General features: G+C 28.3%; 39 protein-coding genes, 2 tRNA genes, 2 pseudogenes and 1 riboswitch. Of the genes and pseudogenes, 25 read left to right on the top strand and 18 right to left on the bottom strand.

The window, feature by feature from the left end:
* The coding region (locus tag KQ44_RS04060; RefSeq protein WP_143277873.1) for a BspA family leucine-rich repeat surface protein at positions 1 to 1,262 on the bottom strand (1,262 nt) is incomplete at its 3' end.
* 304 nt (positions 1,263 to 1,566) lie between these two features.
* Here KQ44_RS04060 and KQ44_RS04055 point away from each other — a divergent pair.
* The 3 genes from KQ44_RS04055 to uvrC all read left to right on the top strand — a co-directional run bounded on the left by KQ44_RS04055 (position 1,567) and on the right by uvrC (position 5,127).
* Positions 1,567 to 2,139, top strand: a complete 573-nt coding sequence (locus KQ44_RS04055) for a hemolysin III family protein (RefSeq protein WP_240516472.1) — start codon at positions 1,567 to 1,569, stop codon at positions 2,137 to 2,139.
* Between the two features lie 81 nt (positions 2,140 to 2,220).
* The gene (mnmH, locus tag KQ44_RS04050) at positions 2,221 to 3,261 is read left to right on the top strand and encodes a tRNA 2-selenouridine(34) synthase MnmH (RefSeq protein ID WP_096736338.1); all 1,041 of its coding nucleotides are present in this window, start codon (positions 2,221 to 2,223) and stop codon (positions 3,259 to 3,261) included.
* A 24-nt stretch (positions 3,262 to 3,285) separates the two neighbouring features.
* Positions 3,286 to 5,127, top strand: a complete 1,842-nt coding sequence (gene uvrC / locus KQ44_RS04045) for an excinuclease ABC subunit UvrC (RefSeq protein ID WP_096736337.1) — start codon at positions 3,286 to 3,288, stop codon at positions 5,125 to 5,127.
* Between the two features lie 15 nt (positions 5,128 to 5,142).
* Here the strand turns inward: uvrC and KQ44_RS14800 are convergent, their stop codons facing one another.
* Together KQ44_RS14800 and KQ44_RS14795 are read right to left on the bottom strand one after the other, a co-directional pair.
* Positions 5,143 to 5,739: an SPASM domain-containing protein gene (locus KQ44_RS14800; protein ID WP_240516470.1), complete on the bottom strand. Its 597-nt coding sequence runs from the start codon at positions 5,737 to 5,739 to the stop codon at positions 5,143 to 5,145.
* Positions 5,675 to 6,265, bottom strand: coding sequence for a radical SAM protein (locus KQ44_RS14795; protein ID WP_240516469.1), 591 nt, complete (start codon positions 6,263 to 6,265; stop codon positions 5,675 to 5,677). Before KQ44_RS14795 ends, KQ44_RS14800 begins: the two co-directional genes overlap by 65 nt.
* Before the next feature lie 104 nt (positions 6,266 to 6,369).
* On the opposite strand from KQ44_RS14795, the gene KQ44_RS04035 reads away from it, so the two are divergent.
* The 8 genes from KQ44_RS04035 to thiM all read left to right on the top strand — a co-directional run bounded on the left by KQ44_RS04035 (position 6,370) and on the right by thiM (position 14,376).
* The gene (locus KQ44_RS04035) at positions 6,370 to 7,407 is read left to right on the top strand and encodes an ABC transporter substrate-binding protein (RefSeq protein WP_096736336.1); all 1,038 of its coding nucleotides are present in this window, start codon (positions 6,370 to 6,372) and stop codon (positions 7,405 to 7,407) included.
* 25 nt (positions 7,408 to 7,432) lie between these two features.
* Positions 7,433 to 8,206 (top strand): ABC transporter permease, encoded by a 774-nt coding sequence (locus KQ44_RS04030; RefSeq protein ID WP_168171254.1) that lies wholly within the window; start codon positions 7,433 to 7,435, stop codon positions 8,204 to 8,206.
* On the top strand, positions 8,206 to 8,991 hold the full coding sequence (locus KQ44_RS04025) for an ABC transporter permease (RefSeq protein ID WP_096736335.1): 786 nt from the start codon (positions 8,206 to 8,208) through the stop codon (positions 8,989 to 8,991). Before KQ44_RS04030 ends, KQ44_RS04025 begins: the two co-directional genes overlap by 1 nt.
* On the top strand, positions 8,973 to 9,743 hold the full coding sequence (locus tag KQ44_RS04020) for an ABC transporter ATP-binding protein (protein ID WP_096736334.1): 771 nt from the start codon (positions 8,973 to 8,975) through the stop codon (positions 9,741 to 9,743). Before KQ44_RS04025 ends, KQ44_RS04020 begins: the two co-directional genes overlap by 19 nt.
* Positions 9,744 to 9,765: 22 nt before the next feature.
* Positions 9,766 to 10,509: an ABC transporter ATP-binding protein gene (locus KQ44_RS04015; RefSeq protein WP_014488308.1), complete on the top strand. Its 744-nt coding sequence runs from the start codon at positions 9,766 to 9,768 to the stop codon at positions 10,507 to 10,509.
* Between the two features lie 6 nt (positions 10,510 to 10,515).
* Positions 10,516 to 12,003 (top strand): sulfatase, encoded by a 1,488-nt coding sequence (locus KQ44_RS04010; RefSeq protein ID WP_168171253.1) that lies wholly within the window; start codon positions 10,516 to 10,518, stop codon positions 12,001 to 12,003.
* A gap of 27 nt (positions 12,004 to 12,030) precedes the next feature.
* On the top strand, positions 12,031 to 13,374 hold the full coding sequence (locus KQ44_RS04005; protein WP_096736333.1) for a sulfatase-like hydrolase/transferase: 1,344 nt from the start codon (positions 12,031 to 12,033) through the stop codon (positions 13,372 to 13,374).
* A 21-nt stretch (positions 13,375 to 13,395) separates the two neighbouring features.
* Positions 13,396 to 13,518, top strand: a riboswitch (TPP riboswitch).
* A 69-nt stretch (positions 13,519 to 13,587) separates the two neighbouring features.
* Positions 13,588 to 14,376 carry a hydroxyethylthiazole kinase gene (gene thiM, locus KQ44_RS04000; RefSeq protein WP_096736332.1) on the top strand — a complete coding sequence of 263 codons (789 nt, stop codon included), beginning with the start codon at positions 13,588 to 13,590 and terminating at the stop codon, positions 14,374 to 14,376.
* A gap of 90 nt (positions 14,377 to 14,466) precedes the next feature.
* Here thiM and KQ44_RS03995 read toward each other — a convergent pair whose 3' ends face one another.
* Positions 14,467 to 15,552: an iron-containing alcohol dehydrogenase family protein gene (locus KQ44_RS03995; protein ID WP_096736331.1), complete on the bottom strand. Its 1,086-nt coding sequence runs from the start codon at positions 15,550 to 15,552 to the stop codon at positions 14,467 to 14,469.
* 339 nt (positions 15,553 to 15,891) lie between these two features.
* The gene (ilvD, locus tag KQ44_RS03990; protein WP_096736330.1) at positions 15,892 to 17,574 is read right to left on the bottom strand and encodes a dihydroxy-acid dehydratase; all 1,683 of its coding nucleotides are present in this window, start codon (positions 17,572 to 17,574) and stop codon (positions 15,892 to 15,894) included.
* Positions 17,575 to 17,880: 306 nt separating this feature from the next.
* On the opposite strand from ilvD, the gene KQ44_RS03985 reads away from it, so the two are divergent.
* Entirely contained in the window at positions 17,881 to 19,818 is a 1,938-nt protein-coding gene (locus KQ44_RS03985; RefSeq protein ID WP_096736329.1) for a methyl-accepting chemotaxis protein, read from the top strand.
* Positions 19,819 to 19,883: 65 nt separating this feature from the next.
* Here the strand turns inward: KQ44_RS03985 and KQ44_RS03980 are convergent, their stop codons facing one another.
* Together KQ44_RS03980 and KQ44_RS03975 are read right to left on the bottom strand one after the other, a co-directional pair.
* On the bottom strand, positions 19,884 to 21,761 hold the full coding sequence (locus tag KQ44_RS03980) for an AMP-binding protein (protein WP_096736328.1): 1,878 nt from the start codon (positions 21,759 to 21,761) through the stop codon (positions 19,884 to 19,886).
* A 77-nt stretch (positions 21,762 to 21,838) separates the two neighbouring features.
* Positions 21,839 to 22,969 carry a glycosyltransferase family 4 protein gene (locus tag KQ44_RS03975; RefSeq protein WP_096736327.1) on the bottom strand — a complete coding sequence of 377 codons (1,131 nt, stop codon included), beginning with the start codon at positions 22,967 to 22,969 and terminating at the stop codon, positions 21,839 to 21,841.
* Positions 22,970 to 23,087: 118 nt separating this feature from the next.
* Between KQ44_RS03975 and KQ44_RS03970 the strand changes: the two genes are divergently transcribed.
* The 4 genes from KQ44_RS03970 to KQ44_RS03960 all read left to right on the top strand — a co-directional run bounded on the left by KQ44_RS03970 (position 23,088) and on the right by KQ44_RS03960 (position 25,487).
* The gene (locus tag KQ44_RS03970; RefSeq protein WP_096736326.1) at positions 23,088 to 24,044 is read left to right on the top strand and encodes an alpha/beta hydrolase; all 957 of its coding nucleotides are present in this window, start codon (positions 23,088 to 23,090) and stop codon (positions 24,042 to 24,044) included.
* 112 nt (positions 24,045 to 24,156) lie between these two features.
* Positions 24,157 to 24,306, top strand: coding sequence for a hypothetical protein (locus KQ44_RS03965; RefSeq protein ID WP_168171252.1), 150 nt, complete (start codon positions 24,157 to 24,159; stop codon positions 24,304 to 24,306).
* A gap of 253 nt (positions 24,307 to 24,559) precedes the next feature.
* Positions 24,560 to 24,703 (top strand): hypothetical protein, encoded by a 144-nt coding sequence (locus KQ44_RS14790; protein WP_240516468.1) that lies wholly within the window; start codon positions 24,560 to 24,562, stop codon positions 24,701 to 24,703.
* Complete coding sequence (locus tag KQ44_RS03960; RefSeq protein WP_240516467.1) at positions 24,678 to 25,487, top strand: hypothetical protein; 810 nt, start codon at positions 24,678 to 24,680, stop codon at positions 25,485 to 25,487. The genes KQ44_RS14790 and KQ44_RS03960 overlap by 26 nt, the downstream gene beginning before the upstream one ends.
* Before the next feature lie 13 nt (positions 25,488 to 25,500).
* Here KQ44_RS03960 and KQ44_RS03955 read toward each other — a convergent pair whose 3' ends face one another.
* On the bottom strand, positions 25,501 to 26,112 hold the full coding sequence (locus KQ44_RS03955; protein WP_096736325.1) for an HAD-IA family hydrolase: 612 nt from the start codon (positions 26,110 to 26,112) through the stop codon (positions 25,501 to 25,503).
* Between the two features lie 145 nt (positions 26,113 to 26,257).
* On the opposite strand from KQ44_RS03955, the gene KQ44_RS03950 reads away from it, so the two are divergent.
* Together KQ44_RS03950 and KQ44_RS15550 are read left to right on the top strand one after the other, a co-directional pair.
* A complete protein-coding gene (locus tag KQ44_RS03950) occupies positions 26,258 to 27,634 on the top strand; it encodes an AAA family ATPase (RefSeq protein ID WP_240516466.1) in 1,377 nt (458 codons plus the stop codon).
* 194 nt (positions 27,635 to 27,828) lie between these two features.
* Positions 27,829 to 29,252, top strand: a pseudogene (locus KQ44_RS15550) (VWA domain-containing protein).
* A 1-nt stretch (position 29,253) separates the two neighbouring features.
* Here the strand turns inward: KQ44_RS15550 and murI are convergent.
* Positions 29,254 to 30,081, bottom strand: a complete 828-nt coding sequence (gene murI, locus KQ44_RS03940; RefSeq protein ID WP_096736324.1) for a glutamate racemase — start codon at positions 30,079 to 30,081, stop codon at positions 29,254 to 29,256.
* A gap of 173 nt (positions 30,082 to 30,254) precedes the next feature.
* Here murI and KQ44_RS03935 point away from each other — a divergent pair, with 173 nt between their 5' ends.
* The 3 genes from KQ44_RS03935 to KQ44_RS03925 are packed head-to-tail and all read left to right on the top strand — an operon-like array spanning position 30,255 to position 33,747.
* Complete coding sequence (locus tag KQ44_RS03935) at positions 30,255 to 30,503, top strand: OadG family protein (protein WP_096736323.1); 249 nt, start codon at positions 30,255 to 30,257, stop codon at positions 30,501 to 30,503.
* A 27-nt stretch (positions 30,504 to 30,530) separates the two neighbouring features.
* On the top strand, positions 30,531 to 32,339 hold the full coding sequence (locus KQ44_RS03930; RefSeq protein ID WP_096736322.1) for a biotin/lipoyl-containing protein: 1,809 nt from the start codon (positions 30,531 to 30,533) through the stop codon (positions 32,337 to 32,339).
* Between the two features lie 31 nt (positions 32,340 to 32,370).
* Positions 32,371 to 33,747 (top strand): sodium ion-translocating decarboxylase subunit beta, encoded by a 1,377-nt coding sequence (locus KQ44_RS03925; protein ID WP_096736321.1) that lies wholly within the window; start codon positions 32,371 to 32,373, stop codon positions 33,745 to 33,747.
* A 110-nt stretch (positions 33,748 to 33,857) separates the two neighbouring features.
* Here the strand turns inward: KQ44_RS03925 and KQ44_RS03920 are convergent, their stop codons facing one another.
* Both KQ44_RS03920 and KQ44_RS03915 read right to left on the bottom strand, forming a co-directional pair.
* Entirely contained in the window at positions 33,858 to 34,814 is a 957-nt protein-coding gene (locus KQ44_RS03920; protein WP_096736320.1) for a phosphatidylglycerol lysyltransferase domain-containing protein, read from the bottom strand.
* A gap of 67 nt (positions 34,815 to 34,881) precedes the next feature.
* The gene (locus tag KQ44_RS03915; RefSeq protein WP_096736319.1) at positions 34,882 to 35,433 is read right to left on the bottom strand and encodes a flavodoxin family protein; all 552 of its coding nucleotides are present in this window, start codon (positions 35,431 to 35,433) and stop codon (positions 34,882 to 34,884) included.
* Between the two features lie 121 nt (positions 35,434 to 35,554).
* Here KQ44_RS03915 and KQ44_RS03910 point away from each other — a divergent pair, with 121 nt between their 5' ends.
* Positions 35,555 to 35,887: a helix-turn-helix domain-containing protein gene (locus tag KQ44_RS03910; RefSeq protein ID WP_096736318.1), complete on the top strand. Its 333-nt coding sequence runs from the start codon at positions 35,555 to 35,557 to the stop codon at positions 35,885 to 35,887.
* On the opposite strand, the gene KQ44_RS03905 is transcribed toward KQ44_RS03910, so the two are convergent.
* Genes KQ44_RS03905 through KQ44_RS15370 form a run of 3 tightly spaced genes read right to left on the bottom strand, consistent with a single transcriptional unit; the run spans position 35,888 to position 37,727 of the window.
* Positions 35,888 to 36,421, bottom strand: a complete 534-nt coding sequence (locus tag KQ44_RS03905; protein ID WP_096736317.1) for an SRPBCC family protein — start codon at positions 36,419 to 36,421, stop codon at positions 35,888 to 35,890.
* Positions 36,421 to 37,545 (bottom strand): AI-2E family transporter, encoded by a 1,125-nt coding sequence (locus KQ44_RS03900; RefSeq protein WP_240516664.1) that lies wholly within the window; start codon positions 37,543 to 37,545, stop codon positions 36,421 to 36,423. The genes KQ44_RS03905 and KQ44_RS03900 overlap by 1 nt, the downstream gene beginning before the upstream one ends.
* 53 nt (positions 37,546 to 37,598) lie before the next feature.
* Positions 37,599 to 37,727, bottom strand: coding sequence for a hypothetical protein (locus tag KQ44_RS15370; RefSeq protein WP_276307028.1), 129 nt, complete (start codon positions 37,725 to 37,727; stop codon positions 37,599 to 37,601).
* A gap of 152 nt (positions 37,728 to 37,879) precedes the next feature.
* Here KQ44_RS15370 and KQ44_RS03895 point away from each other — a divergent pair.
* The 3 genes from KQ44_RS03895 to KQ44_RS03885 all read left to right on the top strand — a co-directional run bounded on the left by KQ44_RS03895 (position 37,880) and on the right by KQ44_RS03885 (position 38,508).
* Positions 37,880 to 37,953 (top strand) — tRNA-Ile (locus tag KQ44_RS03895).
* Positions 37,954 to 37,982: 29 nt separating this feature from the next.
* A tRNA-Ala gene (locus KQ44_RS03890) sits at positions 37,983 to 38,056 on the top strand.
* Between the two features lie 98 nt (positions 38,057 to 38,154).
* Positions 38,155 to 38,508: an ankyrin repeat domain-containing protein gene (locus tag KQ44_RS03885; RefSeq protein WP_013112613.1), complete on the top strand. Its 354-nt coding sequence runs from the start codon at positions 38,155 to 38,157 to the stop codon at positions 38,506 to 38,508.
* A 2-nt stretch (positions 38,509 to 38,510) separates the two neighbouring features.
* On the opposite strand, the pseudogene KQ44_RS03880 reads toward KQ44_RS03885, so the two are convergent.
* The 4 genes and pseudogenes from KQ44_RS03880 to KQ44_RS14290 form a co-directional block, all read right to left on the bottom strand.
* A pseudogene (locus KQ44_RS03880) lies at positions 38,511 to 40,270 on the bottom strand (hypothetical protein).
* A gap of 378 nt (positions 40,271 to 40,648) precedes the next feature.
* Positions 40,649 to 43,819: an efflux RND transporter permease subunit gene (locus KQ44_RS03875; RefSeq protein WP_096736316.1), complete on the bottom strand. Its 3,171-nt coding sequence runs from the start codon at positions 43,817 to 43,819 to the stop codon at positions 40,649 to 40,651.
* A 39-nt stretch (positions 43,820 to 43,858) separates the two neighbouring features.
* Positions 43,859 to 45,364, bottom strand: a complete 1,506-nt coding sequence (locus KQ44_RS03870) for a TolC family protein (RefSeq protein WP_096736315.1) — start codon at positions 45,362 to 45,364, stop codon at positions 43,859 to 43,861.
* A gap of 110 nt (positions 45,365 to 45,474) precedes the next feature.
* Positions 45,475 to 45,864 (bottom strand): topoisomerase DNA-binding C4 zinc finger domain-containing protein (locus tag KQ44_RS14290; protein ID WP_205676546.1); only part of this gene is annotated, 390 nt, incomplete at its 5' end.

Genomic DNA, 45,864 nt, shown 5'->3' with positions numbered 1-45,864 from the left:
CTTTTAGCTGATTGAACTTTTTTATTTTTTATTTCTGAAGCTATTTTATAAATCTCTTTTATATTATCCTCTATTTTTTTAATTACAATTTTATTTTCATTATCAAAAGTATATAAATATAAAATCCATTTCAAACTTAATTTATCTATATTTTTAGAAATAACATCAGACCAATCTCCTAAATACTCAAGAGATTCAATATTCCAATCCTCTAAAGAATCATAATACTGAAATCCGCTTCTAAATAACATTCCAATCATATTTTCTACTTTATTAACTTTCCAAGTACCCAAAGGCTGATTAAAACTTTCTGCATCATAAAATAAACATTGCATAGATACTACATTAGAAGTGTCCCATTTATCCAAAGTCTGATTAAACTTTTTAGCTTTATCAAAAACATAATCCATTTCTATAATTTGAGATGTATTCCAAGTATTTAATGGCTGATTAAATTCATAGCAAAATTTAAACATATTTGATATATATTTCAAATTAGAAGTATCCCATTTATCTAATGGCTGATTAAAACTATAACAATCTTCAAACATACTATTAGCATATTCTAATTTAGAAACATTCCAACTATTAATATTTTGATTGAAGTTTATACAATGCTTAAATATACTAGCAGTACTTATTACACTAGAAGTATTCCATTCATCTAAAGGCTGATTGAAATTCCAGCATTCTTCAAACATACTATTAGCATATTCTAATTTAGAAACATTCCAATTATTAATATTTTGATTGAAATTTCTACAATTCATAAACATACCAGTAGCACTTATTACATTAGAAGTATCCCAATTATCTAAAGGCTGATTAAAATCTATACAGCCTCTAAACATAAGTGACATATCCTTCACTTTACTTGTATTCCAATCATTTATATTTTGATTAAAATTTTTACATCCATTAAACATTCCTCGTATATCTGTAACATTTGATACATTCCACTCAGAAATATTTTGATTAAAATTTATGCAGTTATAAAATAAATGTCCCATATCTTTAACATTAGAAACATTCCATTTTTGTATATCTTCATTAAAACTATAGCAATTATAAAACATTCCTCTCATACTTGTAACATTATAAGTGTTCCAATTTCCTATGCCTGAAAAATCTTTTCTTCCTTCAAATGAGAATAGTCCGCTCATGTCGGTAATTAAACTTGTATCAATATCGCCCAAGTAAATATTTTCATCTTGTACTAACTTTTGTAGTTCATCTTTTGTTTCTGGTTTGTATTTATGCATAAAAATCCTCAAGTGCTTTATTATAATATTCTAAATATATTATTTTTAACCAGATTTTAATAAAATAGTAATAATTAGCTAATGATAATCTCTAAACATAGTTATTTTAACTTATTTATTTTATTTAGATATTGTTTAGAATATCATAAATAAAATAATAAATAACGGAGGATAAATATATGGCTAATACTTCAGTAGTTCAATTAATTAATCATGATAAATTAAATAATAGTAAATTAAAAATAGATAAAAAAATAAAAAAATAGGCGAGCTTTACTCGGCAGTATCCCATGGAGCAGGTGCTTTGCTTGCTATAGCAGGATTGGTACTTATGCTTATAAAAGTGCATGGTAATCCTTTGCCAGTTATAATTTATGGTGTAGGTATAATATTTTTATATACATTTAGTTCTCTATATCACTTTTTCCCATACGGAAGAGTAAAAAAATTATTTAGAAAATTTGATCATATAGGAATATATATTTTTATAGCAGCAACTTATACTCCGCTTTGTATATTTTCTCTTCCAAAAAATATTGGTATATTGATTTTATCTGTTATATGGGGCGGTGCTTTGATAGGGGTATTGTCAAACACAGTTTTTAAGTACAAAAATATATATTTAAGAGTGCTATTGTATGTATTAATGGGCTGGATAATAATATTCGCTTTCAAACCTTTATTAAATTCTTTTGATGTGCTTCATTTAAATTGGCTTATATTCGGCGGTATATTTTATACTATAGGTGCTTTCTTGTATGCACTTGGTAAGAGGTTTAATGATAAATCAAAACAGTTTACGCATGACATATTTCATATATTTGTACTTGCAGGTTCTTTTGCTCATTACTGGTTTTTATACAGCTATGTTATATAATTTATTTTTTATTTAAAACACTTTACATTTTTTATTTTATCTATATTATTATAAAGTTATCCTTTCAGTAATGGAGCATAAATGGTTAAGCGTATTAATATAGATGATTTTTTGAGAATGCAAAGAGAAGAGAATTTACCAATAATAGATGTACGTTCTCCTATAGAATATTCACATGCTCATATACCAGATGCATATAATGTATATTTGTTTAATGATGAAGAGCGTAAAAATGTAGGTACTATTTATAAGCAGGTAGGACGAAAGGAGGCTGTATTAAAGGGATTAGAATATGTATCTGTAAGAATGACGGATATATTAAAGAGCATAGACGATATAGCTAAAAATTATAATAATACAAATAAAATACTTATGCATTGTTTTAGAGGTGGTATGCGAAGTGAGTCTGTTGCTTGGCTTTGTTCGAGCTATGGATATGATGTTTATGTACTTGAAGGCGGATATAAAAAATATAGAAATTATGTATTATCTTCATTTGAAAAAAAATATAGAATATACCTTCTTACTGGAAGAACTGGAAGCGGTAAAACTCTTATACTAAAGAGATTAAAAGATAAAGGCTTTAATGTAATAGATTTAGAGAAAATAGCAAAACATAAAGGCTCAGCATTCGGCTGGATAGATGAGGGCGAACAGCCTAGTCAGGAACAATTTGAGAATCTTTTGTCTTTTGAACTTTCTAAATATGATATTAATTCTGTTTTATGGTTTGAAGATGAGAGTCTACTTATAGGAAGACGTGCTATACCTAAATCATTATTTAATAATATGAGAGATGCTGAGAAGATAATTTATTTGGATATACCTCAGGAATGTAGGGCTCTATATATAGTTAATACTTATGGAAAATACAGCATTGATGATTTAAGAGAATCTATATTAAAAATAAAAAAACGTTTAGGCGGCGAGAGATTAAAGGAATCATTAGAATTGCTTGATAATGGAAAAATGTACGAATGCGTACTAAATATGCTTTATTATTATGATAAGGCTTATAAACTCAGTATTACTGATGATGAAGAGAGACTTGTATCTATAGAATGTAAAAATCAGAACTTTGATGAAATAGTGGATTTAATATTAGCAAGAGTGAAATGTTAATTTGGACGGCAGTAACAAAAAATTATGAATCAGGAAATTAAAAGTTATATACATGAAAAATTGAAACGTATTCCAGATAAGTCTGGAGTATATTTTATGAAAGACAGCAAAGAAACTATAATATATATAGGTAAAGCAAAATCATTAAAAAAAAGAGTATCATCATATTTTAATAATTCAAATAAAGACGCTAAAACTACAGCATTAGTAGAGCATATAAGAGATATTGATTATATACTCACAGAAAATGAAGTCGAGGCTTTAATATTAGAAGCAGAGATGATAAGAAAGCATAAACCTCATTATAATATACTTCTTAAAGATCAGAAATCATTTCCTTTTATAGCGGTAACAAATGAACATTTTCCAAGAGTAATAAAGGCTAGAAATGTTATAGATAAAGAGAACGCTAAAAAATATAAAAAGTATTACGGACCTTATGTTGCTGCTGAGAAGGCTGATAATATAGTAAAGTTTGTTATAGATAATTTTAAGTTAAGAAGATGCAAATATGATTTCCCATTGAAAAAGCCCATAAGACCTTGCCTTTATTATCATATAGGAAAATGTACTGCTCCTTGTGCGGATTTGATAAATGAAGAAGATTATGATAAAACTATTGATGATGCCATTATGGTGCTTGAAGGAAATGTTGATGAGCTTTCTGCAAGACTAAGACAGGATATGTTTCAGCATGCAGAAAAGTTAGAATTTGAGGCTGCAAAAGATTTGAGGGATAAAATTGATTTGCTTAAATATATAACAGTAGAGCAGAGCATATATATTCCAGAGAGCGATGATATTGATATAATAGGAGCTTATGGAGAAAATGGAAATTATATAATAGTTATATTATCAGTTAAAGGAGGAAAACTTGCAGACAGAAAAACTTTCAGTATGCAGTCTCCTAATAATGATGAATATTATGCAGAAAAAGGCGTATCAAAATATTCTGAGATACTTTCTGCCTTCTTTACTCAGTATTACACTCATGCTAATTTGATACCTGCGTCCATATCTGTAGATTTTGCTGTTATGGATATTGATATTATAAAAGATTATTTAAAACAAATATCAGGCAGAGAAGTTGATATAAAATTTGATAAAAGCAGAAAAGGTTTGATGTCCATAGCAAATGAAAATGCTAAACATATATTTAGAGAAAAAGCACTTATCAGAGAAGTTCCTCTTGGCATAACAAGACTTAAGGAAATATTTAAACTTAAAAAAGCTCCTAGTATAATAGAATCTTTCGATATAGCCCATATTCAGGGAAGCTATACTATGGCTGGAATGGTGCGTTTTGTTAATGGGGTATCAGATAATAAAAATTACAGAATATTTAATATGAAAACAGTTACTGGAATAGATGATTTTGCTTCTATAAAAGAGGCGGTATATAGAAGATATAAAAGGCTTAGAGATGAGAATCTTACTTTTCCAGACTTGATACTTATAGACGGAGGAAAGGGACAGCTCAATTCAGCAATAGAGGCATTGAAAGAACTTGATATAAAAGGTCAGCCTATAATGGCATTAGCTAAAAAATTTGAAGAGATATATTTGCCCAATAGAAATGAACCAGTAAGACTTAGTGATAATGAACCAGCAAGACTTTTTTTACAGAAGGTAAGAGATGAAACGCATAGATGGGTTAATACTAGTCATGGTAAGAAAAGAAGCAGAGAGATGGTTAAAAGCGAGCTTGAAGGTATAAATGGATTAGGAAAAAAAGGAATAGAAAAACTATATGCTCATTTTATAAATATAGATAATATAAAAAATGCATCTTTTGAAAGCATAAGAAATATACCTGGTATTAGTTATAAAGTAGCTAATAATATTTACGATCATTTTCATAAATAGCAGCTATTATAATTTCTATTTTGATACAATTTTCCATACTTTTATTATGTCATTTATACTATAATCAAGAAAATCTTTATATCCACAAAAAGTTTTATCTTTATTATCTATATACATATTTTCTAACATTCTTTTGCATCCTAGTCGGCATATTTTAAAATACCTGCATAAACGGCATAATTTATAATCATCATTATTTATTATATCAGTCTTTTCATTAATAAAATCTTTAGCTTTTTGATTGTAATAAATATTATCAAAATCTTCGTCTGCTATATTACCTAATTTATAATTATCCACGCAGTAAAAATCGCAAGGAAAAACATCTCCATTACTTTCTATTATCATCTGATTTGTACATATTCCGTTTATACCGCAGGTCATAGGCGTATATCCGCCTCCCAATAATGGTATTATATTATCAAAGAACTGAATGCTGTAATAATTATTATTAAAAAAATCTTCCTTCCATAATGAAAATATTTCTTTATAGAAATTTGCAAACTCTTTTGGTTTTATAGAATATTCATTACTGTATGAATTTATTTCAGAGAGACATGGTATAAACTGAGTATATTTTATATTGAGTTTTTTTAATCTTTTTGTATACATCTTTAGGATATTTAGATAGTTCAGATGTTAATACTGTGAGTATATTGTATTCTATGTTAAATGCATCAAATAATTTTTTAGTTTCCAATACTTTATTGTATGTGGCATTTCCCATTTTGTCTGTTCTATATTTATCATGAATATCTTTTATCATATCAAAAGAAAGTCCGACTAAGAAATTATTTTTTTTGAATAACTCACACCATTTATCATCTATTAATATACCATTAGTTTGTATACTGTAATTTATATTAATATTTTTTTTATTTCTATTATTAACATAATCTATAAACGAATTAAAATATTCTATTCCTGCAGTAGTAGGCTCTCCGCCTTGAAATGAAAACAATACATTTTTATCAGCATTTTGAAATACTTTATCTATTATGGCTGTCATTACTTTTTCAGTCATAATACCGTTATTTTCTATTTTTCTATTTTTTGCTTCATCTATGTAAAAGCAGTATTTGCATTTTATATTGCATAAAGATGATGAGGGTTTGATTAATACAGATACATTATTCATTGCCATATCTTAATATGAAATGGTATAAATTTCAATATATAGTTGAATTCTAGACATTTTTTTACTATACTGATAGGGTAATATAAATATATGAGGAGTATCATATGAAGAAATATATTCTTGCATTGTTATTGTTGGTTTCTATTTTAATATCATGCGGTACAAAATCTTCTTCTTCAAAGAAGATACGTGTCGGAACAATGGTAAATACTGTTGCTTTACCTATAGCTTATGCTTTAGAAAATAACATGTATGCTGATGAAGGTATTGAAATAGAAATTTTAACATTTGCCAGCGGTGCTCCAATAAATGAAGCTTTTGCAGCTGGAGAAATAGATATAGCAGCTAGCGGTTTGGCTTCTGTATTTGCATTAGCACAAGGTAATGCAAAATGGATTGGAGAAGTTAATACTACAGGCGGTATGGGAATATTTGTAAGACAAGACAGTCCTATAGCAAAAGAAGTTGGAAAAGTTCCAGGAAATTCAAATATTTTAGGAAGTGTTGAAACAGTAAGAGGCTTGCAGATACTTGGTCCTTTAGGTACTACAGCACAATTTAATGCCATAGGTTATGCTAAGAAATTTGGTCTTGGAGGAAATGATATAAAAATGATACATATGGATAATGGTCCTGCATATCAGGCATTTATAGCAGGTGAAGGCGATGCTATAGCTGCTAGTCCTCCTCATTCTTTCCAAGCTAGGGAAGCAGGTTATATTTTAGCTGCTACTTTTGAAGATGCTACTGATGTTGTATCTATGGATGGAATATATGTAGGCACTAAATTTTTGGAAGAAAGAAGAGAAGATGTTGTTAAATTTATCAGGGCAACTTATAAAGCTTCTGAAATACTTTCTGACTATCAGACAAGATATGACTTTGAAAAAGATTGGTTTGAAAGAAATGGAAGGGTTTATGATGATAAAACTTTAGATAATGATATCAATTATAAGGTTTATGTCACTCCAGCTATGATGCAGGAAGATACTTATGTATTTGGTGATGGTATGACAGGAACTGCTGAATTCTTCTATGAAGATAATAAAATATCCAAAGATACATTACCAAATGTTCAAAAATCTTATGATGTATCTGTTATAAAAGATGCTTTGGGTATAGACGTAAAAGTTGATAAGTAAGTAAATAAAAAATGAGAGGGTGTATATGAAAAATGCCAAATATATTTTAATATCAGCATTATCAATATTTTTATTATTATTTATATGGTACTTGGTTACCGATGTAATGAAAATATTTACACCATCTTTACTTCCTAGCCCTATAACAGTTATTAAAACTTTTATAGTAAAATTGTATGACAAATCACCTGATGGAGCTACTATGATAGAGCATATGGCTTCTAGCTTGCAGATAACTTTAATAGGTTATTTTTTAGGTTTAATCATAGGAATTCCATTGGGTATATTAATGGCTTGGTATAAGCCTGTAGATATGTTTGTAAGACCTCTTTTTGATTTGCTTCGTCCAATTCCAGGAATAGCCTGGATACCTCTTATGATAATATTTTTTGGTATAGGAATAATGTCTAAGGCTATGGTAATATTTTTATCATCGTTTATAGCCTGTGTGGTTAATTCTTATAGCGGAATTAGACAAACTAAAGATGTTCATATATGGGTAGGAAAAACATCAGGTGCTTCTAATTGGCAATTGTTATATATGATAGCTATACCTACTTCTGTTCCTATGATTTTAACAGGTGTCAGATCTGCTTTAGGAGCTTCTTGGACTGCTTTGGTAGCTGCAGAATTATTAGCTTCTACTAAAGGTCTTGGTTTTATGATTCAGCAGTCAAGAGGTATGTATAGAACTGACATTATTATAGCAGGAATGATAGCTATAGGTATTATAGGTTCTATATTAACCTATTTAATAGGTTTGATTGAAAAACTAATACTAAGAGGAGCAAAATGGTGATGAAAGGTAGTAAATTCAAAGATATGTATCTGTCATTTTTTGCTGCTGTAATATCTATTGTAGTTTTTATAATTATATGGCAGTTAGCAGTTTCTTTCAGCGAGCTTGGAAAATTAATGCCGGGTCCTTTTACTGTAATATATGAGTTTTTCTATACATTAGTTAAGCCAATAGGTAAATATTCTATTATAGGACATGTAGCATGGAGTTTATCCAGAGTTTTAATAGCTTATGTTGTAGCTGCAATATTAGGTATTACCTTGGGAGTTTTGATGGGTTGGAATAGATATATTTGTGCAGTATTTGATCCTATATATCAATTGATAAGACCTATACCTCCTATAGCATGGATACCAATAGCTATATTATGGTTTGGTCTTGGAGAGCTTTCAAAATATTTTTTAATATTTTTAGCTGCTTTCAATACAATTACTTTGAATGCATATTATGGTGCAAAAAATGTAGATAAAACTTTAATAGGTGCTTCTAAAATGCTTGGAGCTAATGAAATACAAACTTTGTTTACTGTAGTATTACCTTCTTCTGTACCAGTTATATTTGCAGGTTTGCAGGTAGCTGTTTCTGTTAGCTGGGCTACTGTTGTTGGTGCTGAGATGGTGAGATCTTCTGAAGGGGCAGGATGGGTTATAATTAATGGACAGGAAACTAATAATACTACACAAATATTAGTTGGTATAATGGCAATAGGTATAGTAGGATATATTTTGGCTATCATTATGAGAAAAGTAGAGGATAAATTATGCTCATGGAACAAGAATTCGTAAAATATATGATAGAACTGAAAAATATTTCTAAAACTTTTGTAACTAAAAATACAAATTTTGAAGTAATAAAATCTTTAAATTTAAAAGTTAAAGAAAATGAATTTTTAGCTTTTTTTGGTCCTGGTCAATGCGGAAAAACTACAATTATTAATATAATTGCAGGGCTTGAAAAAACTACTTCTGGAGAGGTTATAGTTAATGATAAGCCTGTAAAGGGACCTGGTATAGATAGAGGTGTTGTATATCAGACTATATCTTTATTTCCTTGGTATACTGTTATGGGAAATGTAGAATATGGACCAAGAATAAGAGGTATCGATAAAAAAACAAGAAGAGAAAAAGCTCAGTATTATATAGATTTGGTCGGGCTTAATGGTTTTGAAAATTCTTACCCTATTCAAATTTCAGGAGGAATGAAACAACGAGTTGGTATTGCAAGGGCTTATTGTAATGAACCTGCTGTTATGCTTATGGATGAGCCTTTTGGAGCTCTTGATGCACAGACTAGATATCTTATGCAGGAAGAATTAGTTAGAATATGGGAAAAAGAAAAAAGAACAATAGTATTTGTTACTAATAATGTAGAAGAGGCTATATACCTTGCCGACAGGATTGTAGTTTTAAATGAATGTCCTACTTCTATAGATAAAGAATATATTATTGATTTGCCAAGACCTAGAAGCTATGTAGATAGTAAGTTTTTAAGTTTAAGGAAAGAATTATCTGCATTGGTATCTGATAGAATAGTTTAATTATTATTAAGAGTTGTTTTTTATGGAAAAAGAAATAAAAGTAAAAGTTAATAATTTAGTTAAAAAATTTGGAGATTTGCTAGTTTTAGATAATATTTCATTTAATGTTAATAAGGGTGATTTATTATGTGTTGTAGGACCCACAGGATGTGGAAAGACTACTTTCTTGAATAGCTTAACTAAACTTTACGATATAACATCTGGTGAGATACTTATCGATGATGAGCCTGTAAATTTAAAAAAACATAATATAGCATATATTTTTCAAGAAAACTCTACTATGCCTTGGAGAAATGTGGAAGAAAATGTTGCATTTAGTCTTGATGTGAAAAAAATTCCAAAAGAAGAAAAGAAGAGAAGGGTAGATGAATTTATAGAGATAGTAGGGCTTAGTAAATTTAGAAAATATTATCCATATGAACTGTCAGCTAGTATGCTTCAAAGAGTTGTAATAGCTAGAGCTTTTGCTATGTATCCGGAGCTTTTACTTATGGATGAGCCTTATGCTCAATTAGATATAGAACTTAGATATAAACTTGAAGATGAATTAGTAAAACTTTGGCAGAGAACTAAAACAACAGTTATTTTTATTACTCATAATATAGAAGAAGCTGTTTATTTGGGTGAAAATATTATGGTGCTTACTAATAAACCTACAAAAGTAAAAACTATAGTAGAAAATAATATGCCTAGACCTAGAGATATTGCTGATAAAGAATTTGTCAGACTTAGAAATTATGTAACTGATTTGATTAAATGGTGGTAGAATTATATGAAGCTTATAATGCTGATGTTTGATTCTCTTAATAAACATTTTTTAGAACCATATGGATGCACTTGGACTAAAACTCCTAATTTTAAAAGATTAGCAGAAAAAGCTGTTACATTTGATAATTGTTATGCTGGAAGTTTACCTTGTATGCCAGCAAGAAGAGAACTTCATACAGCAAGATATAATTTTTTGCATAGAAGTTGGGGACCATTAGAACCTTTTGATGATTCTGCTATAGAAATATTAAAAAAAAATGGAATATATACTCATTTAATAAGCGATCATCTTCATTATTGGGAAGACGGAGGGGCTACTTATCATAACAGGTATAATAGCTGGGAAATTGTAAGAGGACAAGAGGCTGATCATTGGAAAGCTGATTTAGGTTTTTTTGATTTACCTGAAAAGTATTTAGGTATTGTTAATAAACAAGATCGAATAAATAGAGAATATATGAAAAATGAAAATGATCATCCTTTAAGGAAGGTATTTCAGTTAGCATTCGATTTTTTAAATAATAATATAACCAAGGATAATTGGTTTTTACAGATAGAATGCTTTGATCCGCATGAACCATATTTTACTTATGATAAATATAAAAACAATTATGATTTTAATTATGATGATTTATATTTTGATTGGCCAAACTATTCAAAGGTAGAAGAAAATAATGATGAAGTTGAGCATTGCAGATATATGTATGCCGCTTTATTATCTATGTGCGATAATTATCTTGGTAAGCTTTTAGACTATATTGATAATTCAAAAGAAGATATTGTTTTAATAGTTAATACAGATCATGGTTTTTTATTAGGTGAGCATAATTGCTGGGGAAAAAATATACATCAGTTATATAATGAAATATCAAATATACCTCTTTTTATATATGAAACAAAAAATAATGAATCAAAAAACATAGAGCAAAGAAGAAAAGCATTGGTTCAGACTATAGATATACCTGTTACTATTTTAGATTTTTTTGGTATTGAAAAGACAAAGGATATGAAAGGTTTTTCTTTAAAAGAAACTATAAAGAATGATAATCAAATTAGAGAATATGCCTTATTTGGAATGCATGCCAATCAAATATGCATTACTGACGGTAGGTATATTCTTATGAAAGGTTACACAAATAAAGAAGATATACATTTATATAATTATACTTTGATGCCTACTCATATGATTGATTTTTTTAGTATGGATGAACTAAAAACTATGGAACTTCATAATGGTTTTAGTTTTACCAAAGGATGCAAGGTTATGAAAATAGAATATTTGACTTTGCCTAAAAAGATGACTTTAATAGATAAATTGGACTGGGTTTTATATGATTTATTAAATGATCATAAACAAGAAACCCCTATAGAAGATGAAAATATAAAAAAAGAAATGATTAAAAATATGGTTTTATTGATGATAGAAAATGAAGCCCCAATAGAAGAATATATAAAATTAGGAATATTAGAAGAGTATAATAAATATAAATAGTCATAATAAATTAAGGAGAAATTGAATATGAAAAAAAATATTTTATTTGTTTTTTCAGATCAGCAAAGATGGGATACAATGGGAATATACGGGCAGGAACTAGATGTAACACCAAATTTGGATAAATTAGGACATGAGGGTACTATTTTTGATAATACTTTTACATGTCAGCCTGTATGCGGTCCTGCCAGAGCATCTTTGCAAACAGGATTATATTCTTCAAAGGCTGGAGTGTTTGTCAATGCTATATCTTTACCTGAAAATATTACTACAATAGCAAAATTATTAAATGAAAATGGATACCAAACTGCTTATGTTGGAAAATGGCACTTAGCTACTGATGGACTTGGAAGGGATACTTCTAAAGAAGATTATATATTTAATCCAATACCAGAGAAAAAAAGAGGTGGATATAAAGATTATTGGGTAGCATCAGATGTGCTTGAGTTTACTTCAGATGGATTTAAAGGATATTTATTTGATAAGGATATGAATAAAGTAGAATTTGAAAAATATAGGGTTGATGCGGTAACTGATTATGCTTTAGATTTTTTAGATAAGAGAAATAATGATAAACCTTTCTTTTTATTTATATCATATTTAGAGCCTCATCATCAAAATAATAAAAATAAATATGAGGGTCCTCTTTATTCTAAAGAAAAATTTGGCAATTGTAAAATACCAGAAGATATTAAAGCATTGGGCTATGGCGATTCTAAAGAAAATTATGCAGATTATTTGGGGGCTTGTAATTCTATAGATTATAATTTTGGAAGAATAAGAGAAAAATTAGAAGAAAAAAAATTATTAGACGATACAATTATAATATATACTAGTGATCATGGGTCTCATTTTAGAACTAGAAATAAATCATTGCCTGAGTATGGATATGATGATTATAAGAGAGCATGCGAAGATGCTGCAATACATGTTCCGCTTATAATAAGGGGTGGGGATTTTAATTCTTCAAAAAGAGAAGAAAAGATCATAAGCTTAATAGATCTTCCGCCTACTATATTAAAAATTGCAGGAATAGAAAATAATAATATGGATGGAGAAGCTATACAGGATATTATAGCTGATAATAATCATGAAAATATTGCATTCTTACAAATAAGTGAAAGTTTTGTTGGAAGAGCTATAAGAACTCCTGAGTATACATTTGCTATTTACGATCCTAATAAAAATCCTGCTAAAGATAAGGATAGTATGCATTATCAAAGTTATATATTATATGATTTGAAAAAAGATCCATTGCAATTAAATAATGTTGTAAAAGATCCTAATTATTCAGAAGTTTTAAATATATTAAAGAATATAATAAAAAATAAAATAAAAAAAATAGAATGTATGGATATAACTATTGATTAATTATAATTTTATTCTATAATGTATAGAAATTAGGGGAGCTTTAAAAGGCTGAGAGTAAGTTTTATTTATTAAGTTTTATAGATGAACTTAGACCCTTATAACCTGTTGGATAATGCCAGTGTAGGGAAATATTTTGTACTCAATTCATTTTTGCACATCTAAAAATAATCCAATAAAGTTTTCCTAATAATTTTTATTTTTAAGGATTAATATATGACACAAGAGGAAATATCTAAAGCAATTACTGATATGAAAGCGAAAAGTCCATTAGTTCATAACATTACCAATTATGTTGTTATGCAGATTACTGCTAATGCCTTGCTTGCAGTAGGTGCTTCTCCAGTTATGACATTTGAAAAAGAAGAGTTTGAAGATATGCTTTCTATTGCTTCATCACTTGTTATTAATATCGGAACATTAACTTCTATTTCTATTGAGGCTATGCATAGTGCATGCAAAATAGCAAATAAAAAAAATGTTCCTTTTGTGCTTGATCCTGTGGGTGCTGGGGCAACAAAATTAAGAACTAAAACTTCTATAGATATAATGAAAAATTACAGTCCTCAAGTAATAAGAGGAAATGCCTCTGAGATAATGGTGCTTGCTGGTGAGAGTATCAAAACTAAAGGAGTAGACAGCACTGCTAATGTTAATATGGCACTGGAGGCTGGTAAACATTTAGCCAAAGAATATAATACTGTTGTAAGCATAAGCGGAGAAACTGATATTGTAACAGACGGAAATAGAGTATTATATGTAAGCGGAGGATCTCCTTTGATGTCATTAAATACTGGTATGGGCTGTACTTCTACGGCAATTACTGCTGCTATGCTTGCGGTATCTGAACCTTTAATTGCTGCATCTTCTGCTATGTGTATAATGGCTGAGGCTGGAGATATGGCTTCAAAAAAGGCTAACGCTCCTGCTAGTTTCGCTGTTTCATTCATTGATGAGCTTTATAAACTTAATATAAATAACGCTTCTTTAAGGGTAAGAGAATAATATCTAAATTAATTGATTTTTTTATTATTGGGAGTTAGTAATAAACAATGGGCTTTAATATTAAAGTCCATTGTTTAAACATATACTTTTTTATTTTAGGTACTGACTATTATTATATTCTTCTAAATCTATGATGGCTTTTAATATCATTTCTTTATCAGCTTTATATGTACTTATATTTAACTCATCAAGGGCAAGTGTACCATCTAATGCTGTATTAAAATCTTCATCTTCTAAGCTAAAATTATTTATGCCTATATCTTTTAAGCATGTAGGAAGAGACATAAATTTATTAAACTTAAAAATATCCTCTCTGGCATCGTATTGTTTGTCTATAGTAAGAAGCAGTAATATACCATATGATACTAATTCGCCATGCAGCACTTTTTCTCCTATTCTTTTTAATTTTATTAATCTGTTGTGTAAAGACATATGATAATTATCTTTTATCATTATAGATGTTAATCCTACTGTGTATATTATATGAAGTATAACTCTGTTTAGAGCATCTGTTACTTTTTTATTCCTGAAATCATCTGCCGCTTCTGAATAATATTTCAATATATCATTAGAGCAATTTTTTATAACTTCTATACCTAAAAAATTTTTATAATTTAAATTTTCATCTCTTGTGTATAATAATGCTTTATATTGTTTAGAAAGTGCATCTGATATACCAGCTATAAAATAATTTTCAGGAGAGTTTAATATAACTTCAGTATTTATAAATGTATGTAAAGGCGGTCTTTTCAAATTGAACATTTCCCTGAAACTTCCGTCATTATAATATATAACAGATGAACAAGTTACAGCAGCACAGTTTGAAGCTAATGTTGGAAATGTAAATATAGGCTTATTCATCATATCTGCTAAAACTTTTGATGTGTCTAATGCTCTTCCGCCTCCTACAGCAAATATCATATCCGCTTCCATTACAGCTTTTTTTTCTTTAAGGAAATCAACATTTTCAAAAGTAGAATTACCTCCGTAGTGAAGCATTCCAGTTATGTTTATATCTTTTATATTATGCAGTATAAGTTCTATTGATGCCTGAAGAGATTTTTTTCCAGATATTATAACGGCTTTGTTTCCATAATTTGAACATATATCATATATATATTTATAAGCGTCTTTTCCTATACTAAAATTAGGTAAAAATAAATTTTCTGTACTCATTTTTCAATCCTTGTAATTAATATTATTATTTAAATTTTAAGTAAGTTGTTTTTAATTTATTAAATTATTTTTTATTTATATAATGTATGTATTTCTATATCATATATATTGAAATTAATAATCATATTTCTCTCCTTATAAAAAATTTTTTGTTTAAAACAAATTTAGTCTACGCTTATATCCGCTATAAACTAAACAATTTTTATCCTGGCTTAAAAGATAGGAACCAAGCAGTCTGTAATATTAATTTTTTGTTATGACTTTTAGATTATTAGTGCTTTTATTTGATGTTATAGTCTATTCTCTTAACTATAACATCAATTTGTTTTTCATTAAAAATTATTTTAATATAGCACCAGTATTAGCAGACTGAACAAGTTTTCTATATCTTCCAAGCCAGCCTCTAATTTCTTCTAAAGGTTTAATAGCAATCTCTTTTCTTCTTTTTTCCATTTCTTCATCAGAGATTTCTAAATTGATTTTATGATTAGGAATGTCTATACTAATGATGTCATTTTCTTTTATAAAGGCTATTTCACCACCGCTTGCAGCCTCTGGAGAAACGTGTCCTATAGAAGCACCTCTTGAAGCACCAGAAAATCTTCCATCAGTAATTAAAGCAACATCTTTATCTAGTTTCATACCAGCAAGAGCAGAAGTAGGGTTAAGCATTTCACGCATACCAGGTCCGCCTTTAGGTCCTTCATATCTTATAACTACAACATCGCCTTTATTTATTTTACCTGCATATATTGCTGATATTGCCTCTTCTTCACTGTCAAATACTCTAGCAGGTCCTTTATGTACAAGCATCTCATCGGCAACAGCAGAACGTTTAACAACGCATCCGTCTTTAGCTATATTACCCCAAAGTACAGCAATTCCGCCTGTTTTACTGTAAGGGTTTTCTATATTTCTTAAAACATTATTATTTTTATTAACAGCATCTTTTATATTTTCAGCTATTGTTTTACCAGTAGCAGTAAGAAGGGAAGTATTTATAAATCCCCCCTTGTCAAGCTCTTTCATAACAGCAGGTATTCCGCCAGCTTTGTATAAATCTTCTATATAATTATGTCCTGCAGGAGCTAAATGGCATAGGTTAGGAGTGCGGTCGCTTACTTCATTGATAGTTTTTAAATCTATTGGAATACCAGCCTCATTAGCTATAGCAAGTAAGTGAAGAACACTGTTTGTAGAGCAGCCTAATGCCATGTCAACAGCAAGAGCGTTTTTGAATGATTCTGGAGTTATTATATCCAATGGTTTTATATTTCTTTTTAATAATTCCATAACCTGTATTCCAGCTTTTTTAGCAAGCAAAGTTCTAGCAGAATATACAGCAGGTATTGTTCCATTACCTGGTAAAGCTATACCTAAAGCCTCAGAAAGACAGTTCATACTATTTGCAGTATACATACCAGCACAAGAACCGCAGCTTGGACATGTATTTTGTGCGTATTCTTCTAATTCTTTATCATTTATAAGATTAGCCTTTTTTGCTCCTACTGCCTCAAATATATTTGATAAACTTATTTTCTCATCGCCATGATCCCCCGGAAGCATAGCTCCTCCGCTTATTACTATACCAGGTATATTCATTCTTAAAAGTCCCATTATCATACCAGGAACTATTTTATCGCAGTTAGGTACTAGTACAACTCCGTCTAAACCATGTGCTATAACCATACTTTCAACAGAATCAGCTATTAACTCTCTTGAAGGAAGAGAATATTTCATTCCCAAATGTCCCATAGCTATACCGTCGCATACACCTATTGAAGGTATAAGTATAGGAGTACCTCCTCCTATTAAAACTCCAGCTTTAACAGCCTGCGAGAGTTTATCAAGATGTATATGTCCGGGTACAATTTCACTGTATGCAGAAATAATTCCAATCAGAGGTCTTTTTAATTCTTCATCTGTATAACCCATAGAATAGAACAATGATCTATTTGGTGCTCTTTCATCACCTTTTAATACTCTGTCGCTTCTTAAAGAACTATTTTCTCTGAAACTCATAATTATTTCTCCATTTAATAAAATTGTTATTTATTGTAAAATTGTAATGCGTACATTCTATTAGCAGAATGATAAAAAATCAAGAGTTTTTTTGTATTTTTTCTTATTATAAAATAAATATGATTTTTTATTAAACAAATATTATTATTTATTAAATAAATTTGATTTGTTATAAATTTTTATTGACTTTTTTATTTCTCTGTGATAATATCTTTCTACTAATTTACATTGTTATATTAGGTTATATTAGTAAAATTCTTTTTTAATAAATTAAATTTGTAATCAAGCAGTATGGGCAGGATAATCATGTTTAAAAAAGTTGGTCTACAATTTCAAATTACTATTTCAATATTAATTCCAATTATATTAATTATAATTTTAGCAAACGGATTTATAACAATATACAGCGGGAATATAAGTAAAAGGCTGTCATATAAAATATTAGAAGAGACTTCTTTAAAAGAGGCAAATAGTATAAAAGATACAATAAATAATCATTTATATAATGTAATGGGGCTTAAAGTTAATATAGAAAACATCTATAACAGAGGAATAAGAGAAAGAGAAACTTATAAACAATTAACTTCAGTATTTTTCAATAGCCTTCCTGATGATATAAATGGTCTTTCAATAGCTTTTGAACCTAATGCTTTAGATAATGATGCAGATTATACAAATTCAGAATATAGAACTGCTAACGGCAGATTTAATTATTATATATCAAGAAATGGAGAAGCATATTTATCAATAGATACTTTTAATGCGGATTATTACACAGAACCTAAAAGAACTGGAGATATATATGTATCTGGAGTTTATAATTCTACAGTTAATGTTGGAACAGTACTTTTTACATTATGCATACCTATCAAACCAAATAATAAATTTATAGGTGTTATTTATGTTGATATATTCGTGGATTCTGTTACTTCTTTGCTTAAAGATATTGCACCTTTTGAAGGTACTTTAATAATGCTTTATGACCAGAACGGATCTTTAGTATATGATACACTTAGTAAAAATGATATTTCAAAAAACATTTATGAAGTATATCCTCATTACAAACAATATAATATATTTGAAAATATACAGGCTGGAAAGTTTTCAATAATAGAAGCATATGGTGAAAGCGGAAAAAAACATTTTACTTATGCTTTTACACCTATAGAAATATCAAAAGGGGTATATTGGGGATTAGAATTAGCAGCCCCTAAAGATATAATATTGAAAGACAGTATCATTATGAGAAATTTTCTTATTATCATATTAGCACTGATTGTTATTATATTTGCTGTATTCATACCATTTATTATCAAGAAAAAAGTGTCTGATATTATTAATTCTTTGGCTAGAGATATTTTAGATATGTCTAATGGAGATTTGACCGTGTCTATGCCTAAAGGCTTTGATAAAAGAAAAGATGAATGGGGTGATATAGCAAGAGGCTGGGATAAATCTATGAACAATTTTAACAAAATTATTCATACTGTAAAAAGCTCAGCCGAACAAGTTTCTACAGCAGCAAATCAAGTTTTAATGGGAAATAATGATTTATCTGAAAGAACAGAGTCTCAGGCTTCAAGTTTGGAAGAGACTGCAGCTTCTATGAATGAGATGGCTAGTGCTATTAAAGAGTCTGCAGAAAATGTTGCATCAAGCACTGCTATGGTATCAGAGGCTAAAGATCATTTGAATAAGGCAGGTGAAATAGTAGAGGACAGTGTAAGCAAAATGGATGATGTTTATGAGGCAAGCAATAAGATTATGGATATTACCAAACTTATAGAAAATATTGCTTTTCAAACTAATATACTAGCATTAAATGCTTCTGTAGAGGCAGCACGTGCAGGAGAGCAGGGAAGAGGTTTTGCTGTAGTGGCAAGCGAGGTAAGAAACTTAGCACAGAATACTCAGGAATCAGTAAAAAATATTACTTCATTAATCAATGACAGTAATGAAAAAATTAATTTAGCTGCTAAAAGTGTTAAAGAATCTAAGGATATATTTATGGAAATATCTGAAAAGATGGATAATGCCTCTTCTTTGATGGACAGAATAAATACAGCAGCTCAGGAACAGGAAAGAGGCATAGAACAAATAAATATAGCTATTAATAATATGGATGCAGCCTTACAGAAGAATGCTTCTTTAGTTACTGAAGCTACTTCCGCATCAGAGTCATTATTAAATGAGGCTAATGAGCTTATTAAAGCAATAGAATATTTTAGATTAAAAAATAATTAAGAAGTATATATGGATTAATTTAGCATGATAGTAGTATCATACTAAATTAAAAATATTTTATATTATTATAATTTTTTCTCGTATAGAGCCTCTATTTTATCTTTATATGCTTCTGTAACATTGGCTCTTTTTATTTTTAGAGACTGTGTAAGAAGTCCGTTTTCAATGGTAAACTCTTCATCAGTTATAATAATTTTTGCTATAGCTTCATAAGGTCTGAAACCATTTTTATAATTGATAAGTCTGTCTAATTCTTCTCTTATAAGTTTATAAACTTCTTTTGAAGAGGCAAGATTTTTTTCATCGTAGGCAATCTTTTCTTTATCAAAATGGTATTTAATATTTTCTTTATTGATAACTACTATTGCACCAGTAGATGCTTTATCCTGACCTACAAGCATTATCTGTGATATATAGCTTGATTCCATAGCCTTATTTTCTATAGGCTGAGGCTCTACATTTTCACCAGTAAGAAGAACAATAGTTTCTTTAGCCCTTCCTGTTAAAACTATTTCTCCTTCCTGAGTATATGTTCCCAAGTCTCCAGAATTAAAGAAATCATCTATTTTTGCCTGTGCGGTTAATTCGGGGTCTTTATAATATTCTTTAAATATATTCGGTCCTTTAATCCAGCAAACTCCCATAACTCCATCTTTACATGGATTACCGTCTTTATCTCTAATTTCAATTCTCACTTCTGGAATAGGAGCTCCGCATGTTCCTCTGTAATTTTTGTACGGAGATCTTAATGTAACTACTGGAGAAGTTTCTGTTATTCCCCAGCCGACTACTAGATTTATACCCACTGCCTCAACAAAATCCTCAATATACATAGGTAATGCACCGCCTCCTGATATTGTAAGACGTATCTTTCCCCCTGTTAATTCCATTATTTTACTGTATACCATTTTTTTAGCCATTTTATGAAATAGAGGATCAAACATTCCTATGCTATATTCTGCTTTTTTATCTTCTCTTTTTTCATCTCCAATAAGATAAACTAAATCATTTTGATATCTTACACTTCTTATATAGCTTATAGATCTTTTTATTATAAACTTAATAAACTTCTTTAGAAATACATTTTTTCTGTCTATATTTTTCATCACAGTATTATATATATTAACCCATATGGCAGGTACTGAAATAAATATATCTGGTTTTTCTTCTGTAAAATCATTTTTTAAATATCTTTTATTTGTTATAGCGGTAAAACAGCCTATTATAGCAGTTACATATGATATTGTTCTTTCATATATATGCCATATAGGAAGAATAGTTAAAAGTTTTTCTCCTGCTTTTAATTTTATTATATCTGGGAGAACTCTCACATTATGAAGTATATTTCCATGAGTGAGTATTACACCTTTAGGTTTTCCAGTTGTGCCAGAAGTATATATTATAGTTGCTGTGCTTTGATTTGTTAATTTGGCTGCTTTTTTTATGGCGAACTCTTCATCGCCTTTTAAATGTTCCTCTCCAAGTTCTTCAAATTTATCAAAAGCATATATATTATTTTCAGGGTCATGCATAGAACTGTCAAGCAAAACTATTAATGATAAATCTCTATGATGTTTTTTTATTTTTTCAAATACATATTTATTTTCTACAAGTACGGCTTCAGCTTCGCTGTGTTCTATTATATAGTTTAACTCATCAGAAGTGGAATCTATACCTCTAGGTACATCGGCAGAACCTAATGCCAATAGTGCCATATCGCATACAAACCATTCTATTCTGTTTTCAGAAAATATAGCTACATGTTTTTGTGCTAATCCTTTTACTTCAAATGCTTTGGCTATTGCATTTACTTTATCATAGAGTTTTTTATATGTAATTGTAACTTTTTCATCATTATTATTTCTATATCTATATGCAGGACTTTGCGGCATATTCTGTACTGTTTCAAAAAAAGCACTAGGTATAGATGTATAATTTCTCATAAAATCTCCTAATTAATTATAACTATTTTGTATATAAAATGAGTAGTGAATTATAACTATAATACATATTGAAAATATTACAAGTACTTTACAATGTATTTTATCATATTTTCACTGTATGATGATACCGTGAAATTATGTATTGATGACTTAGATAATTTTATGAATTTTTCTTTTATTTCTTTATCTTTATATGATAGTAGCATAGCTTTATAAATTTCTTCTATATTTTCTGTATTACAGCTTATAGAATAGTCCTTAACAGCCTCATAAACTCCAGACTTATTTGATATTATTGATATGCAGGAGCAGTATAATGCCTCCATAACCGTAAGTCCAAATGGTTCATTTACAGCAGGCATTACAAGAGCATAGCTTTTATTTAATAATTCTTTTTTTTCCTCTTCTGATACAAAACCTTTAAATATTATATTCTTTTCTAAATTAATTTTTTTTACAAAGTTTTTTAAATATTTTTCATGCCTTCCTTTTCCAGCTATAATAAATTTTAAATCTTTATTATCAATATTTTCTAATAATATTTTAAAAGCGGATAATGCATTTTCTATATTTTTTGGTTTTTCTATCCTTCCTATATATAAAAAATGTTCGCTTTCTTTTATAGGAAGAAAATCAATATTTGATGTAATGCACGGATATATAACTTCAGCTTCTCTATTATAAACTCTTTTAATACCTTCTTTTGTTCTTATACTGTTTGATATTATATAATCTATTTTGCTTACCCCAAGTCTGTCTAAATGCATAGTGTATCTTGCTATTATATCCAAAGTTTTTTGAAGTCTTTTATAGCTTTCATCATCATATCCATAAAGTCTTACACTTGGCTCATGGCAGTACCAAAAACTCTTAGGTAATTTTATATTATTTTTTTTAGCATAATTGTATGCAAGTCCAAAAAATATCGTAGCTGGGAAATTATGTATTAAAACTGCATCGTAGTTTTTTAATTCATTAGCTAAAAATTTAGATGTTTTATTAAATATAAAAGGGTTTAATGTAATATCTGTTTTTATTTGATTTATATAATCTGGGGCATTATCTTTTAATCCATAAGTATAAATTACTGTTTCTATACCAATGCTATGCCAATATTCAGCACTTGATAATATTACATTTTCAGCTCCGCCATTATATCCGAATGTAGGGTGGAGTACAGCTATTTTTTTTATATTGTAATTGTTCATACTTTAATAATAATTTATTTTTTATAATCTTACAAGTAGAATTTATTGTTGATTTTTTTTATATTAATCATATTATGTATTTGCATACACGTATAATGTTATATATTAAGGAGTGAAAATGAAAAACATATTTATTTTAATGATTATTATTTTTTCTATTATTATATCATGTAATAACGCTAATTCAAAGAAGGAAAATGATATGAACAATTTTACAATGTATACGAATGAAGATAAAAGCATAATAGTTGAACAAAAAAATATTACTTACAATATTGATTATAAACCTAATGTTGTTTATGCTAGTAAAGACAATACAGATTTAACACTTCAGATATTAGTTCCAAGACTTCTGGAAGTTGACGCTAATGCAAGATATCCATTGATAGTTTATATACAAGGCTCGGCATGGAGAAAGCAGAATGTATATAGAAATTTAATTGCACTTGGAGATTTTGCTAGAAGAGGCTATGTCGTAGCAATAGTAGAATACAGACCAAGCGATGATGCAGTTTTTCCAGCACAAATTGAAGACACTAGAGATGCTATTAATTTTATGATAAATAATGCTGATAAATATAATGCAGATACCAATAATATATTTGTTTGGGGCGATTCTTCAGGAGCACATACTGCATTATTTACAGCAATACCTTTAAGCGAAAATGACAATACAATACCTAATATTAATGCAATAATATCATATTATCCTCCTACAGATTTGCTTGAGATGAGAAATGATCCTTTAGGCTCAACTACTGGAGATGCTGATAGCCCAGAAGGCATTTTGATTGGCAGAAAAAATGTTTATGATTTTCCAGAAGAAGCTAAAAGAATAAGTCCTTATTATGAGATTTCAAAAGCGGATAATTTACCTCCTATATTTTTGGCACATGGAATGGCTGATTCTCTAGTACCTTTTAATCAGAGTAAGATTTTAGCTGATAAACTAAAAGAAGAAAACAGAGTATATGAGTTTTATGCACTTAAAGATGCTGACCATGGAGATTGGCAGTTCTGGACTAAAGACATATTTGACTTAGTTGAGAAGTTTATAAACAAATATAAAAAATAATTTTTTATTAATGTTTTAACTATACTGTAATTATAAAATATTTTTGCAGTATAGTTTTTTTCATCATATATCATTGACAAATTAATATAAATAAAATATAATGTTATCTATTATGAATATCAAAACTCAAAACTCAAAACTCAAAACTCAAAACTCAAAACTCAAAACTCAAAACTCAAAACTCAAAACTCAAAACTCAAAACTCAAAACTCAAAACTCAAAACTCAAAACTCAAAACTCAAAACTCAATAATATATTATAAAATATATTCTATTTTTTATAATAAAAAATCTCTATTGTCATTGCAAGATTTTATTTTAATAAAGATTTTATTAAACAATCAATTTCTGCTTTCAATTAATTATTTGATTATAAAAAATAAATTAATATTTTTTTCAGTTTACTTTGAAAATAAAAAATAATAACTTTTTTAAGCAAATATATAATTTGATGAATATTCCTTTGATACAAATATTTTAAATATTTTTCATAATTATAAGATTAAAGGAGTTTTTATGTATTTAGCACCTGTAGGCTTAGTAGTTTATAATAGAATAGAACATACAAAAAGAGTTATTGAAGCTTTAAAGAAAAATACTTTGGCTTCAGATACTGATTTATATATATTTTCAGATGCACCTAGTAAAAAAAGAAGATGAAGCATCTGTTTATGAGCTTAGAGAATATTTAAAAACTATAAAATATGGTTTTAAAAATGTTTATATATATGAAGCTCAAAAAAATTTAGGTATAAAATATTCTACTGTTAATGCTGTAAACACAATATTTGAAAATCATGAATATTTTATAGGTTTGGAAGATGATATTGAAACAAATAAATATTTTCTTGAGTTTATGAATAATGCTTTGAATTATTATAAAGATGATGAATATGTTATGGCTATAACAGCATTCTCACATAAAAATGCTACTAAAAATCATAAACATGATGTTATATTTACATACGCTTTTCATAGCTGGGGTTGGGGTACTTGGAAGAGTAAATGGAATAATATAAATTGGAATACATGCGATACTTCTTGGTATAATAAAAGTATTAAGCATAAAATATTAGGAGGAGTTTTTTCTTGGTTTCATTTACTTGCTATAAAGAAATCTGTTAAGGATAATTTTTATGTTCAAAATAATTTATGGGATATTTATTATTCATTTACAATGTATAAAAATAAAAAGTTATGTGTTTGGCCTTCAAAAAAATCTTTTACAAATAATTTTGGTTTTGATGGCACGGGCTATCATAAATTTAATTTTCATCATGGCTACTTTGAAAAAAATTTAGATGATGATAATATGAATATAGAGTTTTCATCTGATAAAAAAATGAATTTCTTTGAGTATCTAATCATATCAATAAAGATTGGTATATTTAGCTGGGCTAATGGCTTTATAAGTATGTTTTTTAGTAAATTTTTTAAAAGATAAAAAATATTATAACTTAAATCTTTGACCACTTTTCTACTTTTATAACCCAAGCATTAGTTTGATTGGCAGCTTCAAGTCCTACTTCGCTGTCTTCAAATATAATGCTTTCTTTTTCTTTTACATTGAAATACTCAATGCATTTAAAAAATATTTCTGGGTGAGGCTTTTTATTTTGTATATCATTTCCTGTTAGTACTAAATCAAATAATTTTTCAAGATTGAATTCTTTTAATATAGCATAAACTCCTTTTGGAGAAGAAGTTGTTGCTAATGCTGTATATTTAGATTTTTTTTTACTGTCAATTAATATTTCCAAAATCAGAGGGTGGATATTAACCATATTCAAATTTTGTAAGTATATATCTTCTTTTCTATTATGTATTTTTTCTATGAGTTCATTATTTTTATTATTATCATCTGTAAGTTTATTGTTTAATTTTAATATATTATTTGTGAATGTTTTATAATGTAAGCCAAAACATTTATTGTAGTAATAATCTTTGTCTAATTCTATACCGTATTCTTTAAAGGTGTTGCTGTATGAGTAGTAATGTAAATTGGCACTATCTATTAAAGTACCGTCCATATCAAATATCAATAATTTCATATTGTCATAGCTTATCATTTTTATTCCTAATTTTTGTTTATATCATTTAAATTAATTATACCATATAAACATAAAATAAAGAATTCCAATTTATAATAAAAATGCTATAATAAGTTCTACATCCATACTAAAAAGTATTGAGTATTAAGAGAGAAACATATATATGAAAAATACCAAATTAAGAATTGAAAAAATTATTAGTCTGCTTTCAGAAGGTCTTTATGAAAGAGAAGAAATAGTTGCATTAACATTTTTAAGTGCTGTAGCAGGAAAGCCAGTATTTTTATATGGTCCTCCTGGTACAGCTAAAAGTTTTATAGCAAAAAGAGTATCATCAGCTTTTAAAGAATCGAAATACTTCGGATATTTGATGCAAAGGTTCAGCACTCCAGAGGATATATTCGGACCTATTAGCCTAGAAGAGTTAAAAAATGACAGATATATTAGAAAGATAGAAGGATATCTTCCAGACTGTGATTTTGCATTTTTAGATGAGATTTGGAAAAGTACTCCTGCAATACTTAATACGCTTCTAACTATAATAAATGAAAGAGTTTTTAAAAACGGATATAAAGAGATAAAAGTACCATTAAAGGCATTGATTTCTGCAAGCAATGAAACACCGCCAGAAGGTCAGGGGCTTGAAGCATTGTATGACAGATTTATCATGCGTTTGATGGTAAGACCTATGAAAAATAAGGATAATTTTGAAAAGATACTTCAAAATACTCAAATTAATTCATATATACAAATTGATGAAGAGATTAAAATATCATCAGATGAATGGGTAAAAATAAGAGAAGAAGTTAATAATATAAAACTCTCAAAAATAGTTATTGATATAATTCACAGAATTAAACTTTCTATAGAAAAATTTAATGAAGATAACAGAGATATTTCTATATATGTATCGGACAGAAGATGGCAGCATATATCATACTTGTTGAAAACAGCAGCGTACTTAAATGATAAATATGAAGCAGATATTTACGAGGCTTTTTTAATAGAGAATTGTTTATGGAGTTTGGAAGAGCATATTGAAGTTGTAGAAAGTATAGTTGAAAAAGCTGTGAGAGAGTCATATAGTTTTAATAATGAGCATATTAATGAATGGAGAGATAGTTTTAAGAGAGTTCAGCAAAATATAGATAATGAGTTTTATGAATTAGAAAAAACTTATGATATAGAAAATATTGATGATAAACCGTATATTGCAAAGACATTAAATATCAATATGGATGAATATGGTAATAAAGGTGAGACTATAATATATATACCAATAAAGCAGTTAGGCAAAAAAGGTTATTTTTATCCTTTAGATTTATCAAGAAATCAGACAAAAAAATTCAGATGCAGTTTTAATGGTACAGATAAATGCATTGTAGAAATAAATTCTGCTACTTCAGTAAATGGTTTTGTATCAAATAAATTATCAAAAAATTATGAGTTTTTAGAAGAGTTTGAACCAGACTTTTATATGAAAAAATCGGATATAAAAAACAGGAAAAAGAAAAAAATCTTCATATATCAAACTTCTTAATTCATTAATATCAAGTATTGAAAATATAATTATAAACTTAAAGAATGATTATAATGCAAATAGAAAAAATACTAAAAGCATATTTATTTCAGAAGAAAAATTTAATATTTTTGATGATATATTTAATTCTTATATAGATAATCTTGAAAGCGAAAAATTAGACGCTCAAAGGATAAAAAGCGAAATAGAAAGTCATGAAACAATTTAATAATGATTCATATAGAAATGAAATAAAAAAAACAGAAAGTATGGCAAGAGGAGTTTTTTACGGCTCTTTTGAAAATATTAATGAAAAAAGACTTGAAGAAGAACTTGAAATAAAAATAACAAAATGGAAAAAAGATTTAAATACTTTTACTAATGAAAATAATCCTTATGATGAAAACAAAACGGAATTAGAAATATCATTAAAAAAATTAAAAGCTTAAAAAATAAAAATATAAAAACTACAAAAGAAGATATTATAAATGATTTAAATAGCTTTAGTGTTATATCAGATGATAGCAGTATAGATTTTTGGAAAGATAAAATACATAATTCTGATAATTTAAACATTATAAAAAATAATATTTTATCTTCATGGCAGAAAACTTATAATAAAAAAAATAATGAATGGCTTGTTCATACAGTTAAAGAAAGAAGGGATAAATTTATTTCAGATATAGAATCTTGGATTAGTTTGATTAAAAAATTAAGATACATGTCAAATATATTAAGGATTAAAACAGGAGTATTATGGGATTTTAGGGTAGGGGAGCTTGAAGAAAATGATATATCTTTATTAAAGAGATGGGTTGAGTTTATTAATGAATATAAAAAAGAAATAGAAACTATATGCGACAGTATTGGAAAGAGAGTTGATATTGAAAAGGCTTTAAAAAATATAGAGTTTAAAAATACTTATAGTTATACCAATAAAAAGATAAGTTCTAAAGAGGAGATAGTAGGTATATATTTTGCTAAAGATATAGAAAATGTAGTTCCAGAAGAGCTTTCACTTTTATGCGATGAAGATAGTGAAAAATTATTTAAGCTTAAATATATAGAAAATAGGCTTATGTGTTTTGATAAGAGTGCGTATGTATTTAATGAAAATGATTTTGACATTGTTAAAGCAGGATATAAAGAAGGCAAAGGCGATATGATTATATGCATAGATACGAGCGGCTCTATGAAAGGAACTAGCGAATACATTGCCAAAGCTATAATGTTCAAAATGGTAATGCAGGCTTTATCAGAAAATAGAAATGCATATCTTATAAACTTCAGCACAGAAATATATACTTGCAGATTTACTAAAAATAATGGTATTGAAGATTTGCTAAAGTTTTTAAAACTAAGTTATTATGGCGGCTCTGATATATACAAAGCACTTTATGAGGCAAACAGAGTAATGAATACGTCTTCTTTCAAAAATGCTGATGTATTGGTATTATCCGATTTTATTATGGAGGATATGCCAGACAATTTAGTTAAAATATGTTCAAAGCAAAGAAATAATGGAAACAAGTATTTTGCTGTATCTATTGGTAAGTTTCCATTTGGCTATTCTTATAAAAAAGTATTTAATAGGCATTGGATATTTGATATTGACAGCGGCATAAAAGAGATTTATTAATTTATAATTTTATTTGTTCTAATTTATATTTTTTATCTTTAGGTATAAATATATTTATAATCTTTTCTTCTTTTTCTACTGATGCGGTTGTATATATTGTAATATCATTAGTTTTACCTTTATTTATTAAATTATTTTTTTCTAAGTATTTTTTTACTGACATAGAAGTATGATAAGCAGGGTCTATAATATTTTGTATAGAGTTTTTAATATTATATTCTAAAGTTTTTTTTATATCATCAATTATATGCGGATAATGAGTGCAGGCAAGTATTAAAGTATCTGATTTTTCATCTATATTTTTTAAATATTTTTTTAATACATCCAATCTATTATCATAGCTGTACCAATCATTTTCTATCATAGGACATAATTCTTTACAAGCTATTTGAGTAATTTTGCTTTCTTTATTATGTTTATTTATTTTATTTTTATACACATTAGAATGAACTGTAAACTCTGTAGCCATTACCGATATATTATTATTTTTTGTTTTATTTAAGGCATCAGCTATACCATTTGATATTACTTCTATAATAGGTATATTATATTTTTGTTTTAATATATCATAGGCACATGCTGATATAGTATTGCATGCTATTATAATTATCTTGCATTTTTTGCTTATTAAAAATTCTACCATTTTTGATGTAAGATTAATAATTTCTTCTTCTGACTTATCCCCATATGGTATATTAACATTATCACCCAAATATATATAATTTTCATTGGGCAGTATCTGTAATAATTGTTTCAATACTGTTAATCCCCCGAATCCCGAATCAAAAACAGCTATAGGCATATTCGAGATAGATGAATATATGTTCATAATTTTACCCTATTAAGTTAACTAAATAAATATCAGTTATTATATAAAGTATTTCTATAAAGTCAATGATATTGTGAAATAAAAGCTATATTTTGTAATAAATACACTTGTATATAAGTAAGAGATAGTGTATAATGAATTATTAAAAATTTACAGTAATAGGAGTATTTTTGATGAACAGTAGTATCATGGAAGCTCTACAAATAATGGTCATAGGTATGGGCGTTGTTGTATTGTTTTTGATTATATTAGTTTTCGTTATGAAATTAGTTAGTGCTGTTGTAGCTCAGGTGGATAAATTAATGCCTCCGCCTCAAGAGGATTCTTCATCTTCTCCCGCACCAGTTCAAACGGTAAATAATGATAAAATGGTTGCTATAGCTATAGCTTTGGCACATGTTCACAGTAATAAATCTAAGTAATAGTGAGTTTTTTAAGGAGATATAAGAATGGCTAAAAAAGAAGTAAAATTTATGCTAACAGCATTCAGAGATGGTTTTCAATCTGTTTATGGTGCTAGAGTATTATCTAAGGATTTTATGCCTGCAGTAGAGGCTTTTGTTAAAGCAGGTGTTACATATTTTGAATCAGGCGGCGGTGCAACTTTCCAAAGTGCTTTCTTCTACAATCAGGAAAATGCTTTTGATGTAATGGATACTTTTAGAAAAACAGTAGGTCCAGACGTTAATTTACAAACATTGGCAAGAGGTGTAAACGTAGTTGGTTTGGAATCTCAGCCTAGAGAAATGATAAAAATGCATGCACAATTATTCAAAAAACATGGTGTTACAACTATTAGAAACTTTGACGCATTAAACGATGTTAATAATCTTATTTTCAGCGGTAAATGTATTAAAGAGGCTGGATTAAAACACCAAGTATGCGTTAGTATGATGGCTTTGCCTCCAGGATGCGAAGGTGCACATGATGCTGCTTTTTATGCAAAAGTATTAAAACAAATTAAAGATAATGTTGAATTTGATTCAGTATGTTTTAAAGATGCTTCAGGTACTTCAACTCCTCAAGTTGTTTATGATACAGTTAAAGAAGCTAGAAAACTTTTAGGTTCTGATATGCATATACAAGTTCACAGCCATGAAACTGCTGGTATAGGTGCTGTTCAGTATAGAGCTGCTTTAGATGCAGGTGCTGATTGTATAGACCTTTCAGCTGCCCCAGTATCAGGCGGTACTTGTCAGACAGACTTAATAGTTATGTGGCATGCTTTAAGAGGAACTGAATATGAATTAAATATTGATATAGATAAAATTAGAGAAGCTGAAGAAGTATTTAAAGACTGTATGAAAGATTATTTCTTACCGCCAGAAAGCAGAACAGTAGAACCTATGATTCCATTTGCTCCAATGCCGGGCGGGGCTTTAACTGCTAATACTCAGATGATGAGAGATATTAATGTAATGAATAGATTCCCAGAAGTTATAAAAGCTATGACTGAAGTTGTAAAAAAAGGTGGTTTTGGTACTTCTGTAACTCCAGTATCTCAATTCTATTTCCAACAAGCATTTAATAATGTAATGCAGGGCAATTGGAAAAAAATAGCTGACGGATACGGTAAAATGGTATTAGGCTATTTTGGTAAAACCCCTTCTACTCCAGACCCAGAAATAGTAAAAATAGCAAGCGAACAATTAGGTTTACAGCCTACAACTGAACTTGCTATGGATATAGATGATAAAAATCCTAAAAAAGGAAGAAAAGCTGCTGAACAGGCTTTAAAAGACGCTGGTATAACAGATCTTTCAGATGAAAATATATTTATAGCTGCTGCTTGTAAAGAAAAAGGTATACAGTTCCTTAAAGGCGAGGCTAAACTTGGTATTAGAAAAAATGCTCCTAATGCTGCTTCTTCTAGTGCTCCTCAAACTACAAGCAATGAAGTTACAGTTACTGTAGGCGGTTCAAGCTATGGAATCAAAATAGAAAATGGAAAAGCTATAGTTGACGGAATAAGTTATGACTATACTATTAAAGATGGTATAGCTACTGGTTCTTCTCAGGCTGCTGCTCCTGCTTCTTCAAATTCTGCTACTCCAGTTACAGCTGGTTTACCTGGTACTGTATTAAAAATAGTAGCTCCAGTTGGAACACAAGTTCAAGATGGTTCTACAGTATTAATAGTAGAAGCTATGAAAATGGAAGTAGAAATAAAATCTTCTGCTAATGGTGTTGTTAAAGAAGTTAAAGTTAAACCAGGAGACGCTGTAGTTGCTGGTCAGGAATTGGCTATTGTAGGCTAATGATGATGCTTGTTGTAAGGAGATAAAAATAATGAGAAAAATATTTTTAGTATTTGCACTTGTCTTTATGACAGCATCAATGGTGCTTGCTCAGGAAAGTACTCAAAAACCTCTTAATATAAAAGATTCGCTTATTTCTTTGGCTAGAAATACTGCTTTTGGAGGTCTTTTCCCTAGAAGCGAACAGGAAATAGCAGAAGCTCAGGCAAAAGCTGAAAGCAGCAAACAAGAAAAATATCAAACTAAATTAAATGATATTAAAGTAAAATCTGTTCCTCTATGGCAGAATCTTATAATGATTTGTGTAGGATTAGTTTTAGTTTATCTTGCTATAGCTAAAGGTTTTGAGCCATTACTTCTTATTCCTATAGGTATGGGTGGTATTTTAGCTAATATTCCTATTGCTAATATTGCAGCACTTCCTGTAGTTGAAGTTATGAATGGAATACCAGTAACTTTAAGCAGCGGTGGTTTTTTAGGTCAAATATATACTTTTGGTATTGAATCTGGATTGTTCCCATTATTCATATTTATAGGTGTTGGTGCTATGACAGATTTCGGACCTCTCATTGCTAACCCTAAAACTGCATTATTAGGTGCTGCTGCTCAAATAGGTATATTTGGTACTTTACTTGGGGCTATGATATTATCAACTTATGTACCTGTTATTTCTTTTACTTTAAAAGATGCTGCTTCTATAGGTATTATAGGAGGTGCTGACGGTCCTACTGCTATATTTACAGCTTCAAGACTTTCGCCTTCTTTATTGGGTGCTATTGCTGTTGCTGCTTATTCTTATATGGCTTTGGTTCCTATTATTCAGCCTCCTATTATGAAATGGCTTACTACTGAAAAAGAAAGAAAAATTGAAATGAAACAGTTACGCCCAGTAAGCAAAAGAGAAAAAATTATTTTCCCTCTTAGCGTTATAATACTTGTAGCTTTACTTTTACCTGATGCTGCTCCGCTTATTGGTGCTGTTATGTTTGGTAATTTGCTTAAAGAATCTGGTGTTACTGAAAGACTTTCCAAAACTGCTCAGAATGAATTAATAAATATTGTTACAATTATGCTAGGTTTATCAGTTGGAAGTAAATTAGCTGCTGATAAGTTCTTACGTTTTGAAACTCTTGGTATATTAGTACTAGGTTTAGTAGCATTCTCTATGGGTACTGCAGGAGGAGTACTTCTTGCTAAATTAATGAATTTATTCAGCAAAGATAAAATTAATCCTCTTATTGGTGCTGCTGGTGTATCTGCTGTTCCTATGGCTGCCAGAGTTGCTAATAAAGTAGGACAAGAGGCTAATCCTCATAACTTCTTACTTATGCACGCTATGGGACCAAACGTTTCTGGTGTAATTGGTTCTGCAGTTGCTGCTGGAGTACTTTTGGCTATACTTGGTTAATATTTAAGTATTAAAAAAATTAAAGGTGTAAATCTTCAAAATGAGATTTGCACCTTTTTTATTTTAATTATTTTGTATGAAAGAAGTTGCAGTTAGTTTTATAGAGTTCATTAAAACTCTGCACAAAAACCTTTATATTTCTCCACATAACCTACTGGATTATATGATAATTTTGCTTTTCTAAGTCCCAAATCTCCTACGTCCTGCTCTCTATTAACGAATTTAAATCTTTCATAATCGCTTACATAATTTTTTAAATTTTCTAAAAACATTCTGTTTATAGCCTGATAAGTACCTTTATAATTCCTGTCTCCTCTTTCAGAATGAACTACTATTGTATCTCTCATACTCAAATCAGCTATTGTATATGCCGCTACTTTTTTATCAATATATATTGCACCGCCTGCTATATTATTTATAGTATCCCAATTATCAAGCAAAGTTCTTATCATTATTGTATCAGCTTCTGCTCTTACTTCATGAGATAACAATTTATTACTGTCAAAAGCTTCGCATTCTTCAGCATTGTTTTGAGATGCATCATTATTTTTTTTTTCTTCTTCTTCCCATTTGGATTCAAAATCGAGTATATCTTTTACAATGGTTTTATCTATAGGTTTGTACTCAAAATCATTTTTTATAAATTGATTATACAGATTCTTTTTATTATGAAATTTTTTCCCGGGAAGTGTAACTAGATCATTAAAATCGTATAAATATTCCCATTCATCTCTGCTTTCTTTCACTTTTATTTTAGTAGTTTTCTCCCAAAATAAAGCAAGCTCTTTTGGTATTCTTATAACAGCTTCTCCTGATATTTCGCAAGGTCCCATATCATTGCAGAAATCGGTATTAAACCAATCTCCTACAGGTGCCCAGTAAGTAATATAAGGTGATTTCTGTCTTATCCAAACTAGCTTTTCTGTAAATGCCCACTCAAGCATATATATATCTTTAAGTCCTAGAAGATTCATAAATGTATAATCTGCTGACTGCTCTGGTGTTATAGAAAAATATTTATGATAAAGTTCTTGTTTATCTAAACTAATAGGCTCAAAATTAAGCATATATTTTATCCTTTTTTAATTTTATTGACTATATATTATATATTAAAATGGATTAATGTAAATGCTGTCATACCAATTTACCTATTTCAAATGCTTTATTTAATTCTTCCTTTCCTTTAATATCTCCTATATTAAATACTCCTCCTGCTATTAAATATCCTAAATCTTTCCAGCCTAGATAATTTAAAAGATATTTATAGTATTCTATTACAGGTGCTGAATTATTTTCATCATTTCCTTCTGCTGCCATAAGCATAATGCATTCTTTGTACGGTGTTTTATAGTTACTGTCTATTTCTGTAACTGCAAATAATCTGTCTATTGCTGTTTTTAGCTGGGCACTAAAAGCCCAATAATACATAGGTGAAGCTAGTACTAATATATCAGCTTCTTTATAGTGAGGATATATTTTTAGCATGTCATCTTTTTGTGTGCAAGGACTTTCTTTATCTTTTCCGCCTTTTAAACAGCCTTTACAGCCATGTATATTCATTTTATCTAAATCGAATTTTATTATATCATTTCCATTTAGTTTTGCTCCTTTAGTAAACTCTTCTATTAATGCTTTAGTATTACCGTTTGCTCTTGGACTTCCATTTAATATTAGTATTTTTTTCATTTTTGACTCCTTTTACTATAAATTGTTATTGATATTATTATTATAGTATTATATATTAGTATAATCAAGTACTAACAAAAATGTTATATACTAACTATAAGTAAAGTAAAAGGATAATTTCATGAAAAAAGAGAGTCTAAAAGAAAAATATATGGAAGATACAGGTTTTGCATATACTATGTCATTAATATCTGGTAAGTATAAAATGATAATATTATATATATTATCAGAATTAAAAGTTGTAAGATATAATGAATTAAAAAGAATAATATCTGGAATATCACATAAGACACTGAGTTTAACTTTAAAAGAGTTAGAAAAAGACGATTTAGTAACTAGAAAGGAATATCCTCAAATACCTCCTAAAGTAGAGTATAGTCTTTCAAAAAGAGGAAAATCTTTAATACCAATACTAGATGCTATATGTATCTGGGGAGAAAAAAATAGAAAGTAATTAACTGTTTTTATTTTTATTGATAAAGTTTCTTACTCTTCTAAAAAAGTCGTTTTTACCATTTTCATCTATAAGAACATATTTTAGCATAAATCTTAAATATGGGTGGTATACATATAATGTTTCTTTTATAGTCATTCTAGTTCCGCCATTTTCAGCGTCTTCCAGTATATAAGTCCATAAAGCTGTAAATTCATTTTCAGTTTTTACTATAGATATTTCGCTGTTTTCTATTCTTCTTACTTCTATTAATTCCTGATATGTTCTTCTATTTGAATATGTCTGCATTATTTTTAGTTTATTGCCTTCTAATTTTTCAACACGCACTATAGATATATATTTAAGCCAAGCAGGATAATTTTCATAGTCTATAAGAAGATGATATAATTCATTTTTGGGTATATCAAATACCTGAGTTTTTTCTTTTGAGAAAGAAGGCGGTATTCTTTTTCCTATAAAAGTTGGAAGAAATATCATAATCGCCATTAATATAAGCGGCAATATTATAAATATTGGTATTAAGTATAATAACATTATTTTCCTCTTTTAGTTAAAGTATAAAATTTTGAATTATAGTATTTATTAAAAAAGTTCTGAACCACTAATAAAACAATTCCACAGAATGGTACAGAAAATAATATTCCTAAAAATCCGAATAATACTCCGCCTATAATAGTACTGAACATTACAGCTATAGGGTGTATTTTAACTGATTTTCCAAGTATTTTAGGAGCCATTAATCCAGAATCTAGTATCTGCACAAAACCGAATATTATGCACATTTTTAATGCTCCATGCCACCATATATTTTCTGTAATAATACCTGCTAATAGTGCAGTTATAAATGCAGCAAACGGTCCTATAAAAGGTATGTAGTTAAGAAGTCCTCTTAATAAAGCTAAAATAAAAGCGTATTTTGTATTGGTTACAGATAAAAGTATATAGCTTATTATAAAAAATGATAGAGCAAGTATTGTCATTCCTCTTACATAACCATTAATAATAGAATTTGATTTTTTTATTATTTCGTTTATAGAAGTCTGCCACCTCATAGGTATTATTTTTATAATTTTGGATTTGATATTTTGAAAATCAAGCATCAAATAAAAAGTTACAAAAGGAAGTATTACAAAATATGAAAATATTACACTAAATATTGTAGTTAAACTTGAAATATTCTGAAATCTAAAATCTATCATTTTTTTATATATTAGAGTAAATATTCCATCACTTCCAAATAGAAAATCTTTTATAGAAGCTGCATCTATTGCCATATCAATATCAAAACTTTTTCCTATGGACCTATTCAATTTATCTGATATAGAAATTAATAACGATGAAATAGAATTATATATTTTATCCACATATTGAGGAAGGCTTTTTGATATTACTTCCATTTCTTCTATAGTTCTAGGCAGAATAAATACAAAAAATATTACAGCAATTATAATAAGAGGAATAAAAATAAAAAGAACAGCTGCTATTCTAGGAATTTTTGTCTGCATTTTTGTTATAAGAGGATCAAACATATATGCAATAAATATTCCCCATATAAAAGGAGCTACTAAATAACCAGCTTCTCTAATTACCCATAAAGTAAAAAGACATAATATTAAAAATATTGAAGTTTTAGCCCATATATATCTCCAAAATGGGATTAATGCTGCTATTAAAATAATAAATAGTATAATAGGGTTTATAATTTCTCTAATTAAATAGCAAAAATAAAAAAAGCACTAGATATTATCAAAACTAATAATATCTCTCCGCCATTTACTAGTATTTTATTATGAGTTAATGAATTATTATTTTTATCTTTATCAAAAAAGTTGTTATTCATAAAATTATTTCTGTATTTTTATTTTCTATATATTATAGTAGAATAAGTTTTTTTACAACATATTTTAAAAAAATATTATTATTTTTTAAAAAAAGGCTTGCTATTTTTTTTAATTATGCTATAATTCAATCCATATCGTTGATGATTTAAAAGGGCCTGTAGCTCAGATGGCTAGAGCGTTCGACTGATAATCGAAAGGTCGGTGGTTCAATTCCTCCCAGGCCCACACGCTCAGGTTCTTTATAATACATATACGGGGGTTTAGCTCAGTTTGGGAGAGCGACTGCCTTGCACGCAGTAGGTCGTGGGTTCGATCCCCATAACCTCCACATCTTTGTAAAACTATTCTTAAATATCTTTTCTATTTAAGAATAGTTTTTATTTTATTAACTATTTTTTATCACCTAAATTACAGGAGGTATTTATAATGAAAAATATTATACTAATACCATTAATTATAATCTCTATTTTATTAATACCATATAATAAACTTTATTCTCTAACTCAAGATGAAGAAACTTTTTTAGATGCTGCTATATTCGGCGATGAAGATGTCATAGAAAAAATTATTGCTAAAAATATTAATGTTAATATACAAGATGATGTAGGAAATACAGCTCTTATATTGGCATGTATGGAAGGGCATGTAAAAGTTGTAGAGTTATTAATTAAAGCAAATGCTGATAAGTCTATAGTAAATAAGCATGGTAATGATGCATTATTTTATGCTAAGCAAAAAAATTACACTGATATAATTAAGTTAATGGGGCAAAATATTTAGTTTTAAAAAATTAACTCTTCATTTTCTTCTTCAAGTACATAGTTTGTAATAATGATTATTTCATCTTTATTGTCTAGCATACAATCGTTGTTCGGATTTATAATAACATCATTGTATCTTTTTACCCCAATTATAACAACTTTTTTCTAATCAGGTATAAATAAACATCCTTAAAACTTTTTGATTCATTAAAATAATCTGAGTAGGGGGACATTATTATATCTTTTCCATTTTTACTTAAAAGCCCATAGAAAATATACAATATATTTGAACTAATAGAAGCCTGAGCCATAAGCATACCTATTAATTTACCGCTTACTATAAAATCTCTTACATCATCAGAATATATTAAATTTCTTTTCTGTATAGAGTTTAATAAAGAAAGTATTGCTATATTTAGATTCTCTTTTCTTATAATCTGTCTTATGATTAAAAGTATATTAATGCTTTTTACATCAGTAACATTATCTTCTGATATTAAAACTATTTTTGTAGTATTTTCTTCTTTTAGCTTTTCACGCATAAACTTATATTTATTTTTTTGAGATTTTATAGAGTTGTAACTAATCATACTCGTATTATGATTTTCCATATATTCAGAAATCTCTTTTATTATTTCATCGTATCTGTTTTCTTCACATATTAATAATATATTATTTTTATATTTTACAATATTTGGTTTTATATCAGGATATTCTTTTATATTGTCATCATTATTGTTTCTTGAAAGTATTACAAGTCTATTTTCTTTTTTTAATAAATGATCGTAACTAGGTATTAATAACTGACTTCTATCTTCTTTTGTTATACCTAGAAGTATCATACCTCTTTCAAGATATTTTAAAGCCGCATCTTCAAATTTGCAGTCATTAAAATCATGATCTGTTTCTATATAAAATACATTTCCGTCATTAGAAAACAAATCTTCATAAACATTGCTAAGTCCAGTATAAATTATGCTTTGAGCTATGAGTTTGTACAATATCTCATATTTATAAATTACATGTATAACAAAATTTTTCTCTTCAATAGATTTTATTATTTCAATAGTATCCTCTTCATGAACTAATACACATATATTTATTTTTTTATCAAGTTCTTCTTCTTCAACTATCTTTTTTAAAGCTAAAAGTATATTTAATGACTCTGTATCATCATTATTTATTATTGATATACTTGAAGATTTTGCTATATTAAGAAGTTTAATATTTTCTATTCTGCTTGCTGTTCCCTCTCTTATTATTATATTAGTTTGTTTACTTCCTTTTATAAATGATATTCTTTTTCTTATTATATCAACATTGTGTTCGGATAGTATAATTATAGTTTTTACTTTAGCCATAATAAACTCTTCTACTATAGTTAAAGCCTCTTCACTGTATCCTAATATAATGGCATGATTTTTTTCCATAATAAAAGCATTGCCTTTACTTAAATTATTAATTCTATCCTGAAGTGCTTTATTAATCATAGCTATGAGAGAGCCCCAGCCGCATACTCCTATAAAAGTTACCATAAGAAATGTTAATACAATACCTGTACTGCCATCTACAGAAGATATGTTTCCAGTATCTATAAACTGCATCAAACTGTCCCAAAATGCATCTTTAGGAGGATAATTAAAAAATACTATTATAAATATAGATACTATTAAAAGCAGTATTATTATTGCAAATACCAAAAGAAGTAATTGATAAAATAACCCCTTATTAAGCATTCTGTCAATTCGATATTTTATATATTTAGGTATATCTTTTAACATAAAACAACTCATGATTTTATTTATATAAAGATTATACTAGAGTAAATTAAAATTGCAAAATATTTTTTATTAAAAAATATATACCTAAACGACTATAATTTGTCAAAAAATAATTTTTTTTAATTTAAAATATTGCATGGCTTTGCCCACCACGCTGTGTGCTACACAGCACCACAGTTCTTTTGTTGACACAAAGAACCAAAAAGAGTGAATTTTTAGCCTAAATTTCAGGCATTACCATACATTTAAAATATAAAGTTCTATCAATTGCATTTTTTAAAACTTTTTTGTCTCACAAAAAAGTTGATAATTATATATAATGTGCATCAATTGACAAAATAAAATTGTTACAGTATATATAAAAAATAATATATAAAATTATTTCTGATAATTTATTTTTATAAGCTTCAAATCTGCAGATATCATAAATAGAGAAGGAAGCAGTATCAATGTCAAAAGTGCTGCAAATAAAAGCCCGTAAGCCATAGACATAACCATAGGCACTATCAAATCGGCACGTCCTCCTATACCATAAACAGTTGGAAGAAGTCCGAATATTGTAGTTACAGTTGTGAGAAATATTGCTCTGAATCTGTCTCCTGTACCTTCTACAATAGCATTTAATACATCTTGTTTATTATGTATATTTCCTTTTTCAAGTATTCTGTTTATCAATTCAACCATTATAATACCATTGTTTACAACAACACCTGCAAGTCCTACTATACCTACAGCACCTACAAATGACATAGGCATTCTATGAGCTGCAAATCCTAGTATAACTCCGATTATTCCAAAAGGTATTATACCAAGTATCATAAAAGGCTGAACAAATTTATTAAACTGAAGCAGAAGTATTACATATATAGCTATTATGGCAATTAAGTATCCCCAAGCTATACCTATTATAGAGCCTCTTGTTTCTTTTACCTCTCCTGCAAACTCCACACTTATATTTGGATAATCTTTAGCTATAGAATTAAAATAATCCTGCATTGCATAAGTTACTTGTATGGCAGTATTTTTTCCTTGTTCGATATCTGCAGTCATAGTAATGGATTTTTTCCCATTATAGTGTCTTATGCTTGACTGATTATTTGTAATTTGTATATCTGCTATATCTTTTAATTGTATAAGTCTGTAATAGGTATTTGGTATTAAAAGATTATTAAGTACATTAGTATCATAAGTATATTTTTTATCTAAACGTACTCTAAAGTCCAATTTATTTTCAAACTCCTGTATTGAAGTTGCTACTATTCCAGAATAAGCCGCTCTTAATTCTCTTGCTGCATAAGCTACATTAACTCCGAGTTCAGACATTCTGTCATAATCGAATATTACTCTCAATTCTTCCTGTCCTATTTTATCATCATCATCATAATTAACTACACCGTCCAAACTCAAAAGATGTTCTTTCATTTTATCCTTTACTTCTTTAACCATAGCAGTATCATTACCTATTATTTTTATATCAACTGCTTTACCGGGGTTTATTGGAAGTTTGGTATTAACTGTAATAAGTTCTAATTCATCTTTTATTCCGCTTTTTTCTATAGCTTTATTTAAATCATCTGCTATATCATAAGCTATTTTTTCTCTATTATTTGCAGGAACTAAATATATCATAGTGCCTGCAATATTGTCCATCTCTTCCGATATTTCTACAGTATTTTTATCTAATTGCTTTCCAAGTAAGCTATAAACTGCTATTATATCATTAGTATTTATTGTTTCATAAATAATATTTTCAACTTTCTGAAGATATTTTTCTGTTTTGTATATAGAACTTCCAACACCTGTATCAATATTAACAACTATAACATCAGCACTTGTATCATAAACTAAAGTAAACTTTGCAAATATTGACTTGGCTATTAAAAGAGTGATAAAAAGTGTAACTATAAAAAATATAAGAACAATATATCTAAACTTTAATGTAAATCTTAAAAACTTAACAAATGGTATTTTTAATTTATCAAATAATTTATCCTTATCAAAATCAAGCGGATTTTTAAAATTAAATCTTTTTCTTTTATGTTCTCCAGTAAGTTCTTCTTTAGTGATTAAGTTATTTGGAAGAAGCAAAACAGCCTGAAAAATACTTACTAATAACGCAACAATAACAACCCTAGGATACTGATTTATAAGCCTTCCCATAGTACCAGTAACAAATATTATTGGAGCAAATGATGCAACTGTTGTGAGGGTAGAAACAAGCATAGGCATAAATACTTCTCCTACAGCATTTTTTGTAGCTTCAAGACCTTTTATACCTCTTTGATGATAGTTAAAAATATTTTCTGAAACTACTATGGAATTGTCCACTATCATACCAAGTACAGTTATTATACCTCCTAGAGATATTATATTAAAAGTAATTCCAGAGTATGTCATATAAATAAGAGAAACAGATATAACTATAAGCATACCAAGCGAAGTAAATATTGCACTCTTAAAATCTAGAAATATAATAAGTATTATAAATATGATGATAAAACCAGTTATAATATTTGAAGACACTGCATTAAGCAAGTCTGTAATAGTTCTAGAATTATCAGCCATAGGAACTATTTCTATATTGCTTGGAATAGTAGATTTATTTTTTTCAAAATATTGATTAACATTATCAATAGTTTTTAATATATCAGCATCTTCTTTTTTTATTATGTTTATAGAGTATCCATGCTTACTATTAACTCTCATATATACACTTTTATCAACGAATAATTCTTCAACTCTTGCAATATCACCTATCCTTACAGGCTGTCCGTTAAATATAGAACGCACTATAACATTTGTAATAGATAAAGGGTCTTGAAATTGTCCTGTAGTAACAAGAAGTTTATTTTTATCTTCCAAATCATCACTTTCTGAGGGCTTCATACCTCCGCTTGTAGAGCGTATATTTCTTAAAGATAATGCCTGTATGATTTCTGTTAATGAAGTGTAGTATTCTCTTAATTTATAAGGGTCTGCTAATATTTGTATTTCTGGGTCTGTTCTTCCATATACTTCAATATTTGCAACCCCGTCTACATATTTTAATTCTTTTTCAAATCTTTTAGATATATCATAAAGCTCTTTTTCACTTCCTTCCTGTCCTTCTTTGAATCTTATACCTAAATTGTATATAGGCATTCTGTTGGCATTAGCCTCAAAAATTTTGATTTCTGAAACATCTTTTGATACATTAGGAGCATTCTGAAGTCTTCTAAATATTTCATCTTTTACTGGTCTTGAGTCTTTAAGATTCATATCTATTCTTATAGTAAGTATTCCTGCATTTTCTATTATTATAGAATAAAACTCATCAATACCTGCTATAGTCTGAAGCTCATCTTCTATTGGTATCATAGCATATTGTTCAACATCTTCAGGAGAAGCACCCGGGTATATAACCTGCACTATCATAACGTCAAAGTTTGTAGATGGAAATGCCTCTTTTTTTATATTAAGATAAGAGTATATTCCAACTGCTAAAGTTATTAATATGATTACATTAACTAATAATCTGTTTTTTGCAAATAGTTCTATAATTTTATTCATATATTATTTTCCAATTATTTAAATAAAAATTAATTATTCCTAATTACTAAGAAGCACCAGTGAATTATAATCCATAACGGTGCTTATTATCATATATTCAAGATTAAGAAGTTCAGCTCTTGCCTGTGCCAAATCAAGCCTAGCATTTATTATTTCATCTATAGGAAGACGACCTTGTCTGAATTTGGCATTTTGAGTATTTATCCTTGAGACTATTGCATTTATTTCTAGCTTTTTATTTTCAAGCATTTTTTTATACGCTTCAAACTCATCATAATAAGTACCTATCTGTACATCAAAATCCCTATTAACTCTGTCAAAGTCAGCAGTAACAGCATTCAAAGCAGCATAAGCATCTTCCATTTTTGCTTTTGCATCTCGTCCGCCTATAGGATAAGAAAACATAAGCCCTACAAAATAATCAACATTTGTCATAGTAGAAAAAGATTTAAAATATCCGCTGTCGTCCAAACTAGATAATGATACGCTTCCTACTATGGACAAGTCTGGCAATGCATTATTTTTCATTATAGAGAGTGCATATTCGCTTCTTAGTTTTAATTGATATGCCATTTGTCCCTGAGCACTTTCTAAAAAAGGTACTATATCCACTTTGGCATTAATAGAAGTTTCAAGTGTCTGAGTCCAGTCATCTTCGTTTGGTATAATATTTTCTTCTGGTATGAAGAACTTTATATTTCTTATAATTTTTTTAAGCATTAACTCTGATTTATCTTTTGCTTCTATATATTTTAGAGTTTGTCTTCTTGCATTCTGATAGGAATCATTATCTATAACTCCGCTTGAATATCTTTTATAAACCTGATTTTCAAAGCTTTTTGCTTCTATAATCATAGCATCATATAAAGCTATTAATTTTCTAGCCATTATCCATTGATAATATATTTTCTGATAAGATGTTAACACGCTGTTGTCATCTATCATTCTTTTTAGTTTTGCTATAGTAAGCTGATATTCGGCATCTTTAATTGGGTATCTGTCTAGCTTACCGAAAAAGTCTCTTAATATTGGCTGAGCTATTTGTATTTTAATACTTGGATAATAATATTTAAAATCATTTGTACCCAAGTTTGGCAATTTACCGTTTACTGTACCGAATGGAGTATCAACTGGAAGTGTAATATCTCCAGTCTTAAAATCGCCGAAGAAACTGTCATGCTTAATCTCTACAGACCATCTAGTTCCAGAGTAGGGTATAAGTCCGCTGAAACCTGCACCTATTCTAAAGCCGTTATAATAAAAGTCTGATGTCGGTATAAAGCTGTATTCATCAAAATGAGCCTGCTTTCCTATTGCCCCCGCCTGCAAATCAAACTTTACATCTCCTGAACTTTTTGCTTTTGTCAAATTATTATATGCATTGCTCTCCTGCGAAGCTGTCAATTTCATTTCTGGTATCAAGATTTTTATTCTCCCCATATATTGAGTATATGGAAGTACTATATCGTTATTAGTTTGTGCAAAAATAAAAAAATTAAAAAAAACTGAGTTTAAAATAATAATATATATCAATTTCCTCAACACTTTCTAACACCTATTAAAAATATTATATACATTTTATTATTTTTGACTTTTTTATCAAGTACAATAAAATTACTATTGTATGATAAACTACATTTTTTAATTTTTGTTAATTATTTTTTTATAGTGAATTTACAATACGGATAATTACTGCATCCATAAAACTCTCCGTATTTTCCTTCTCTTAATACTAATTTTCCTTTGCATCTTGGACATATTCCGCTTCTTATTTCTTTTTTAGTATTATTTATATTTTCTATATGTTTTGCATTGGAAATATCTTTATTGCTTGAAATTAATTTATTATAAATATAATCCATATCTTCAGAAGTATAATTAGTGCCGTCATTAAAATTATTAAGATAAGTTTTTAAATCTATTAAATTTATAACGTTATTAATATTTATTGTATCAGTATTATTTTGAGTAAATACAATTAATGAATTTATATTATACTTATTTTCTAATATTTTTTTTAAATGGAATATATGAGATTTATTTTG

It is taken from the genome of Brachyspira sp. G79 (genome assembly GCF_002379365.1).
Taxonomy (GTDB): domain Bacteria; phylum Spirochaetota; class Brachyspiria; order Brachyspirales; family Brachyspiraceae; genus Brachyspira.
This window is presented reverse-complemented; position numbering and strand designations above follow the sequence as displayed.

Excerpts from the sequence above, each read along its gene's own strand:
- mnmH (WP_096736338.1), top strand. The coding sequence starts at position 2,221 with ATGGTTAAGCGTATTAATATAGATGATTTTTTGAGAATGCAAAGAGAA.
- uvrC (WP_096736337.1), top strand. The coding sequence starts at position 3,286 with ATGAATCAGGAAATTAAAAGTTATATACATGAAAAATTGAAACGTATT.
- KQ44_RS14800 (WP_240516470.1), bottom strand. The coding sequence starts at position 5,739 with ATGTATACAAAAAGATTAAAAAAACTCAATATAAAATATACTCAGTTT.
- KQ44_RS14795 (WP_240516469.1), bottom strand. The coding sequence starts at position 6,265 with ATGAATAATGTATCTGTATTAATCAAACCCTCATCATCTTTATGCAAT.
- KQ44_RS04035 (WP_096736336.1), top strand. The coding sequence starts at position 6,370 with ATGAAGAAATATATTCTTGCATTGTTATTGTTGGTTTCTATTTTAATA.
- KQ44_RS04030 (WP_168171254.1), top strand. The coding sequence starts at position 7,433 with ATGAAAAATGCCAAATATATTTTAATATCAGCATTATCAATATTTTTA.
- KQ44_RS04025 (WP_096736335.1), top strand. The coding sequence starts at position 8,206 with ATGAAAGGTAGTAAATTCAAAGATATGTATCTGTCATTTTTTGCTGCT.
- KQ44_RS04020 (WP_096736334.1), top strand. The coding sequence starts at position 8,973 with ATGGAACAAGAATTCGTAAAATATATGATAGAACTGAAAAATATTTCT.
- KQ44_RS04015 (WP_014488308.1), top strand. The coding sequence starts at position 9,766 with ATGGAAAAAGAAATAAAAGTAAAAGTTAATAATTTAGTTAAAAAATTT.
- KQ44_RS04010 (WP_168171253.1), top strand. The coding sequence starts at position 10,516 with ATGAAGCTTATAATGCTGATGTTTGATTCTCTTAATAAACATTTTTTA.
- KQ44_RS04005 (WP_096736333.1), top strand. The coding sequence starts at position 12,031 with ATGAAAAAAAATATTTTATTTGTTTTTTCAGATCAGCAAAGATGGGAT.
- thiM (WP_096736332.1), top strand. The coding sequence starts at position 13,588 with ATGACACAAGAGGAAATATCTAAAGCAATTACTGATATGAAAGCGAAA.
- KQ44_RS03995 (WP_096736331.1), bottom strand. The coding sequence starts at position 15,552 with ATGAGTACAGAAAATTTATTTTTACCTAATTTTAGTATAGGAAAAGAC.
- ilvD (WP_096736330.1), bottom strand. The coding sequence starts at position 17,574 with ATGAGTTTCAGAGAAAATAGTTCTTTAAGAAGCGACAGAGTATTAAAA.
- KQ44_RS03985 (WP_096736329.1), top strand. The coding sequence starts at position 17,881 with ATGTTTAAAAAAGTTGGTCTACAATTTCAAATTACTATTTCAATATTA.
- KQ44_RS03980 (WP_096736328.1), bottom strand. The coding sequence starts at position 21,761 with ATGAGAAATTATACATCTATACCTAGTGCTTTTTTTGAAACAGTACAG.
- KQ44_RS03975 (WP_096736327.1), bottom strand. The coding sequence starts at position 22,969 with ATGAACAATTACAATATAAAAAAAATAGCTGTACTCCACCCTACATTC.
- KQ44_RS03970 (WP_096736326.1), top strand. The coding sequence starts at position 23,088 with ATGAAAAACATATTTATTTTAATGATTATTATTTTTTCTATTATTATA.
- KQ44_RS03965 (WP_168171252.1), top strand. The coding sequence starts at position 24,157 with ATGAATATCAAAACTCAAAACTCAAAACTCAAAACTCAAAACTCAAAA.
- KQ44_RS14790 (WP_240516468.1), top strand. The coding sequence starts at position 24,560 with ATGTATTTAGCACCTGTAGGCTTAGTAGTTTATAATAGAATAGAACAT.
- KQ44_RS03960 (WP_240516467.1), top strand. The coding sequence starts at position 24,678 with ATGCACCTAGTAAAAAAAGAAGATGAAGCATCTGTTTATGAGCTTAGA.
- KQ44_RS03955 (WP_096736325.1), bottom strand. The coding sequence starts at position 26,112 with ATGATAAGCTATGACAATATGAAATTATTGATATTTGATATGGACGGT.
- KQ44_RS03950 (WP_240516466.1), top strand. The coding sequence starts at position 26,258 with ATGAAAAATACCAAATTAAGAATTGAAAAAATTATTAGTCTGCTTTCA.
- murI (WP_096736324.1), bottom strand. The coding sequence starts at position 30,081 with ATGAACATATATTCATCTATCTCGAATATGCCTATAGCTGTTTTTGAT.
- KQ44_RS03935 (WP_096736323.1), top strand. The coding sequence starts at position 30,255 with ATGAACAGTAGTATCATGGAAGCTCTACAAATAATGGTCATAGGTATG.
- KQ44_RS03930 (WP_096736322.1), top strand. The coding sequence starts at position 30,531 with ATGGCTAAAAAAGAAGTAAAATTTATGCTAACAGCATTCAGAGATGGT.
- KQ44_RS03925 (WP_096736321.1), top strand. The coding sequence starts at position 32,371 with ATGAGAAAAATATTTTTAGTATTTGCACTTGTCTTTATGACAGCATCA.
- KQ44_RS03920 (WP_096736320.1), bottom strand. The coding sequence starts at position 34,814 with ATGCTTAATTTTGAGCCTATTAGTTTAGATAAACAAGAACTTTATCAT.
- KQ44_RS03915 (WP_096736319.1), bottom strand. The coding sequence starts at position 35,433 with ATGAAAAAAATACTAATATTAAATGGAAGTCCAAGAGCAAACGGTAAT.
- KQ44_RS03910 (WP_096736318.1), top strand. The coding sequence starts at position 35,555 with ATGAAAAAAGAGAGTCTAAAAGAAAAATATATGGAAGATACAGGTTTT.
- KQ44_RS03905 (WP_096736317.1), bottom strand. The coding sequence starts at position 36,421 with ATGTTATTATACTTAATACCAATATTTATAATATTGCCGCTTATATTA.
- KQ44_RS15370 (WP_276307028.1), bottom strand. The coding sequence starts at position 37,727 with ATGAATAACAACTTTTTTGATAAAGATAAAAATAATAATTCATTAACT.
- KQ44_RS03885 (WP_013112613.1), top strand. The coding sequence starts at position 38,155 with ATGAAAAATATTATACTAATACCATTAATTATAATCTCTATTTTATTA.
- KQ44_RS03875 (WP_096736316.1), bottom strand. The coding sequence starts at position 43,819 with ATGAATAAAATTATAGAACTATTTGCAAAAAACAGATTATTAGTTAAT.